56 protein-coding genes and 3 tRNA genes are annotated in these 56,563 nt (G+C 67.7%); 23 read left to right on the top strand and 36 right to left on the bottom strand.

What is annotated here, in order from left to right; translation table 11 throughout:
* The first annotated feature begins 199 nt into the window (after positions 1-199).
* Both QM806_RS36935 and QM806_RS36930 read left to right on the top strand, forming a co-directional pair.
* Positions 200-955 (top strand): arsenate reductase/protein-tyrosine-phosphatase family protein, encoded by a 756-nt coding sequence (locus QM806_RS36935; RefSeq protein ID WP_005562491.1) that lies wholly within the window; start codon positions 200-202, stop codon positions 953-955.
* A gap of 13 nt (positions 956-968) precedes the next feature.
* Complete coding sequence (locus QM806_RS36930) at positions 969-1,355, top strand: VOC family protein (RefSeq protein WP_005562489.1); 387 nt, start codon at positions 969-971, stop codon at positions 1,353-1,355.
* Positions 1,356-1,382: 27 nt separating this feature from the next.
* Here the strand turns inward: QM806_RS36930 and QM806_RS36925 are convergent, their stop codons facing one another.
* Complete coding sequence (locus tag QM806_RS36925; protein WP_283294677.1) at positions 1,383-1,859, bottom strand: hypothetical protein; 477 nt, start codon at positions 1,857-1,859, stop codon at positions 1,383-1,385.
* A 183-nt stretch (positions 1,860-2,042) separates the two neighbouring features.
* Here QM806_RS36925 and QM806_RS36920 point away from each other — a divergent pair, with 183 nt between their 5' ends.
* From QM806_RS36920 to QM806_RS36905, 4 genes are all read left to right on the top strand, one after another.
* A complete protein-coding gene (locus tag QM806_RS36920) occupies positions 2,043-2,309 on the top strand; it encodes a YdeI/OmpD-associated family protein (protein WP_005562485.1) in 267 nt (88 codons plus the stop codon).
* A 357-nt stretch (positions 2,310-2,666) separates the two neighbouring features.
* On the top strand, positions 2,667-2,948 hold the full coding sequence (locus QM806_RS36915) for a hypothetical protein (RefSeq protein ID WP_007298717.1): 282 nt from the start codon (positions 2,667-2,669) through the stop codon (positions 2,946-2,948).
* A 155-nt stretch (positions 2,949-3,103) separates the two neighbouring features.
* Complete coding sequence (locus QM806_RS36910) at positions 3,104-4,477, top strand: wax ester/triacylglycerol synthase family O-acyltransferase (RefSeq protein ID WP_005562483.1); 1,374 nt, start codon at positions 3,104-3,106, stop codon at positions 4,475-4,477.
* 198 nt (positions 4,478-4,675) lie between these two features.
* On the top strand, positions 4,676-5,305 hold the full coding sequence (locus QM806_RS36905) for an antibiotic biosynthesis monooxygenase (RefSeq protein WP_007298715.1): 630 nt from the start codon (positions 4,676-4,678) through the stop codon (positions 5,303-5,305).
* 201 nt (positions 5,306-5,506) lie between these two features.
* Here QM806_RS36905 and QM806_RS36900 read toward each other — a convergent pair whose 3' ends face one another.
* A complete protein-coding gene (locus tag QM806_RS36900; protein WP_257237409.1) occupies positions 5,507-5,632 on the bottom strand; it encodes a hypothetical protein in 126 nt (41 codons plus the stop codon).
* 531 nt (positions 5,633-6,163) lie between these two features.
* Here QM806_RS36900 and QM806_RS36895 point away from each other — a divergent pair.
* Entirely contained in the window at positions 6,164-6,574 is a 411-nt protein-coding gene (locus QM806_RS36895; protein ID WP_065490707.1) for a PAS domain-containing protein, read from the top strand.
* A gap of 52 nt (positions 6,575-6,626) precedes the next feature.
* Here the strand turns inward: QM806_RS36895 and QM806_RS36890 are convergent, their stop codons facing one another.
* On the bottom strand, positions 6,627-7,451 hold the full coding sequence (locus QM806_RS36890) for an alpha/beta hydrolase (RefSeq protein WP_283294673.1): 825 nt from the start codon (positions 7,449-7,451) through the stop codon (positions 6,627-6,629).
* 834 nt (positions 7,452-8,285) lie between these two features.
* Between QM806_RS36890 and QM806_RS36885 the strand changes: the two genes are divergently transcribed.
* Positions 8,286-8,939 (top strand): ScbR family autoregulator-binding transcription factor, encoded by a 654-nt coding sequence (locus tag QM806_RS36885; protein ID WP_043793355.1) that lies wholly within the window; start codon positions 8,286-8,288, stop codon positions 8,937-8,939.
* Positions 8,940-9,273: 334 nt separating this feature from the next.
* Here the strand turns inward: QM806_RS36885 and QM806_RS36880 are convergent, their stop codons facing one another.
* Positions 9,274-9,621 carry a hypothetical protein gene (locus QM806_RS36880; RefSeq protein ID WP_005572687.1) on the bottom strand — a complete coding sequence of 116 codons (348 nt, stop codon included), beginning with the start codon at positions 9,619-9,621 and terminating at the stop codon, positions 9,274-9,276.
* Positions 9,622-10,865: 1,244 nt separating this feature from the next.
* Positions 10,866-11,990 (bottom strand): serine hydrolase domain-containing protein, encoded by a 1,125-nt coding sequence (locus QM806_RS36875; RefSeq protein ID WP_005572690.1) that lies wholly within the window; start codon positions 11,988-11,990, stop codon positions 10,866-10,868.
* Positions 11,991-12,127: 137 nt separating this feature from the next.
* On the opposite strand from QM806_RS36875, the gene QM806_RS36870 reads away from it, so the two are divergent.
* Positions 12,128-13,864 carry an ATP-binding cassette domain-containing protein gene (locus tag QM806_RS36870; RefSeq protein ID WP_249344050.1) on the top strand — a complete coding sequence of 579 codons (1,737 nt, stop codon included), beginning with the start codon at positions 12,128-12,130 and terminating at the stop codon, positions 13,862-13,864.
* A 38-nt stretch (positions 13,865-13,902) separates the two neighbouring features.
* Here QM806_RS36870 and QM806_RS36865 read toward each other — a convergent pair whose 3' ends face one another.
* Positions 13,903-15,495, bottom strand: coding sequence for an HD domain-containing phosphohydrolase (locus tag QM806_RS36865; protein WP_005572693.1), 1,593 nt, complete (start codon positions 15,493-15,495; stop codon positions 13,903-13,905).
* A 453-nt stretch (positions 15,496-15,948) separates the two neighbouring features.
* Here QM806_RS36865 and QM806_RS36860 point away from each other — a divergent pair, with 453 nt between their 5' ends.
* From QM806_RS36860 to QM806_RS36845, 4 genes are all read left to right on the top strand, one after another.
* Positions 15,949-17,034, top strand: a complete 1,086-nt coding sequence (locus tag QM806_RS36860) for an NAD(P)H-dependent amine dehydrogenase family protein (RefSeq protein WP_005572694.1) — start codon at positions 15,949-15,951, stop codon at positions 17,032-17,034.
* A 79-nt stretch (positions 17,035-17,113) separates the two neighbouring features.
* Positions 17,114-17,470, top strand: a complete 357-nt coding sequence (locus tag QM806_RS36855; protein ID WP_005572695.1) for an ArsR/SmtB family transcription factor — start codon at positions 17,114-17,116, stop codon at positions 17,468-17,470.
* Positions 17,467-17,943: an SRPBCC family protein gene (locus QM806_RS36850; RefSeq protein ID WP_283294670.1), complete on the top strand. Its 477-nt coding sequence runs from the start codon at positions 17,467-17,469 to the stop codon at positions 17,941-17,943. The genes QM806_RS36855 and QM806_RS36850 overlap by 4 nt, the downstream gene beginning before the upstream one ends.
* Positions 17,944-17,972: 29 nt before the next feature.
* Entirely contained in the window at positions 17,973-18,284 is a 312-nt protein-coding gene (locus QM806_RS36845; RefSeq protein ID WP_283294669.1) for a dihydrofolate reductase family protein, read from the top strand.
* Between the two features lie 6 nt (positions 18,285-18,290).
* On the opposite strand, the gene QM806_RS36840 is transcribed toward QM806_RS36845, so the two are convergent.
* From QM806_RS36840 to QM806_RS36825, 4 genes are read right to left on the bottom strand one after another with little or no spacing between them, the layout of a single operon-like run.
* Positions 18,291-20,276 (bottom strand): 5-oxoprolinase/urea amidolyase family protein, encoded by a 1,986-nt coding sequence (locus QM806_RS36840; RefSeq protein ID WP_182624036.1) that lies wholly within the window; start codon positions 20,274-20,276, stop codon positions 18,291-18,293.
* Entirely contained in the window at positions 20,273-20,929 is a 657-nt protein-coding gene (locus tag QM806_RS36835) for an urea amidolyase associated protein UAAP2 (protein ID WP_120659197.1), read from the bottom strand. The genes QM806_RS36840 and QM806_RS36835 overlap by 4 nt, the downstream gene beginning before the upstream one ends.
* A complete protein-coding gene (locus tag QM806_RS36830) occupies positions 20,926-21,771 on the bottom strand; it encodes an urea amidolyase associated protein UAAP1 (RefSeq protein ID WP_169695200.1) in 846 nt (281 codons plus the stop codon). The genes QM806_RS36835 and QM806_RS36830 overlap by 4 nt, the downstream gene beginning before the upstream one ends.
* Before the next feature lies 1 nt (position 21,772).
* On the bottom strand, positions 21,773-23,317 hold the full coding sequence (locus QM806_RS36825; protein WP_120659199.1) for an amino acid permease: 1,545 nt from the start codon (positions 23,315-23,317) through the stop codon (positions 21,773-21,775).
* 221 nt (positions 23,318-23,538) lie between these two features.
* Here QM806_RS36825 and QM806_RS36820 point away from each other — a divergent pair, with 221 nt between their 5' ends.
* Genes QM806_RS36820 through QM806_RS36810 form a run of 3 tightly spaced genes read left to right on the top strand, consistent with a single transcriptional unit; the run spans position 23,539 to position 26,026 of the window.
* A complete protein-coding gene (locus QM806_RS36820; protein ID WP_120659200.1) occupies positions 23,539-24,246 on the top strand; it encodes a TetR/AcrR family transcriptional regulator in 708 nt (235 codons plus the stop codon).
* A 59-nt stretch (positions 24,247-24,305) separates the two neighbouring features.
* Positions 24,306-24,635: a type VII secretion target gene (locus tag QM806_RS36815; RefSeq protein ID WP_265147392.1), complete on the top strand. Its 330-nt coding sequence runs from the start codon at positions 24,306-24,308 to the stop codon at positions 24,633-24,635.
* Positions 24,632-26,026: a hypothetical protein gene (locus tag QM806_RS36810; RefSeq protein ID WP_265147391.1), complete on the top strand. Its 1,395-nt coding sequence runs from the start codon at positions 24,632-24,634 to the stop codon at positions 26,024-26,026. The genes QM806_RS36815 and QM806_RS36810 overlap by 4 nt, the downstream gene beginning before the upstream one ends.
* A gap of 4 nt (positions 26,027-26,030) precedes the next feature.
* Here QM806_RS36810 and QM806_RS36805 read toward each other — a convergent pair whose 3' ends face one another.
* The 3 genes from QM806_RS36805 to QM806_RS36795 are packed head-to-tail and all read right to left on the bottom strand — an operon-like array spanning position 26,031 to position 28,620.
* The gene (locus QM806_RS36805; RefSeq protein WP_007298695.1) at positions 26,031-26,690 is read right to left on the bottom strand and encodes a hypothetical protein; all 660 of its coding nucleotides are present in this window, start codon (positions 26,688-26,690) and stop codon (positions 26,031-26,033) included.
* Positions 26,653-27,924, bottom strand: a complete 1,272-nt coding sequence (gene hisS, locus QM806_RS36800) for a histidine--tRNA ligase (protein WP_005260893.1) — start codon at positions 27,922-27,924, stop codon at positions 26,653-26,655. The genes QM806_RS36805 and hisS overlap by 38 nt, the downstream gene beginning before the upstream one ends.
* 15 nt (positions 27,925-27,939) lie before the next feature.
* Complete coding sequence (locus QM806_RS36795; RefSeq protein WP_283294663.1) at positions 27,940-28,620, bottom strand: MBL fold metallo-hydrolase; 681 nt, start codon at positions 28,618-28,620, stop codon at positions 27,940-27,942.
* 181 nt (positions 28,621-28,801) lie between these two features.
* On the opposite strand from QM806_RS36795, the gene QM806_RS36790 reads away from it, so the two are divergent.
* Together QM806_RS36790 and QM806_RS36785 are read left to right on the top strand one after the other, a co-directional pair.
* Positions 28,802-29,680, top strand: a complete 879-nt coding sequence (locus tag QM806_RS36790) for a peptidylprolyl isomerase (protein ID WP_005260891.1) — start codon at positions 28,802-28,804, stop codon at positions 29,678-29,680.
* A 21-nt stretch (positions 29,681-29,701) separates the two neighbouring features.
* On the top strand, positions 29,702-30,496 hold the full coding sequence (locus QM806_RS36785) for a peptidylprolyl isomerase (RefSeq protein ID WP_005566973.1): 795 nt from the start codon (positions 29,702-29,704) through the stop codon (positions 30,494-30,496).
* 70 nt (positions 30,497-30,566) lie between these two features.
* Here QM806_RS36785 and QM806_RS36780 read toward each other — a convergent pair whose 3' ends face one another.
* The 10 genes from QM806_RS36780 to QM806_RS36735 form a co-directional block, all read right to left on the bottom strand.
* Positions 30,567-32,942, bottom strand: coding sequence for a RelA/SpoT family protein (locus QM806_RS36780; protein WP_005241006.1), 2,376 nt, complete (start codon positions 32,940-32,942; stop codon positions 30,567-30,569).
* Positions 32,943-33,045: 103 nt separating this feature from the next.
* Positions 33,046-33,579, bottom strand: a complete 534-nt coding sequence (locus QM806_RS36775; protein WP_052023982.1) for an adenine phosphoribosyltransferase — start codon at positions 33,577-33,579, stop codon at positions 33,046-33,048.
* Positions 33,576-35,312 (bottom strand): ABC transporter substrate-binding protein, encoded by a 1,737-nt coding sequence (locus QM806_RS36770; protein ID WP_120659203.1) that lies wholly within the window; start codon positions 35,310-35,312, stop codon positions 33,576-33,578. The genes QM806_RS36775 and QM806_RS36770 overlap by 4 nt, the downstream gene beginning before the upstream one ends.
* A gap of 1 nt (position 35,313) precedes the next feature.
* Complete coding sequence (gene secF / locus QM806_RS36765; protein ID WP_120659204.1) at positions 35,314-36,546, bottom strand: protein translocase subunit SecF; 1,233 nt, start codon at positions 36,544-36,546, stop codon at positions 35,314-35,316.
* Complete coding sequence (gene secD / locus QM806_RS36760; RefSeq protein ID WP_043788493.1) at positions 36,543-38,213, bottom strand: protein translocase subunit SecD; 1,671 nt, start codon at positions 38,211-38,213, stop codon at positions 36,543-36,545. The genes secF and secD overlap by 4 nt, the downstream gene beginning before the upstream one ends.
* Positions 38,214-38,357: 144 nt before the next feature.
* Entirely contained in the window at positions 38,358-38,735 is a 378-nt protein-coding gene (yajC, locus tag QM806_RS36755; RefSeq protein ID WP_120659205.1) for a preprotein translocase subunit YajC, read from the bottom strand.
* Between the two features lie 136 nt (positions 38,736-38,871).
* Complete coding sequence (gene ruvB, locus QM806_RS36750) at positions 38,872-39,969, bottom strand: Holliday junction branch migration DNA helicase RuvB (RefSeq protein ID WP_005564209.1); 1,098 nt, start codon at positions 39,967-39,969, stop codon at positions 38,872-38,874.
* Entirely contained in the window at positions 39,966-40,568 is a 603-nt protein-coding gene (gene ruvA, locus QM806_RS36745) for a Holliday junction branch migration protein RuvA (protein WP_065490686.1), read from the bottom strand. The genes ruvB and ruvA overlap by 4 nt, the downstream gene beginning before the upstream one ends.
* Positions 40,565-41,134 carry a crossover junction endodeoxyribonuclease RuvC gene (gene ruvC, locus QM806_RS36740; RefSeq protein ID WP_005240990.1) on the bottom strand — a complete coding sequence of 190 codons (570 nt, stop codon included), beginning with the start codon at positions 41,132-41,134 and terminating at the stop codon, positions 40,565-40,567. The genes ruvA and ruvC overlap by 4 nt, the downstream gene beginning before the upstream one ends.
* Before the next feature lie 128 nt (positions 41,135-41,262).
* Positions 41,263-42,015, bottom strand: coding sequence for a YebC/PmpR family DNA-binding transcriptional regulator (locus tag QM806_RS36735; protein WP_005260882.1), 753 nt, complete (start codon positions 42,013-42,015; stop codon positions 41,263-41,265).
* Positions 42,016-42,159: 144 nt separating this feature from the next.
* Between QM806_RS36735 and QM806_RS36730 the strand changes: the two genes are divergently transcribed.
* Positions 42,160-42,516, top strand: coding sequence for a GntR family transcriptional regulator (locus QM806_RS36730; RefSeq protein ID WP_005240987.1), 357 nt, complete (start codon positions 42,160-42,162; stop codon positions 42,514-42,516).
* A complete protein-coding gene (locus QM806_RS36725) occupies positions 42,513-43,433 on the top strand; it encodes a hypothetical protein (RefSeq protein ID WP_065490684.1) in 921 nt (306 codons plus the stop codon). The genes QM806_RS36730 and QM806_RS36725 overlap by 4 nt, the downstream gene beginning before the upstream one ends.
* Here QM806_RS36725 and pdxT read toward each other — a convergent pair.
* A complete protein-coding gene (gene pdxT / locus QM806_RS36720; protein ID WP_005240983.1) occupies positions 43,430-44,038 on the bottom strand; it encodes a pyridoxal 5'-phosphate synthase glutaminase subunit PdxT in 609 nt (202 codons plus the stop codon). The genes QM806_RS36725 and pdxT overlap by 4 nt on opposite strands.
* On the bottom strand, positions 44,035-44,889 hold the full coding sequence (gene tesB / locus QM806_RS36715) for an acyl-CoA thioesterase II (RefSeq protein ID WP_005260880.1): 855 nt from the start codon (positions 44,887-44,889) through the stop codon (positions 44,035-44,037). The genes pdxT and tesB overlap by 4 nt, the downstream gene beginning before the upstream one ends.
* A gap of 56 nt (positions 44,890-44,945) precedes the next feature.
* Between tesB and QM806_RS36710 the strand changes: the two genes are divergently transcribed.
* Positions 44,946-45,569 (top strand): nucleoside/nucleotide kinase family protein, encoded by a 624-nt coding sequence (locus tag QM806_RS36710; RefSeq protein ID WP_065490682.1) that lies wholly within the window; start codon positions 44,946-44,948, stop codon positions 45,567-45,569.
* A gap of 6 nt (positions 45,570-45,575) precedes the next feature.
* On the opposite strand, the gene QM806_RS36705 is transcribed toward QM806_RS36710, so the two are convergent.
* The 11 genes from QM806_RS36705 to QM806_RS36655 all read right to left on the bottom strand — a co-directional run bounded on the left by QM806_RS36705 (position 45,576) and on the right by QM806_RS36655 (position 56,098).
* Complete coding sequence (locus tag QM806_RS36705; protein WP_054248930.1) at positions 45,576-46,397, bottom strand: acyl-CoA thioesterase; 822 nt, start codon at positions 46,395-46,397, stop codon at positions 45,576-45,578.
* Positions 46,398-46,556: 159 nt separating this feature from the next.
* Positions 46,557-47,459, bottom strand: coding sequence for a pyridoxal 5'-phosphate synthase lyase subunit PdxS (gene pdxS, locus QM806_RS36700; protein ID WP_005565691.1), 903 nt, complete (start codon positions 47,457-47,459; stop codon positions 46,557-46,559).
* Positions 47,460-47,609: 150 nt separating this feature from the next.
* Positions 47,610-48,632 (bottom strand): NUDIX hydrolase, encoded by a 1,023-nt coding sequence (locus QM806_RS36695; protein ID WP_054248400.1) that lies wholly within the window; start codon positions 48,630-48,632, stop codon positions 47,610-47,612.
* On the bottom strand, positions 48,629-49,756 hold the full coding sequence (locus QM806_RS36690; RefSeq protein WP_054248401.1) for a glycosyltransferase family 4 protein: 1,128 nt from the start codon (positions 49,754-49,756) through the stop codon (positions 48,629-48,631). Before QM806_RS36690 ends, QM806_RS36695 begins: the two co-directional genes overlap by 4 nt.
* Positions 49,753-50,658: a phosphatidylinositol mannoside acyltransferase gene (locus QM806_RS36685; protein ID WP_054248402.1), complete on the bottom strand. Its 906-nt coding sequence runs from the start codon at positions 50,656-50,658 to the stop codon at positions 49,753-49,755. Before QM806_RS36685 ends, QM806_RS36690 begins: the two co-directional genes overlap by 4 nt.
* Positions 50,655-51,320 (bottom strand): phosphatidylinositol phosphate synthase, encoded by a 666-nt coding sequence (gene pgsA / locus QM806_RS36680; RefSeq protein ID WP_005565703.1) that lies wholly within the window; start codon positions 51,318-51,320, stop codon positions 50,655-50,657. The genes QM806_RS36685 and pgsA overlap by 4 nt, the downstream gene beginning before the upstream one ends.
* Before the next feature lie 79 nt (positions 51,321-51,399).
* Positions 51,400-51,975: an ATP adenylyltransferase gene (locus tag QM806_RS36675; RefSeq protein WP_005240964.1), complete on the bottom strand. Its 576-nt coding sequence runs from the start codon at positions 51,973-51,975 to the stop codon at positions 51,400-51,402.
* Positions 51,976-51,980: 5 nt separating this feature from the next.
* Positions 51,981-54,038 carry a threonine--tRNA ligase gene (thrS, locus tag QM806_RS36670; RefSeq protein WP_005565704.1) on the bottom strand — a complete coding sequence of 686 codons (2,058 nt, stop codon included), beginning with the start codon at positions 54,036-54,038 and terminating at the stop codon, positions 51,981-51,983.
* Between the two features lie 95 nt (positions 54,039-54,133).
* Positions 54,134-54,559 carry a TIGR02611 family protein gene (locus QM806_RS36665; RefSeq protein WP_005265467.1) on the bottom strand — a complete coding sequence of 142 codons (426 nt, stop codon included), beginning with the start codon at positions 54,557-54,559 and terminating at the stop codon, positions 54,134-54,136.
* Between the two features lie 106 nt (positions 54,560-54,665).
* Positions 54,666-55,871, bottom strand: a complete 1,206-nt coding sequence (locus QM806_RS36660) for an RtcB family protein (RefSeq protein ID WP_005565705.1) — start codon at positions 55,869-55,871, stop codon at positions 54,666-54,668.
* 155 nt (positions 55,872-56,026) lie between these two features.
* Positions 56,027-56,098, bottom strand: a tRNA-Val gene (locus QM806_RS36655).
* Between the two features lie 242 nt (positions 56,099-56,340).
* On the opposite strand from QM806_RS36655, the gene QM806_RS36650 reads away from it, so the two are divergent.
* Positions 56,341-56,413 (top strand) — tRNA-Gly (locus QM806_RS36650).
* Between the two features lie 24 nt (positions 56,414-56,437).
* Positions 56,438-56,508 (top strand) — tRNA-Cys (locus QM806_RS36645).
* Positions 56,509-56,563 lie beyond the last annotated feature (55 nt).

The raw sequence follows: 56,563 nt of genomic DNA, 5'->3' as shown, positions 1-56,563 counted from the left end.
CGGTAAAGTATCTCTGGCGCACGAGTTCAGATGACGTTCGGCCCCAATGCCGCACTCCCCCAGCATTTCCGAGCAGAGCGTTGCCCGTCGTCATGTGCGGAGCGAAGCACCTGGAGAACCGGTCGGACACTCTCCCGATCCAGCCCGGTCGGCAAATTGTATCAAACTGATTTGATGCATTTGGTGTTATCCTTGCGAGGTGGTGCTGTTGCGTCAACCCGTCCCGTCATTCGTGCAGCTGGCCGCTCATCCGCTGCGGTGGCAGTTGTTGGCGGTGCTGTCCGGCAGCGACTACCGGGTCCGCGAGATGGTCACGCTGGTGGGTGAGTCGCAGAACCTGATCTCCTACCACCTGCGCCTGCTGCGCGACGGTGGGCTGGTGACGGCCACACGCAGCACCTTTGACGGCCGCGACAGCTACTACCACCTGGATCTGGATCGCTGCACCGAGATGCTGGCCGGTACCGGCACCGCACTACACCCGACACTCGGCCGGACCTCCACACCCCCGCCGTTCGACCCGAAGACACCCCTCGCCGTGCTGTTCGTGTGCAGCGGCAACAGTGCCCGCTCCGCGATCGCGGAAGCTCTGATGCGCCAGCACACCAGCGGCCGAGTCGACGCAATCAGCGCCGGCACCTGCCCCAAACCGGGCATGCATCCCAATACGGTTCGGGTGCTGCGAGAAGAGTTCGGGATCGACATCTCCGACCAGCATCCCCGCCACCTCGACACACTCGCCGACCGCCGGTTCCAAGCGGTAGTCACCCTGTGCGACAAGGCCCGCGAAGTCTGCCCGGAGTTCGGCGACGACACGCACTGGATCCACTGGAGCATCCCCGACCCGACACAATGCGGCACCGGCGAGGACACCTACCCGACCTTCCAGGCCACCGCAGCCGAGATCGACACCCGCATCCGGTACCTGCTTCCGACCCTCACCACCGAACCGTGAAAAGGAGTGCCCGATGACCCCACCCGACGAATACGCCAGCGTCCGCTACCTCGTCGACGACGTGCCCGCAGCCATCGACTTCTACACCAGCCACCTCGGCTTCACCCTGCACACCAACCCCGCCCCCGCCTTCGCCGACGTGATCCGCGGCCCCTTGCGACTACTGCTGTCCGGCCCAGCCAGTTCGGGTGCGCGCGCCACCCCCACCGACGTCACCGGGCCGGGCGGCAACCGTATCCACCTCGTCGTCAGCGACCTCGACGCCGAGATCACCCGACTGCGCGCTGCCGGTGTCGCCTTCCGTAGTGATGTGGTCAGCGGGCCGGGTGGTCGCCAGATCCTGCTCGCCGACCCCGCCGGCAATCTGATCGAACTGTTCCAGCCCACCGCCCATCGGTAGGCCTCCACACCATCGTCAACCGAATCGTCACGCACAACCGCTTCCAGAGGAACGTCGGGACAGCGTGTCACACGACCTGACATCCTTGCCCGACTCGGCGTCGATGCCTCTGCGGCGGGTCACCATGGCCGAGATCAGGCCGGATGCGACCACAACCTGCCCCAACATCAACGACGCCGGCAGTATCAACAACTCCCACCCCGTCGAACCATAGGCCTGCGACCACACCACGATCGCGACGGCCAGAATCCACGTCAGAACCTGTCCCAGCGTCATCAACGCGCCGGCCCACCTCAGATCGGTGCGTCGGACGAGCCCGATCGTGCCCGCGACCGTCCCTACCAGCGCGGCGATCAGCCCGACCGGCGTCGGGAGCAGAACCATCGGGCCGAGAAGTGGTCCAGGCTCCACCATTCCCGTTCCTACCAGTTGCGGCACGACGAACAGCCACACCGACACACCGCACAGCACTGAGACGACCGATACGCTCGTGAGCACCTTCATCGCATCAACCTAAACCAGACTTCGGACTCACTCCGGCCGTCCTCCATCGCAGGTGGCGCACGGTCAGCCGATCTCGCATGCGGCGACCGCGCCGCCGGATGCAGGAGGGCTGCTTGTGGATCGACACCGAACCGCGGTTGGCTACGGGCGCCAGACCTGGACGAGCGTCGGTATTCTCGAAACATGGGCAAGCCCACGGTCCCGAGCGGCACGGTGCACAGAGTGCCGGCGGATCTACGAAAGGCGTTGGCCGACGACGGCCCGGCGCTGGCCGCGTGGAATGACATCACACCACTGGCACGCAATGAGTGGATCTGCTGGGTCGAGGATGCCAAGCTCGATGAAACCAGAGCGCGTCGCATCAGAAGGACGCACACCGAACTGGCTGAAGGCAAGCGGCGCCCGTGCTGCTGGCCTGGATGCAGCCACCGGGAAAAGACCGGTAGGTAGAACCGTGATCGACCGTTTCCCGTGGTCGATCCCGTTGGTCTGTCGCGGTGGAACGCCGATGCGTGTGGCGAGGCGGCTCTGTGTGACGCCGAGTGGCAATCTCCAGAACCACTACGGACTCGCCATCGCCGACATCACCCCGCTGACAGCATGACAAACGCTCGCACTGAATCCACGGCTCGCCCGAAGTGGGAATGCCCTGCCCTCGGCGGTGTCTGCGGTTTGGCTGACAGGGCGAGCCGGGTCGGATACAACTGAGAGGGCATCGACAGTGACGCGGGCAGATCACCCTCGCGATGGGACCGGCAGACACCACATGTCCGGTGGCCGATGCGTTCAGCGAAGGAGCAAACGTTCGTGCTCGAGAACGAAATCCACCCCGTGGTCCGCATCCCGTCCCCGCCCGCCGATCCGCCGCCGATCCGACAAGCGACTCGCCCGGACCGGTCACCGACCGTTGCCACTGGCCAGTGCGGGGCCGTGCGGCGACCCCTGGCCGACGCCGATCCGGATCGACAACCAGTGGACACGGACCCGAGCACATCCTCGTCGATACCCGACGATCCGATCATCTGGCCCGACCCCAGCCCGCTCGCCGACTGGTGGGACCAGGTACTCGGCCGGCCCTCGACCACCTGAGAGCCCGCGGACCTACTCGAAGGTGTGGAATCCCGGCCGCCAAGTGTCGTCGTCTCTGCGGAAAGCACGGTCATCGCGGGTGCGGTGTGCTCTGCTGAGACCACACAGAAGCGGGGAGGTGCGGTGTGCGAGCTGGGGTCGGTGGACTGGTGCCGATGAGCCCGACCGAGGCGATGTTCGTGCTCTTCGAATCCCCATCGCACCCGATGCACGTGGCTACCCTGACCCTGTTCGATCCCCCACGCGGCACCGCACCCGGTGCCCACGCCGCCGAGATGGTCGAGCGCTTGCGCGCCCACGCCGAGGTGGCGGAATTGTTCCGCAAACGTCCCTCCCGTCCGCTGCACGGGTATCCGTGGTGGCGGCTCGACAAGCACATCGATCTCGGATATCACGTGCGGCACACTGCCGTTCCCGGTGAGGGCACGATGGCCGAGCTGCTGTCGCTCGTCTCGCAGATGCATTCGATGCCGCTCGATCCCCAGCACCCGATGTGGGAGATGCACGTCATCGAGGGCCTGACAGACGGGCGCACCGCGGTGTACACGAAGTTTCACCTGTCGCTGACCGACGGAGCCTCCGGGATGCGGCTGCTGCACCGCGCACTCACAGTCGAACCGGACCTCCATGACTGCCCGGCGCCGTGGAGCCCGTCGGTCGCGGCCCCCACTCGCCATCCCTCCCGCAACCCCCGCGGGGTGCTGCGGTCCGGCCTGGTCACCACGCGGGAGCTGACGGCAACCGTCCCCACTCTGATCCGCGCCGGCTACCACGGCCTGACCGAAGAACACCTGACGTTGCCACTGCAGTCCCCGCCGACGATCTTCAACGCCCCGACCGGCCGCGCCCGCAAGGTCGCCGCCCGATCCTGGCCCCTGAACCAACTGCGCCGCCTCGCCGCCTGCACCGGAGCCCCATTGGATGTGGTCGTGTTGACGATGTGCGCGGGAGCCCTCCGCGCATATCTGCTCGAGCAGTACGCCCTCCCCGAGGCGCCGTTGACCGCGATGCTCCCCGTCCCGCTCGACCTCGGTGAGTCGCCCAGCATCGGGCCTGGCGGCAACCGAGGGATCGGCGCAATGGTGGTGTCCCTGGCCACCGACGAAGACGACCCACTCACCCGCCTGGCGCGGATCGCCGACTCCGTGGCCCATACCAGTGGCATTGTCGCCGCCCTGAGCCGAACCCAATTCCAACTGGTCAGTGCCCTGATGTTGAGTCCGATCATGCTCGACCCGGTCCGCCGGGTCCTCGACGACATCCCGCCGCCGTTCAACGTGATGATCTCCTACACCCCGGGACCGACCCGCCCGCGGTACTGGAACGGCGCCCATCTCGACGCCGTCTACCCGATCCCGACCCTCGCGCGCGGCCAGGCGTTGAGCATCACCCTCACCAGCCGGTCCGGGCAGCTGCACGTCACGGTCGTCGGCGACCGCACCGCGGTCCCTCACCTGCATCGGATCATCGGTCACCTCGACACCGCCCTGACCGACCTCGACACCGCGGCCCGCACCGCCTCCCCCTGACACCCGGATCGTTCGCGGGGGCACGAATTCGTTTCAAGCTCAATCGCGACCTCATGTCAGGGGTCGGAACCGCGCAGCTGCGGCGGATCCTCGCCGCCGACATCGGCCACCCCCATTGCCTCCGACGGACAGGGGGAGCAGTGTGAAACACGGGGAAATGACCGGCGACGCCGCGTCGGCGCCGCCCAGAGGAGAAGGGTGCCGATCGTGTTCGCACGCTCAACCACAATTCAAGCGCATCCGTCGTACATCGACGCCGGGATCAAGCACGTACGTGACACCGTGATGCCGGCGCTGGCGGACACCGAGGGCTGCCTCGGAATGTCCCTGCTGGTCGATCGCGACTCGGGCCGGTGCATCGCGACCAGTTCGTGGCGGGACGAGGAATCGCTACGCGCCAGCGAGGGACCGGTGCTGAAGCTGCGTGACGACGCAGCCAAGGTCTTCCACGGCACCACGGAAGTGTCGCGGTGGGACATCGCTGTCATGCATCGCGACCACCATTCGGATCGCGGAGCCTGTTGCCGGGTCACGTGGATCAAGACCGAGCCGGCCCACATGGACCGCGCCGTCGACGTGTGGAAGATGGCCGCACTACCCAAGATGGAAGAACTCGACGGCTTCTGCAGCGCCAGCCTGATGCTCGACCACGCCGCGGGTCGCGGGGTGTCGTCGCTGACATTCGACAGCGCCGAGGCGATGGAACGCAATAGGGACCGCATCGACCGCATCCGGGACGAAGGAGTTCGCGAGGCGAACTCCGAGGTGCTCGATACTTGCGAGTTCGAGCTGGCCATCGCGCATCTGCACGTCCCCGAGATGGCGTGAAACTGTCGAACTGCCGAACTGTCGAGAAGGACAACCCCATCCTGTTCTTGCGGCTGCCGCACCGGTGGCCGTCATTCGAGACGGACACCGACGACGAGAAGCTTCAGGGCACAGGACGGGGCACGCGCGCCCTTACTGCCCGGTCGGTCCAGCGGATCGGCGACGGCTCGTACCGCCGCCGGTCCCCGACTGGGCACACAGCTAGAAGTCGACCCCGTGGCCCTCGAGCCACCGCGCGGGGGTGAACCACGGTGTATCGAGGTGGTACTCCTTGTCGAGGGCGTCCAAGATCGCATGCGCGTCCGCCCCGCGGTAGCTCTCGTACATTCGAACATGAAGTCCTGAACGCTTTTTCACTGCATCGAACAAAATGCCGTGACGGAACAGAACCGTCGAGGAAGGGCGCACCACGATGTTCCCGCCGCGGTCGGCCGCACCTCCGTCCACAACCTCCAGACACAACACCATGCGGGGATCTGTCGAGAGCACGACAAGCAGCAAATCCATATCGTGAGGTTGCGTCACCCCGTGCCATGGCCTTTTCCCCTCCGTACCTCCGACTGCAACACAGTCGAGCGCCCGACGCCAGGGCCGACCTTCGACGATGTGCAACCGGCCACCGGACCTCAGCGGCGGAAGCGGACAATCCCCCGCCGACCCGGATGCGGAGGCATGCGTAGTTCCGTGTTCGGTCGTCATACTCCCGGCGTGCCCGTCGCCATCCGTCCCGAAACATCGGACTGCCCCCGCACACGCCGGATCCGCGAACGCCTCCACCGAGTCTCCCGTCCACCGCCCTCATCGCGTGCCTGCGGAGGGTCGGCGTAACAAGGAGGTTCTGCGCTCGATAGATCGAGTATGGACAGACGACGCCCGAATCCCGACACCACGCTGGGTTACCTCGAGCAGCTCCCCGTCCTCGTGCTTCTGGACAGGCTGCCGGTGCCGGTCCTGGCCTTGGCTCAGGACGGTCTCGTCATCTACATGAATCGGGCTTTCGAACACATGCTGGGGTATCCGCAGGGCGCGCTCCGCGAGTGTGTGATCGGAGACCTGGTCCACACGGTGTCCCCACCTCGATCGGCCGTGACGGAACTGCACGAGTCGGCCGGCAAGATCGTCGCGCTCACGCATCGGGACGGTTCCACCGTGCGCGCCGCACTCAGTCGGTCAACGCTCGAGCGACACGACGACCCGGTCATGCTCGTCTGCTTCCAGGATGTGACCGAACAACTGTGGGGCGGCGGCCGCGCCCCACAGTTCGAGTGATGTGCCTGCGCCACGCTGTCGGCCGGCCCTCGTAGTCTTTACCCGAGACGTCTCACCGGCATTCGTACCGCGCGGTGCGCATGACGTGGCGGGCGCGGATATTTCGCAATGCCACCATTTCGTCGGCGCGATCGCGGTGAAGGGTACGTGCGGTGGTTGCCGTGCGGATGAAGTTGCCGATCTGCCGGATCGCATGGTCCGCCTCGGGAATGAGGTCGGCGGCCGCCTGGAATACATGGACCTGGCGGTCCCACACCTCGAGGGTGACCGGCACCCCGGCGGCCGCGAGGCGCTCGGCCATCAGCTCCGCATCCGGGTAGAGCATCTCGGTGGACCCGACCTGGATCAACACCGGCGGCAGGCCGGCCAGGATGCAGTCAACCGGCGAGATGCGCGGTTTACCGGCAGTGCGGCGGCGAGCGCCCTGATCGGGCAAGCCGGCGAACGTGATGAGGACCGAACGCGGAAAGACCGGACACCGGTCGGCGCCCGGGTGGGCAAGCTTCCCCGCGGGATCCATGTCCGTCAGCGGTGACAGCGCGACCAGGCCCGCCGGACACGGCAGGTGCAGGTCGGCAAGCGTCAACGCCGTCATGAAGGTCAGGTAGCCGCCGGCGGAATCACCGGCAATCACGATCTTCTCCGCGTCGAACCCCTGCCCGAGCAGCCAGCGGTAACCGTCGACCCCGTCGGCAATGGCATCACGGATCGGATGTCTGGGCATCATCCGGTAGCCGACACTGAGCACCGCGGCCCCGGCGGACGCGGAGATCCGTGAAACCAGCCGGCGGTGGGTATTCAACCCGCAGGTCAGGAAGCCGCCACCATGCAGGTACAACACCACTGTCGCTGTTCCCGTGTTGCCGGCGTCGATCAATTCGGCGTCGCAGTTCTCGAGGCGCACTGATTGGCGGCCGACCCCACGGAGGGGCGGGACGATTCGGGCGGCGGGGTCTATCAGTCCGGCCGGCCACAGGGGACTCGGCCACTGGGCCCACACCGCGAGCAGCGGTTTGACCGTCATCCGCAGTGCGTGCGCCAAAACCTGTGAGCGGAGGCTGGCCCCGGGGAAGAAGTCGGGCTTCGAGCCCGAGGGCGCGGGAGTCCGGGCCGCCACGCCTTCGACTACTGCGTCGAACGTCACCGGGACCTCGTCCCCGCACTCCTGCACCGACGCGAAATGCGCTAGGACGGAATGAAACAACGCATCACCATACATGGGCGGGCCCACCGTCTACTGTGTCAGGCGCGTGCAAGCCGCAACGCTCCCCCGGGCATCAGGAAATCCGTGCCGTGACGCGCCGACCTGGTGCCAGGCCCGTCGCGACCACTGTGCGTCGGGGATGCAATGCCTCGATCCCGTGGACCTGACACTGAAACAAACTGCTTGTCTGTATCTTCGCGATGTTACATACCGTAAGATTGTTTGTAAAGCAATCGTGAAGCCACACAGGACCGTGGAGTCATCAGATGTCAGCGATCAGGCAGAGTGCAGCTGGGCCAAAGATCTGCCATTGGGCTACAGGCAGATCCGGGATCGAGAGGTATCGGATGAATCCCAGGATGACACCACCATCAGAACAGGACCGCCGCGCGTTCCGCCGGAATCAGCACCTCCGCGGCCCGGGCCGCGATGCCCTCGTGCCGGTATTGCTCATGATGCAAGGGGACGCAGGTCGCATCGAGGGGCGGGCCGATGGAGTCTGAGAGAATGACACAACAGTCCCGCGCCGAGGCGACACGCCGCGCGACCATCGAGGCGGCCGCGGAGGTGTTCGCGGCGAACGGATACGCGAACACCAACCTCGCCGACATCATCAGCCACCCGGGAATCTCCAAAGGCGCAGTCTACTTCCACTTCACCTCCAAGGAGACTCTCGCGCGGGCGACGATCGACGAACAGCACGCGACGTCGATGGCGGCGTGCCGGAACCTGTTGGACACAGCTCTTCCGCCGCTCGAATCGCTGATCAGCATGTCACTCCTGATGGTCGACCAACTACTGACGAGCCCCCTCACACGGGCCGGAGTGAGGCTCACCGGCGAGATAGGCGATGCGCGCGGGACGGTAACCGATCCCCATCGGGAGTGGGTGGAGCTGGTGGCGACGATCGCCGATCGAGCGATCGATGCCGGAGACCTCCTCCCGGACACAGATTCCGAAGATTTCGCCAACTTCCTCGTCGCCGCGTTCGACGGCGTCCGAATGTGGTCCACCCACGGGAACACAACTCGAGATCTCCCGATCCGTACCGAGCAACTGTGGACATTCGTCCTGCCCGGGATCGTCGACGCCCCCCACGTCGATTACTTTCGCGAGTATGTCCACCGCAGATGGGGTCACGCATCACTCGACACCGAGTGAGACATCGAGAACGATCGACACCGCAGCCGACCTGACCACCCCCGCGACCCGTCCGCGTGATCGGCCACCCTTGGGAACTTCTCTGCTCTGTGAGCCCAACGGTCGAGAGGACGTCGTAGATCGCCGACCACCACCGATTCGGGTGCGACTGTGACAGTTGTTATATTCCAGTAACTTTGGTTGATCGCACTTCATCCGCCTTCCACTCCCGTACCGCGTTCCGCTCCGGCGACCCGCCGTACGCTCCACCCTGCCCAAAACCACCATCAACGCCACTTTTCTCGCACCACCGAGATGTGGACCGATGGCCAGTGATCGACGGACGTCATGCACGTCATGTCGGCGGACCCGCGTCCTGCTGACGGCGTTGATGAAACCGCTCGCGCTGCTCATCGAGCAAGATCACACCACGACACTGGACGCGGTGATGTTCACGGGCAATCAGCAGTCGTACCGACGTGGTCCGCCGTTCCAGCTCGGCCGCGCGCCTGGCCGCGTTCTCATCGTCGAGCAGGTACGCCGCGGCACGGTCGCAGTCGATCAGGATCTGCTCGTACGCGAGCCGGACCGGCTCCCGTTCGTCGAGCCGAGACACCGCCACGTCTTCGATCAGTTGCAGCGGAAGCCGCGCAAGGCGGTAGTTCACGCGTAGAAGGGCCAAGGACAGGGAGCCGAGTGTCACACGCGGAATCGTAAGCTCGGCGAAAGCACTTGCGGATAGGGTCTTTAGTCCCGTTGTTGATATCCGCGCCTTCCGCGGAGCGCTCATGCCGTGTGGGTTACCGTCTGGATCGCCATGTATGAGCCATCGGCCCCGAAGCCCACCGGCGACCTCTCCAGGCAGGCACCGGAGCCAATCGGATTGGGCCCCAGCTCCTCCCCACGCGCGGAGTCCCTACCTCGACCAGGGATGACAGCGGCTCACTTCATCGTCCGACCCTCCGATCCAGATCACAGCACCCCGTCAACGCGGAGAAACTCCCGCTCGCGGTCGATGTCGGTTACCGCGAGTCACACCGGACGGTTTCGGGACTTTCCCGAACATGGACGGTTGCCTAGTGGCGCTCCCGACAGGAATGCGGTACAAACGAGCCCTGCAACTCAATTGTGACCCAAATCACTCATAATCGTTACCGGAGGAGACAGACAAACCTCGCAGGCGGCCCCGCCGATCCGACCCGACATCGCCTGCACCTACCCCTTGCGAAAGGAGCATGGAATGCATCCCTCGCTACCCACGAAGCAGTGGATACCCGGCGGTACAGAACGCCTCACACAGCCAGTCATCGGTGCCGGTGCCTCATTATCCGTAGCCATGCCCGCGTGGATGGTCACCAACTCACTGTGGGCCACCGCGGCGATCGTCGCCGCGACATTCGCCAGCCTCATTGCGGCAGCTGTGATGCTCCGACCTTCTCCATGACCCACGCCCCGAAGACGCCGCCCGCGCGGCGTCCCATTCCACGTCGACGGATGACGGCGACCGGAAACAGGCCGACGTCGACCGCATCCCGCCGACATCCCAGGAATCGTAAAGGCCCGGTACAAATATGCCTTGGACTGTTGTGGTCATCGCCGTGACGTTGATCGTGGTGGTCGCCTCTCTCAGCGCAGCGCTCGCCGCGGATGCGATGTCGCACCGTCACGGATATGAACCCGAACCGTCGAGTGTCGGTGGACGAGGCTCTGCCCCCGGTCCGACCACCCAGCTCCGCCATCCCCGCTGGCGCCGGACCGCTGTGCGGGCCTGGACGATCTGTGGTGCCGCCTCGGCGATTGCGATTGCACTCGTCGGATTGCTGATGTCAGCTGGTTGAAGGCAGGTCCGCCGTCCGCGCCACCACTGCCTGCCACCTGTCGGAGAGCCCGACTTCGAATGCGAAGACGTATCTGATCTGCGCGGCCGCAATCCTTTTCATCCGACCTCTACGACGGAGGCGCCGGCCAGGGATGGTCGGGGCTGATGATCTTCACGATCTCAGCGAAGAAGTTCCACACGCCCAGCGGGTCGACGTTCGTATTGACCAGCATTACCACCGTCTTGCCCTCGGGCGGAAGGTAATAGGCGTAGGTCTGGTAGCCCGCGATATTTCCGTTGTGGCCGATCCAGCCGTTCTGGTACTCGACCCCCAGTCCGTACATCGAACCCGTACCTTCCGACGGTGCCGGCTGAAACTGCTCCCGCTCGCGCTGAGTTGCCGGCGAGAGCAACGTTCCGGTGGCCAAGTCGCGCACCCACACACGCAGGTCGTCGAGGGTGGAAATCATGTTTCCCGCACCGAATCCCCAGGACGGGTTCCAGTCGGTCGCGTCCACCGTTTCGCCGTCAGGTGTTTTCGTGTATCCGTGAGCGTGCGGTGACGGAAAGGCCGCATCGGTCGGGACCGATGTGTGGCCGAGATTCTCGGGTCGCGCGATGTACTCGTCGATATACGCGTTCAGCGGGTGGCCGGAGACCTCCTCGACCACGAGACCCAGGAGCGCGGTATTGGTGTTGGAGTAGTCGAACTCGGTGCCCGGTGCGAACAGCGGTGGACGGCTGAAACTGATTTCGAGCAGTTCCTGAGGCGTCCATTGGCGCTGCGGCTGACTCGGGAGCGCCGGGATCACCACGTCCGAGTAGTCGGGAAGCCCACTGCGCATGGCCGCCAACTGGCGGATGGTGATCGTGTCCCCGTTGGGGACGTCGGGCACATATCTGTCGATCGGATCGTCGAGGCCGACCTTTCCCTGATCGACTAGCTGCAGCACGGCGGTGGTGGTGAAGGTCTTGGTCACGCTGCCGATGCGCATGAACAGGTCGGGCGCCATGGGGTCGCCGGTGGCCGTTTCGCGCACCCCGAACGCCTGGACGCAGGGCTCGGCGCCGTCCTGCCAGACACCGACGATGGCCCCGGGAATCGAGGCGTGCTCCATCGCCCCCGGAATCGTCTCGGTGAGCTGTGCACCGGGCCCGGCTGGTTGAACTGCCGACTCACCGCATCCCGCCAGTCCTGTCATCGAGAGCGCCAAGACGGCGACGATCTGCCGCCCCGAGAATGTTCGTGCCACCCCTCTCCCCAATCCGTGCGTTCGGTATCGATCTCTTGAAGCTTGCCTCATCGGCTCCGCCTTGGATCGGTTTCGGGAGTCCGATTTGAGGCAAACGCCCCATGCGGCCACGGAACCGGCGGGCCGATGATCAGGGCATGACAAAGCGAGTTCAGGAATCACTGAGATCACCCGACACGACCGCATCGACATTGGAACCACCGACCGTGGGGCGGGTCGATGCAGTCGACGTGAGCCGGCAGGCCGGGGCGCGGCGGATCCTCCACGAGCTGTCGCTGTCGGTCGAACCCGGCGAGTTGGTCGCCATTGCCGGCGGCAGTGGAGCAGGAAAGAGCACGTTGCTGGAAATCCTCGCGGGACTGCAACCACCGTCCGCCGGGCAGGTTCGACACGACGGCGTCGTTCGCGGTGCCCGAGTCAGCGCCGATTCCCGTATCGGCTACGTGCCCCAGGACGACATCATCCACCTCGAAATGCCCCTGCGCCGCACGCTGCGGTATGCGGCGCGGCTCCGGCTGCCCGCGGGCACATCGGCGGCCGAAGCGGACCGGATAGTCGAGGAGACCATGCAGGACCTCGACCTGGCCGATCGGGCCGAGGTGCCGGTCCGTGCGCTGTCCGGCGGCCAGCGCAAGCGGGCCAGTATCGCCGTGGAGCTACTGACCCGGCCACACCTCTTCTTCCTCGACGAACCCACCTCCGGGCTCGACCCGTCCACCGCAGCCGACGTGATGCGCCTGCTGCGCCGACTCAGCCGGCGCGGGGTCACGGTCGTCCTCACGACGCATGAACCGGCCGGCATCGACCGGTGCGACCGGGTGGTGTTCCTGGCTCGCGACGGCCACCTGGCCTTCACCGGCAGCCCGACCGAGGCTCGGCGCTACTTCGGTGTGGAGGATCTCGCCGAGGTGTACGACCGGCTGGCTCGTGAGCACACCCCTCAGATCTGGGCCGAGCGATTCGCGGACAGTGCTGGAACGTCGGAAGCCCCGCCCGGATCGGCGCTACCGTCTGTCCCGCCCATCGCGGCCACCCGATCAGACCTCAACCGCACAGGCATGGTGCGGCAATGGTGGCTACTCACACGACGCAATGTTGATGTCCTCCTTCGCAACCGGTTGACCCTGGCCGTCCTGCTCGGCTCTCCGGTGCTGGTCACGGCGATGATGGCGACGCTGTTCCAGCGCGGCGCGTTCGACCCGCGTAGCGCAGCCGACCTCGGCCCGGCCCAGATCGTGTTCTGGATAGCATTCGCAGGCTTCTTCTTCGGCCTCACGTACGGCCTGCTCCAGATCGTCGGGGAGATGGCCGTCTTCCGGCAGGAACGACTGGCCGGGCTCAGCGTGGGCGCCTACGTGGCATCCAAGGTGACAGCGCTGCTTCCGGTGCTGGCTGGAGTGAGCGCGCTGCTGCTCGGTGTTCTGCGGGCGCTCGGTCGGCTCCCCGCCGTCGGATGGGACGTGTCCGCCTTCCTGTTCGTGACGATTGTGATCGAGGCGACCTCGGCGCTGGCCCTCGGCTTGCTCGCCTCGGCCGCGGTGTCCAACGCCGCGCAGGCCGCCCTCGCCCTGCCGATGCTCTGCTTCCCTCAGGTTCTGTTCGGGGGCGCCATCGTTCCCGTCGACGAGATGGCCATCCCGGGCCGCCTGATGAGCCTCGGCCTATCCAACCGCCACGCATTCGAAGCATTGGGTCGCGACCTGGATCTCGACCGGTACAGCGCCACGCTTCCGGCGATGTCCGCATACGGCGACACCTTCCACGGAGGCACCGGCGCCAGCCTCATCGCGCTCGCCTCGTTTGCCGTCGCCCTCACGCTCGCCACGGTGTGGGTCCTGGACCGGCGGTCCCGGCCCGGCGCATCCCGGCGATGACGACCCCGCACGGCCGGTCCCACCAGATGGCGGATGCGTCACTTCCCCACGGCCGCATTGACCGGGAAGCCCACCAGACCCCGATCGATCGCGGCGAGACTGGCCTGCGTGCGGTTGTTCACCCCGAGCTTGGTGTAGACACGTTCGACGTGGTTGCGTGCCGTTTTCTCGGCGATGAACAGTTCGGCGGCGATCTCTCGGTTCGACCGGCCCTGCGCGACCAGTCGCAGGATCTCGACCTCGCGGTCGGTCAGCCCGGCAGGCCAGGGCGTCCGCCGCGACAGCCGCTGCCCGGCCGCCGACAGCACGGCTGCCACCGACGCGGCGTCGAGGCGTCCGGCGCGCGCCTCCTCTCTCAACCGATCGGCAGCGCCGCGAGGATCGAGCGCCGGCCGGTGTGGACGTGGCTCGAGCAGTCCCTGATAAGCCTCCGCCGCGGCAAGCAGCCGGTCCTGCGCGGTCAGCTCCGCGCCGGCGATCCCCCGGGGAAAGCCGGACCCGTCGATCCGTTCCCGGTGCTTCATCGCGACGGACACCACCGACTCCAAGCCGTTGACTCGGCTCAGTATCCGGCCGGTCAGATCCGGATACATCCGCACCCGTTCCCATTCAGCCGTGGTGAGCGGCCCCTTCTTCTCCCAGATCTGGTTGGACACTCCCATTTTGCCGAGGCTGTGCACGAGGCCGGCACGGTAGAGATGCGTGATGTCCGACGGCGACATGCCCAGGTGGCGGGCCGCCCCGGCCACCAGGTTCGCGACACCACGCGAATGCCCCAGAGTGAACGGAGATTTGAGATCGACGAAATCGGCCATGGCCCTGAGCAACTCGTCGCTCTCGTCGGCCTTCAGGGTTCGATCACGATCGGGTGCTCGAGCCAACGCCGCAACCCAGACGTCTATTTCGAGCAATCCGTCCACGATCGCCGCCGCGTCACGTTCGAATACGTCCGCCACGGCCGGGCTGAACTGACTGCCGCGCCGGGAACGGAGAACGCCCTTCGCGTGCTCGAGCCCACCCGTCCGCAGATGCACCTCGACGACATCTGCAACGTGAGCGATGTGGATCTCGACCGGGATACCCTCTCCGCGACAACCGTTGGGCAACCCCCGGCCGTCCCAGCGCTCGAAGACGTAGGCCAGCGCCTTTCCGACCTGCCCGTCCAAGCCCATCCGATCCGAAAGGACCCCGGCGGAACTGCAATGCGAATGGATCAGTGTGGCAACCTGGCTGCGAGCCGCGACCAGAAGGCCGGCGGCACGGATGCCGCGTTCCCAGCCCGGCAATCCGCGTCCCACGTGACTCATCATCAGGCGCAGAAACGGCAGGCCGGTCATGTCGACCGCGTAAGTGTCGGCCCGGAAGGCAATGTCGTCGCCGAAGAGTGCCGAGAGTTCGTGGGAGTCGGCGTGACAACCGATCCACCCGACCAGATTGGCGTAGTACACGGTAGCTCGCTGTTGCGGGCCGAGTCCCATCCGCTCCGCGATCCGTGTCGCGATCAACGACGACCGAAGCATGTGTTCCATCGGTTGACCCAGACCGAGGTCGATCGCCAGCGATACCGCGGCCAGCAGTTCGGCTCTGCTCAGACCTGTTTCCGAACCGGGCAGCGTCCCGTGCGGGTGCATCTCCCCATTGTCCACCTGAACCTGAACACGGCCACACCTGGAAGCAACCAGAAAAGACAGGTACCCACATCCGCCGAACGACCCATGTGAAAGCGCGCAGGTCAACCCACAATTGTGACCAACCGATACACCGAACCACAGCAAGGAGGCCACCGGACAAAGCTTCCGACCCACAACTTCACTCGCAGTCACGCAGGCAGCACACCCGCGCAAACAGGCAACATGCGCCCCCTTATGAGGGATCAGTGCTGCACCCAAGGACGCACCGCCGACCGGTGCGTGTCGGGGAAAGGCCCGCCCGTGCGAAGCACCCCCCACGGGCGGGCCCACTCCGTGTCTACCGCCTCGGCAAGCCCGAAGCTCACCCTCCAGCCTTTTCGTACAGTTCCAGGGGACCCGATGTTGCCCCATTCGGGCAATGCCCACCTCGCAAACTGGGTAGGGTCCGATTCCATGGCTGACCAGGGGAAGATCCGGACCGTGGTGTGGGGCACCGGGAATGCAGGACGGGCCGCGATCCGCGCGATCGACGCACATCCCGGACTCGAGCTGACGGCGGTGATCGTCGCCAACCCGGAGAAGGTCGGACGCGATGCCGGCGACCTCGCCCGCTTGGGCCGCTCGGTGGGGGTGGCAGCAACCGACGACGCCGATGCCGTGCTCGCGACGTCCCCCGCCGCTGTCGTCTACGCCGCGTCGGGTGACATCCGCCCGGACGGTGCGGCGGCGGACATCACCCGCGCACTCTCCGCCGGGGCCGTCGTCGTGACCCCGTCGATCTATGCGCTCTACGACCAGCGCAACGCGCCGGCCGAGTTGCGCGACCCGATCGAGGCGGCCGCGAAGTCCGGCGGCGGCGCCCTGTTCGTGTCGGGCGTCGATCCGGGATGGGGCAACGACATCCTGCCGATCCTGCTGACAGGCCTGGCCGGCACGATCGATCAGATCCGTTGCCAGGAGATCTTCGACTACACCACGTACGACCAGCACGATTCCGTGCGGTACCTCGTCGGCATGGGCCAGCCGATGGACTACGAACCGCCGATGGTCGCGGCGACGGTACCGACGATGGTGTGGGGCGGCCAGATTCGGCTCATCGCCCGGGCCCTCGGTGTGGAGCTCGACGAGATCCGGGAGACCCTGCTGCGCCGGCCGCTGGACGAGACGATCACCACCGATCTCATGGGCGAGTTCGAGGCCGGCACCCAGGGGGCGCTGCGTTTCGAAGTCCAGGGCATCGTGGACGGCGAGCCTCTGATCGTCATCGAGCACGTCACGCGGATCCACCCCTCGTGCGCCCCGGACTGGCCCGTGCCGCCCGACGGCGGGGACGGCGCTCACAAGGTGATCATCGAGGGACGACCGCGCATCGAGGTGAACGTGGAGGCCACCGACGAGGGCGGCAACCGAGCGGCCGGTGGCAACGCCACCGCGGTGGGGCGCCTGGTCAACGCGATCCCGTGGCTGCGGACAGCCGCGCCGGGGCTCTACGACGCCCTGGACGTCCCGCTCACCCCCGGTCACGGCAAGCTCGGCTGACACCACCCAGAGGGGACACCACCCAGAGGGCCACACTTAGCCCTTGCACTAACCATTGTCGCGGTGGATACTTTGCCTTATGGCTCAGTATCCGGAGCAGCTGAACGGCATCTTCCAAGCGCTCGCCGACCCCACCCGGCGGGCCGTGCTGGGCCGTCTGAGCCGGGGCCCGGCGACGGTCAGCGAATTGGCGAAACCGTTCGACATGGCCCTGCCCTCCTTCATGAAGCACATCCACTTCCTCGAGGACAGCGGATGGATCCGGACGCACAAGGAGGGCCGCGTACGGACGTGCGCGATCGAGAAGGAACCGTTCACGGCCGTCGAGGCGTGGCTCGCGGAGCAACAGGAACTGTGGGAGAGCCGCACCGACCGACTCGAACAATTCGTCACCGAACACACCGTCACGACACCCGCAAAGGACACACCGCGATGACCGACACTGCGAGACCCGATCTCGACCTCACGATTTCGCGCATCATCCGGGCACCCCGTCCGGTCGTGTGGCGCGCCTGGACCGACCCCGCCAGCTTCGAGCAATGGTGGGTCCCCGCGCCGTCGCGGTGCCGGGTCGTCGACATGGAACTACGCCCGGGCGGGGCGTTCACGACCCAGATCAGTGAGAACGGTGGAGAATTCGTGCCGCACATCAGTGGCTGCTTCCTCGCCGTCGACGAACTCGAACGCATCGTGTTCACCAACTCGCTGGTCGGTGGCTGGCGACCCGCCGAACAGCCGTTCATGACCGCGATCATCACGTTGAACGACCATCCGACGGGCACGGAGTACGTCGCCCACGTGATGCACAAGAACAACGCCGACCGCAACACCCACGAGGAAATGGGCTTCTACGACGGTTGGGGCACCGTCACGGAGCAGCTCGCCGAACTGGCCGAGCGACAGGCGTAACGGAGGAGGCCGACAACGAACAGGCCGTCGTGGCCAACGACGACGAGCTGGCGGCGTACCTCGAGGATCTGAAGAGCCGGCCGGGCAAGGACATTCACCTGTCCGGCGGATCGTCCTTCGCGCGATCGGTCCTCGCGCTGGGGCTGGTGGACGAGTTCTACTTCTTCGTCTATCCGGTCTTGTCGCCCGGCGTTCCCTGGTTCTCGGAGATATCCGACCAGCGTGACCTCCGACTAGTGGGCTCCGAGTCGTACGGCAACGGGGTGGTCGAACTGCATTACGTGCCCAGGGAACGCGCGGACGCACCCAGGCCGGACAGCTTGACCGACACGCTCGCGTAACGCGGATCAGCCCACCGTCGCGAACTCCCCTGCCGCGGACCATCGTTGCCGCTCGGCGGCGAACGCGACGGTCTGCTCGGCTCGGAAGTCGCCGATCGATTCGGCGTTCGCCGTGAGAAACTGCTGGTGCTCGGCGAGCGAGAACGTGCCCTCGGTGATCTCGATACCGCCGCCGCGACCAGCTGCGACGTCGGATCGCAGGTCCATCAACTCGTCCGGTTCCACGGGGTACCAGGAGATCCGGTCGAAGAAGCGCAGCAGCCAGGGGGTACCGTCCTCGAACGGGCCCGACTTCTCGGGATGCCGATGGTTCCACACCTGGGTGGTTCGGCCGACGAACTGGTAGCCGCCCGGACCCTCCATTCCGTAGATGCACAGGTATGCCCCGCCGATACCGACCGCGTTCTCCGGCGTCCACGTGCGGGCCGGGTTGTACTTCGTGGTAACCAGCCGATGCCGCGGGTCGAGTGGTGTCGCGACGGGTGCGCCGAGGTAGACGTCACCGAGCCCGAGCACCATGTACTCCGCTCCGAAGACGGTGTCGAAGACGTCGTCGACGCTGCCGAGCCCGTTCATGCGGCGGATGAACTCGATGTTCCACGGGCACCACGGTGCGTCGGAACGGACACCGTGCATGTAACGCTGGATCGCCTCACGCGTCGAGGGGTCGTCCCACGACAGCGGCATCCGCACGGACCGGCTCGGCACCACGAGTTCGTTCGCCGCGGGCAGGGCGTCCTCCGCCTCGCCGAGCATCCCCATGAGCTTCGGGATCGGCAGCACGTCGGGGTCGACCCGGACCTGCAGCGAGCGGATGCCCGGCGTCAGGTCGAGGAGCCCGGCCGGCTTCTCGACCTCGAGACGCTGGTGCAGCGCGTGCGCGCGGGCCCGCAGTGCGAGGTCGAGGGTCATGTCGCCGTACTCGACCAGGACGTTGTCGTCGCCGGACCGCCGGTACGTCACGGCGGTCTCGCCGTCGCGCCGGGCGATCACGCCGTCGTCGCGGTCACCGGTGGTGGAGAAGACCGTCGAGTGCGCCGCCCGCCGTGCGGGCCCCAGCGTCCGGGCGGACGCGGCCCGGTCGGCCTTGATCGGCACGAAACGCACTGTATCGCCGGGGGCCAGTTGTCCGAGCTTCCAGCGTTCCGCGGAGACGACCGTGACAGGGCAGACGAACCCACCGAGGCTCGGTCCGTCCGGGCCCAGGAGGATCGGGGTGTCCCCCGTGAAGTCCAGGGCGCCGACCGAATACGCGTTGTCGTGGATGTTGGACGGATGCAGTCCCGCCTCGCCGCCGTCCGTGCGGGCCCAGTCGGGCTTGGGTCCGATCAGCCGCACCCCGGTGCGGTCCGAGTTGAAGTGCACCTCGTAGTCGGTCCGGTACAGCGTGTCGATGTCGGTGCGGGTGAAGAACTCGGGTGCGCCGTGCGGGCCCTCGGTGACCGCGATCTCCCAGCGACTGCACAGGGCCGGAACGTATTCGGCGGGAACGGCGGCCGCGCGGGCGCCGGTGTGCTCGCCGACCGCGAGAACATCGCCCTGCCGCAGCGTGCGGCCCTGATGTCCGCCGAACTTGCCGAGCGTGAACGTCGAGGCGCTGCCGAGGAAGTCGTCGACGTCGAGTCCGCCCTGGACGAGTACGTAGATGCGGAGACCGGGTCCTGCCACCGCGCCGACGTCCATGACTGCGCCTGCCGGAACCCGCACCGGACGCCACTGCGCCTGCAGCACTCCGTCGACGGTGACCGGGGCGGGCGCGCCCGTCACACACACCACCGTGTCCTCGTCGAACTGCAGTGCGGGACCGGACATGGCGCACTCGATTCCCGCGGCGCCCTCATCGTTGCCGAGTGCGGTGTTGCCGAGCCGGAACGACAGGTCGTCCATCGGCCCCGACGGCGGCACACCGACGTGCCAGTACCCGGTCCGTCCGGGGAAGTCCTGCACCGTGGTAAGCATGCCGGGCCGGTGCACGGTGATCTTGGCGCTCATGCCTGCACTCCCGCCGGCCGGGTCACGATCATCCGCACCGGGGTCGGGTCGAAACCGTTGCAGGGGTTGTTGATCTGCGGGCAATTGGACACCAGTACCAGAACGTCACGCTCCGCGCGGAGTGCCAGACGGCGGCCGGGTGCGGAGAGGCCGTCGACGATTCCGAGCGTGCCGTCGGCGTCGACGGGAACGTTCATGAAGAAGTTGATGTTCGACACCAGGTCCCGCTTGCCGATCCCCCACCGGGATCCTTCGGCGAGGAAGTTCTCGACGCAGGCGTGCTGGTGCTTGGTGTGGTGGCCGTACCGCAGGGTGTTCGACTCCTGCGAGCAGGCGCCGCCCACCGTGTCGTGGGAGCCGACCTCGTCGGCGACGAGCGTCATCAGCGCGTCGTGATCGTCGGTGCGGAGGACACTTCCCGTGGTCAGGAACAGATTTCGCTGCGCCGACACCGTCGTGGCGGCCGAGTAGCGTTGCCGGTGATCGTCGGCCGCATAGATCAGGGTGTCCACGGCCTGGTTGCCGCACAGATCCACGATGGTCAGGACGTCACCGGCCACGACGACGGTGGACCAGGGTCCGCGGGCGCCGACTTCCTCGTCCAGGATCACCGTTCCCGGTACCAGCGGTGCGGTCTCGATGGTGGTGGTCATGCCTGCTCCAGTCCCTGGCGCTGCGCTGCAGCCCAGACGTCTTCGGTGTTGAGGAAGGCGCGTCGGTACTCCGGATCGGCGTCGACGGGCTCGGCCACGTCGGCGCCGGTCCAGGCGAGCACTTCGAGCGCGGTCGTGTCGTACGTCGGGGAAGGATCGAGCGGGTGCGCCGTGTTGGCGATCAGGACGATCACCGGGAGGTGGATCACGAGGTCGATCGCGGTGTCCGCGCCGGCGGATCCGATGCTGCTCAGCGACCCGTCCTCCCCCACCCGCACCCCGTGGAAGAACGACAGCGAGGGTGGGAGGTCGCGCCGCTCGAGTCCGTGCTTCGCCGCCGCCACGGTGAAGAGTTCACGGCCGGCCGGGGACGCCGAATGCAGGTTGCCGTCACCGTATTTCGCGGTGTTCGAGGCGACCGACGTGGTGCCGCACAGGGCGTCGTGCCGCCCGGACCCGTCCGACATGAGCGTCGCGAGCACCCGCCCCTGATCGGAGAGCAGCGGATGTCCCGCCCCCAGGTACGCCTGCCACGGCACCTTGACGGTGTCGGCGACGTTGAGCCGCTCCCACGGCGCGTCCGCCCGGTACAGCAGCAGGTGGGCGCAGGCCCGGCCGTCGAGGTCACGCAGTCGTAGTCGCGTGCCGCGGCCCAGCACCTTCGTGGTGTACCGGCCACCGGGAACCGTCTCCGCCCACGTGAGCTGTGCCGGATCGATGTCGGACGGTGGGGTGGGCCAGGACGACGCCGGGACCACCGGCATCGAGTCGGTGACCGCTCCCGACTGGGCACGCGCGTGTTCCTTCGCGGCACTGGTGGTCGAGGTGTCCACTGAGGTCATGTCAGGCTCCGATCGTGATGGGGTTGGGGGTCGTGCGGCCGCGCGGGAAGCACGCGACTCCGAGCGCGACCACGGCGGCGACGGTGACGGGGGCGGCCCACCGCAGGAGGGGATAGTCGCCGCTGGGGTCGAAGATCTCCGCGCGCGGCCAGGACAGGTTGACGACCATCAGCGCGCCGTAGCCGACGGCCAGGATGTTGACGGGAAGGCCGAACCGTCCGAGCGAGTACAGCTTCCGTCCGTCCGCGTCGACCTGCGGTCCTCCGTGCGGCCAGCCTTTCAACCTGCGCAGCAGGAGCGGCACCGTGACCATCAGGTAGGCGAGGTAGATCAGGATGATGCAGACACTCGAGAGGGTCGCGAAGATGGCGGAGTTCCCGACGTTGACAGCGAGGATGCCGATGCAGACCAGGCCGATCAGGACGGAGGGCGCGATGGGTGTTCCGGTGCGGGTGTTCACCGTCGACAGGATCTGCGAGGCGGGCAGCCGTCCGTCGCGTGCCATCGAGAACACCAGCCTGGACGCCGCCGTCTGGATGGCGAGCGTGCAGACGAACACGGCGATCGCGACGTCGACGAGCAGGAGTGTGCCCCAGGGCGAGCTGAGGATCGACGAGAGCACGTACGGCAGGCCCTCGGCGGCGAGCCGGCCGTCGGTCAGGCTCGGCGCGGCCATCAGGGCACCGATGATCATCAGTCCACCGCCGAGCGCCGACACGGACAGCGCGAGGCGGATCGTGCGCGGCGCCACCCGGCGCGGGTTCCGCGTCTCCTCGGCGAGTTCGCCCGCGGAGCCGAATCCGACCATGACGTAGGCCGCCATCAGACCCGACACGATCCACGCCCATCCGTACCCGGGTGACGCCCCGGCCGTGCCGGTGTCGAACACGACCTCCGGTCCGCGCTGGGCGTGGGTGAGGAACATGCCGATTACCGCAATGACGCCGACGATCTCGCAGGTCACGCCGATGTTGTTGATCCTGGACATCCAGTTGACGCCGATGCAGTTGATGAACGTGGTGAGCACGAGGAGGACGGAGCCCAGCAGCACCGCGTTGGCGGCGCCACTCGCGGACGTCAGCGTGCTGTCCTCACCGATGATCTGGAATCCGCTCCACACGTTGGGGAGCACGACCTGCAGCGCGATGGCCGCGGCGGATGCCGTCACCATCTGCGCGAGGATCATGAACCATCCGGCGAACCAGCCGACCACCTCGCCGCCCATCCGGCGTGACCACTGGTAGATCGCCCCCGAGATGGGGTACCTGGCGGCCAGTTCGGCGAAGTTGAGCGCCACCATGAACTGGCCGACGAACACCACCGGCCACGTCCAGAAGAAGGCGGGTCCGGCGAATCCGAATCCGAGCCCGAAGAGCTGGAAGATGGTGGTGAGGATGGAGACGAACGAGAAGCCGGCGGCGAACGACGCGAACTTACCCAGGGAACGGTGAAGTTGCTGCTCGTAGCCGAATTCGCCGAGGTCGCCCGTGTCGTCGACGCCGGTTCCGCCGGACGGGCGGGGAGGTGCGGCCGGCGCGGTCAGCACTTGCGCAGTCCTTGTGGGTGTACTCAAGGGCTTACTCCTTCGGCGAGAGCAATATCTGTCGCTCGATAGTTTTCTCGCGGAAGGGCCTCGATGGGTGACGCCCGCGTATCCAGATCGCCGCCGGCCGTAACAGCATCGTTGCCTACGTTTCGGGAGCATGACGAAACCCTCACTGCGGGTGGAGACCGTCGATCCCGAGAGCGACCTGACATCATGGAGCGGTGACCACAGGGCCGGGACGACCCCGACTGACCAATCAGCGCAGACCAGGGCAGACCACTCCCGAGGAGATACTCGACGCCGCCGGAGAGTTGTTCACCACCAAGGGTTTCGCGGCCACCTCGACCCGGCAGATCGCCGAGATGGTCGGTATCCGGCAGGCATCGCTCTACCACCACTTCCCCAACAAGGAGGAGATCCTGGTGGCGCTCCTCGAGGAGACGGTGTCCCCCGCGCTCGCCGCGGCGGGGCGGCTCGCCGACGCCGCCGCGCCCGCCACGGTGCGCCTGCACGCGCTGGCCACCTACGACGTCACGCAACTCACCGCCACCAAATGGAACCTCGGTGCGCTGTATCTTCTTCCGGAACTGCTGACCGATCGATTCGAGCCGTTCCGCGCCCAGCGAACCCTGCTGCGCCGGCACTACCGGCAGCTGGCGGACCAGGCCCTCACGGAAATCACCGACGATTCAGGCGACACCTCCCCCGCCCTGACCGACCTGCCGTTCCGAATAGTCGAGAGCGCCATCGCAACCCGCGCCGACATCGAACGCGGACTGCTTCCCAGGCCCGAGAACGAGGGTGCCGCCGGACTCCTCGCCGACGCCTGCCTCCGCGCCCTCGGATGGACGAAGCCGATGGACGAAATCCGGGCGAAGTCGCGGGCACTGCTCGCCGAGACGGCGGGCGGAACACCCCTTCGCCTCTAGCCGTGCACGTCGGGCCCGTGAGATAAAGTCTGGCGAACGCTTATCACTGGGGGGTTATCTTGAGCGATGTCTTTGTCGTCACGGACGGCATCAGGAATTACGGCGCCACCGCTGCGCAGGCCGCCGAACAGATCAGCAGCGCCGCAGCACTCGATCTCGGCGCGAATCTCGCGGCACTCGCGCCCGTGTTCGGCCCGATCGGCGCCGACTTCCTCGCGTCGTTCGCCGCCGCACAGGCAAATCACGCCAGGTCGGTCGCCGAACTCGCGTCTCACTACGCGCAGACCGCGATCGCGGCGCATGCCACCGCCGATTCCTACGACTCCGTCGACGGTGCCAACGGCGCTGCGCTCGGCGGCGTCGGCGACGGAATCGGGGACCTCGCATGACGTCCCCCGAACCCGCCGGGCACCCTGTGGAGCACGGATCGATCCTCGACCTGATCCAGGGAACGCCCGTCGGCGACGCGCTCGCGACGCCACTGCCGAGCACTCCGCTCGAGGCCCTGCAGAACTCTCCGCTCGGCCCGTTCCTCGATGCGCCGCTCGGTGACCTGCCGCCACTACCGGCCCTTCCGCCGCTGCCTCCACTGCCGCCGAACCCGGTGGAGGCGCTGCTGCAGGGTCACGGGCTGCCCGGACTGCCGGGCGTGGACGAGTTGTTCAAGCCGCTCACCGATCTCGCCGGGAGTTTCGGCACCGGCACGTTCGGCCCGTTCGATCCGACCTCCCTCCTCGACATGTCTTCGGGCATGATCGACCAGGCGATGTCGATGAGCATGTCGGGACTGAAGGTGCTCGACCAGATCTGGCAGAGCCAGGCAGCACAGGCGGCGCAGTCACAGGGCCTGCAGGCTCAGTCCAGCGGCACGGAACTGAGCGAACGCGGCACGGAGATCTCCACGACGACGCAGACCGCCGCCGCGTCCGTGGCGCGGGGCAACGCGAACCTCATGACGATTTCGGAGTCGTTCGCGGCCACCGCGGTCGCCGCCGCGCCGATGGTGATGACGCCGCCCGGGCAGGCGATGCTGCTCGCGTCCGCGGCCGAGCACCTCAAGGCTGCTATCGGGGTCGTGACGCAGACGCGCACCGAACTCAACGAACAGACCCTCACGATGAACGGTCTGGCCGCCCCGGTTCCGGTACCGCCGCCCCCGGCGCCCGGAGCCGTGGCGGCAGCCGCACCGACGTCACCATTCGCCATCGCCTCCACCGTGATCGAGGGTGTGGGCAAACCGATGATCTCCACCGTCACCGACAGTGTCGGCGACCTGGTGTCGGCGAGCACCCAGGCGGCGAGCGTCTCCTCGTCGGACCTGCCTGCCGACGCCCGGTCGGCGAAATCCGCGGTCATCCCCGCACACGGGGCAGCGGGCGGAGTTCCGGGTGCTGTGGGCATCGCCGGCGGCGCGGGCATCGGCATGTACGGCGGCGGCGCGGGCGGAAGCGTCTCCGCGGGCAGCGGTTCCGTACCCCGCGGAACGATCACCGGGCCGGTTGTGCCCCCGGCGACACCGGGGACCGCTCCCGCACCCGGCGCCGCTCCGGCCGCCGCCTCGTCCCCTCTCGCACCCGGCGGAGCCATGGGCGGGATGGGCGGGGCGGGGATGGCGGGCGCCGGGCGCGGCGGCGACGACCAGCTGAGCGGGCGGTCCACACCGAGCTACCTCGTCAACGCCGGCGAGAACAACGCGTTCGTCGGCGACCTCCCCATGGTCGCGCCCGCCGTGATCGGCGGCGAAGACCTGGACGACACTCCGTTCGGCGACCAGAGCTGATCGCTCAGTCGAGGAGCGCTGCCACCTCGTGATCGGTGAGCGTGGTGGTGGGCACGCGGCCTTCCGAACGCACCAGTTCCACGGCCCGGAACAGGGGGCGTTCGGGAAGGCCCGCGCCGCGCGCCTCCGCACGGAGCTGCTCGATGAGCACCGACGCGATCGCGGCGGCCGGCACCAGTTCGCTCGTCGTCAGGGCGTCGGCCAGCCTGCGGAGCCCGAGGATCTCGAGTTCACGGCCGCCGTCGGTCGTGTAGAGGGCGAGCGGTATCGCGAGGCTCCCGTCGGGGTCCGTGATCCGCACGCTCACCTCGCTGACCCGAGCCGAACGGACCACCAGTTCCGCCGCGACCGCCCTCGTGACGTCGACGTGCCGGCTACGCAGTCCCCCGGTCGACCGGATTCGCCCGGTCTGCAGTGTGACTCGACGCCGCAACGTGAGGAGCGCGGAGGCGGCGGTCGGGACCGCGATCACGGCCCCGACCGTCACACCGACCCACACGGGCCCGAAGAACCCGACGATGACGCCGACCACCACACCGATCAGCACGGCGATCGCCGCGACCCGCTTGAGTCGCGGCGCGATCAACTCGATCGGAACGAGGTCGAGTGACACCGGCGCGGTGTCGTCACGCGCCAAGGATGGCTCCGACGCGTGCGACGACATCCGCCGAGGAGACCGATTCCTGATCTCCGGTGGCGAGATTCTTGATTCCCACCGTCCCGTCGGCGATGTCGCGGTCGCCGAGCACGAGTGCCAGCGCGGCGCCGGATCGGTCGGCGGCCTTCATCGCGCCCTTCACCCCGCGGTTGCCGTACGCGAGATCGACTCGAATCCCCTGGGCGCGCAACTGCTGAGCGATCACCACCAGCTTCGCCTTCGCTTCCTCGCCCAGCGGGACGCCGAAGACCTCACAGCGGGCGGTCGAGCCTGCGGTCTTGCCCTCGGCAGCGAGCGCCAGGACGGTCCGGTCGACACCGAGCCCGAAACCGATGCCGGACAGCGGCTGACCGCCGAGCTGAGCCATCAGACCGTCGTACCGTCCGCCGCCACCGATACCCGACTGCGCGCCGAGACCGTCGTGGACGAATTCGAACGTCGTCTTCGTGTAGTAGTCGAGGCCGCGGACCATTCGCGGGTTCACCACGTACGGCACACCCAGCGCGTCGAGGTGTGCGAGCACCTCGTCGAAGTGCGCCTTCGCCGTGTCCGAGAGGTGATCGAGCATGAGCGGTGCGTCCGCCGTCATCTCGCGCACCTCCTTGCGCTTGTCGTCGAGCACGCGCAGCGGGTTGATCTCCGCCCGCCGACGCGTCTCCTCGTCGAGGGGAAGCGCGAACAGGAACTCCTGCAACCGTTCCCGGTACTGCGGCCGGCACGTGTCGTCACCGAGGGAGGTGATCTCCAACCGGAACCCGTCGAGGCCGAGGCCGCGGAAACCGGCGTCGGCGATGGCGATGACCTCGGCGTCGAGGGCGGGGTCGTCGACACCGATGGCCTCCACCCCGACCTGCTGCAACTGGCGGTAACGACCGGCCTGCGGGCGCTCGTAACGGAAGAACGGTCCGGCGTAGCTCAGTTTCACCGGCAACTGGCCGCGGTCCAGGCCGTGTTCGATCACGGCCCGCATGACGCCCGCCGTGCCCTCCGGCCGCAGGGTCACCGAACGATCACCGCGGTCGGCGAACGTGTACATCTCCTTGCTGACGACGTCGGTGGACTCGCCGACGCCGCGGGCGAACAACCCGGTGTCCTCGAAGATGGGAAGTTCGATGTGGCCGTATCCGGCCAGTCGCGCAGCGCGCGTGAGTCCGTCACGGACCGCGACGAACTCGGACGACTGCGGCGGGACGTAATCGGGGACGCCCTTGGGGGCGGAGAAGGTGCTGGCTTTGCTCACTGTCGTTACTTTTCCTTATTTCGATCCCGAGAGTCCAACGAGAAAGGGGTTCGACCCACGTTCGGCGCCGACGGTGCTCGACCCGCCGTGCCCGGGCAGGACCGCGGTGTCGTCGGCGAGGATCAGAAGCTTGTCGGCGATGGACTGCAACAACTGTTCGTGATTGCCGCCGGGCAGGTCGCTGCGGCCGATCGACCCCTGGAACAGCGTGTCACCGGTGAGGGCGATCTCGACGGGGCCGTTCTCGGTGGCCACGCGGGTCCGGAAGACCACGGACCCCTGCGTGTGCCCCGGGGTGTGGTCCACAGCGAACGACATCCCGGCCTGCTCGATCACGTCGCCGTCGGCAAGCGCGATCACCTCGCCGGGCTCGACGAACGTCATGCCCTCGATGAACGGCTTCATCGTCGGTCCGATGCCGCGGCCGGGGTCCGACAGCATGTACCGGTCCTCGGGATGGATGTACGCGGGGATACCGAACTTCTCGCAGACGTCGTAGGCGTTCCAGACGTGGTCGAGGTGACCGTGGGTCAGGAGCACCGCGGTCGGCGTGAGATTCGACTGGTCCAGGAACTCGAACAACGGTTCGGCGGCGTTCTGTCCTGGGTCGACGACGACGCATTCCTGGGCATCGTCCTGCGCGAGGATGTAGCAGTTGGTCTGAAACATCCCGGCCGGGAATCCTGTGACGAGCACCTGTGAGGCTCCTGTTCGAGTGGACATTGCAGTCGCTACAGCCTAAGCCGCCGCCCCGGCAGGATGTTCTCAGGTTCGGATGGCAGACTCTGGAGGTCGTGTGCCGGGGGTAGTTCGCACCGACCAACTGCTATATCGATCGACCGACTGCCAGACAGACCGATACGGGAGGACCACCGCAGTGCCGAGCAACGAGCAGCGCCGGGAAGCAGCCAAACGAAAGCTCGAGCGTCAGCTCGAACGCCGCGCCGACAGAGCACGCAAGCGTAAGCAGCTGACCATCGCCGGTTCGGTGCTCGGTGTCGTGCTCGTGGTGGCGGCGGGCGCCGTCGTCTTCGCCCTCACCAGCAGCGACGACGACGCGACGGAAGCGTCGGCGGCCGAGTCGGTGTCGGCGTCGCCGCAGTCGCCCGGTGTGATGCCGGCGGGCCGGTCCGAACCGCTGCCCGAGAAGGTGTCCTGCACGTACACCCCCGGCACTCAGCCGCCGGCGAAGCAGGTGAACCCGCCGCGCACCGACGACATCGACACCACCCTCCAGGAAGTCAGCGTCAGCATGCAGACGACGCAGGGCAACATCGGCCTGATCCTGGACAACGCCGACTCCCCGTGCACCGTCAACAACTTTCTGAGCCTGGCGAGCCAGAACTACTTCGACAACACCCCGTGCCACCGGCTCGTCACGTCCGAGGGACTGAAGGTCCTGCAGTGCGGTGATCCCACGGGCGCAGGCACCGGCGGTCCCGGTTACGGCTTCGCCAACGAATTCCCCACCGACCAGTACGAGGCATCGGATCCGTCCCTGCAGGTGCCGGTGACGTACCCGCGCGGCACCATCGCGATGGCCAACAGCGGTCAGCCCGACAGCAACGGCAGCCAGTTCTTCCTCGTCTACGCCGACTCGCAGCTGCCCCCGCAGTACACCGCGTTCGGGAAGGTCGACGAGACCGGTCTCGCGACCATCGAGAAGGTGGCGGCGGCCGGTGACGACGGATCGATGCAGGCCGGCGGCGGCAAGCCGAACCTGCCTATCGACATCACGTCCGTCCGGATGGACTGAGTCTCGTGTGAGGATGGACCGATGAAACGCACCTCGATCCTCGTCGCAGGCGTGAGCCTCGCGGTCCTCCTCGCCGGCTGTTCGGATTCGTCGGACTCCGGCGGCACGTCGACCGGCACCTCGTCGAAGGCGGCCCCCACGAGCGCGGCGGAACAGTCGCTCGATCTGTCCAAGTTCGGCACGCTGCCGCCGGTCCCGGCGCCGGCCGCGGCCACCGTGGACTGCACGTATCCGGCCGGGCAGCCCGCCGCCAAGGACGTCACCCCGCCGCCCACTTCCGGGGTCTCCACCGAAGGCACCGTCCCGGTCGACCTCCAGACCAGCGCCGGACCGATCGGCCTGGTCCTCGACCGCGCCGAAGCCCCGTGCACGGTCAACAGCTTCACGAGTCTGGCCCAGCAGGGCTACTTCGACGACACACCCTGCCACCGGCTGACCACGGAGCTCGGCCTGCAGGTCCTGCAGTGCGGCGATCCCAGCGGGAAGGGCACCGGCGGACCGGGCTACGGATTCACCACCGAGTACCCGGAGACGGCGTTCGCGCCGAACGATCCGGCACTCGCGAATCCGGTGGTCTACCCGCGCGGCACCGTCGCGATGGCGAACAGCGGGACACCCGGCAGCAACGGCAGCCAGTTCTTCCTCGTCTACGCCGACTCGGTGCTCCCGCCCAACTACACCGTGTTCGGGACGATCTCCGAGGAGGGCCTCGCGACCGTCGAAAAGATCGCGGCGGACGGCGACGACGGATCCATGTCCGCAGGCGGCGGCAAGCCCAACACCCCGGTCCAGATCGAGACCGTGAAGGTCGGCTGACCCTCTCCCCCCGGCTACACGAACGGGACGGTCGTTCGATCAGATCGAACGACCGTCCCGTTCGTCATTGCTACGCGGCGGACGTCACCCGGTACACGTCGTACACGCCCTCGACGTTGCGGACCACGTTCAGCACGTGCCCGAGGTGCTTCGGGTCGCCCATCTCGAACGTGAACTTGCTGATCGCCACCCGGTCGCCGGACGTCGTCACGGACGCCGACAGGATGTTGACCTTCTCGTCCGCGAGCGCCTTCGTCACGTCCGACAGCAGCCGGTGCCGATCGAGCGCCTCGATCTGGATGGCCACCAGGAACACCGACGACGGCGACGGCGCCCACTTGACCTCGATGATGCGCTCGGACTGCTCCTGCAGAGAGCCCGCGTTGGTGCAGTCGGTGCGGTGAACACTGACCGCGCCGCCCCGGGTCACGAAACCCATGATCTCGTCGCCGGGAACCGGTGTGCAGCACTTGGCCAGCTTGGCGACCGTGCCCTCCGCGCCGGGAACGAGCACGCCCGCGTCGCCGGTGCTCCGAGGGCGCATCGGCATCGTGGACGGAGTCGACCGCTCGGCCAGCTCCTCCTCGACGTCGCCGACACCGCCCAGGTGAGCCACCAGACGCTGGACGACGTGCTGCGCCGACACGTGGCTCTCACCGACGGCCGTGTACAGCATCGACACGTCGGTGTAGTGCAGTTCGTGCGCGATGGACGCCATCGATTCGGCGTTCATCAGGCGCTGCAGCGGCAGCCCGACCCGCCGCACCTCCTTCGCGATGGCGTCCTTGCCCGCCTCGAGCGCCTCTTCACGACGTTCCTTGGCGAACCATTGCCGGATCTTCGTCTTGGCGCGCGGGGAGACGACGAACGTCTGCCAGTCGCGGCTCGGGCCTGCGTTGACGGCCTTCGACGTGAAGACCTCCACGACCTCGCCGTTCTCGAGCTTGCGTTCGAGCGCCACCAGCCTGCCGTTGACCCGGGCGCCGATACACCGGTGCCCGACCTCCGTGTGCACTGCGTACGCGAAGTCGACGGGTGTCGACCCGGCGGGCAGCGTCACCACGTCGCCCTTGGGGGTGAAGACGAAGATCTCCTTGACCGCCAGGTCGTAGCGGAGCGACTCGAGGAACTCACCCGGGTCGGCGGCCTCACGCTGCCAGTCGAGGAGCTGACGCATCCACGCCATGTCGTCGACCTCGGCGACGTCACCGGAGTGCCTGCCCTTGGTCTCCTTGTACCGCCAGTGCGCGGCGATACCGAACTCGGCGGTCCGGTGCATGTCGTGGGTGCGGATCTGCACCTCGAGGGGTTTGCCCTCCGGCCCGACCACGGTGGTGTGCAGCGACTGGTAGACGCCGTACCGCGGCTGCGCGATGTAGTCCTTGAACCGGCCCGCCATCGGCTGCCACAGCGAATGGACGACGCCGACGGCCGCATAGCAGTCGCGGACCTCGTCGCACAGGATTCGCACGCCGACAAGGTCGTGGATGTCGTCGAAGTCGCGGCCCTTGACGATCATCTTCTGGTAGATCGACCAGTAGTGCTTGGGCCTGCCCTCGACGACGGCGTTGATGCGCGACGCCGTCAACGTCGCGTTGATCTCCGCGCGAACCTTCGCGAGGTAGGTGTCGCGGGACGGCGCACGGTCTGCGACGAGCCGCACGATCTCGTCGTACTTCTTGGGATGCAGGATCGCGAAGGACAGGTCCTCGAGTTCCCACTTCACGGTCGCCATGCCCAGCCGGTGGGCCAGGGGCGCGATCACCTCGAGCGTTTCGCGGGCCTTGCGGGCCTGCTTCTCGGGCGGCAGGAACCGCATGGTCCGCATGTTGTGGAGCCGGTCGGCCACCTTGATCACCAGCACGCGGGGGTCGCGGGCCATCGCGATGATCATCTTGCGGATGGTCTCGCCCTCGGCGGCGTTGCCGAGTACCACCTTGTCGAGTTTGGTGACGCCGTCGACGAGGTGGGCGACCTCTTCGCCGAACTCGTCGGTCAACTGCTCGAGGGAGTAGCCGGTGTCTTCGACGGTGTCGTGGAGCAGGGCCGCGACCAGCGTGGTCGTGTCCATCCCCAGTTCGGCGAGGATGCTGGCGACGGCGAGCGGATGCGTGATGTACGGGTCGCCCGACTTGCGGCGCTGGCTGGCGTGCCGCTCCTCCGCGACGTCGTAGGCGCGTTGCAGGAGCGCCAGGTCCGCCTTCGGATAGAGCTCGCGATGCAGGCTGACGAGCGGTTCGAGAACCGGCCGGATGGTCGTGTTCCGCTGACCCGTGATGCGCCGGGCGAGTCGCGCTCGTACCCGGCGCGATGCGGACGCCGGAACGGCGAATCCCTGTGCTCCACGGTTGTTACCGGAAGCCGGGTTCGCTGCAGGTGACTCGGCATCGGATTGCGCAGACGAGGTTGATCCCGTGTTCTGCGACCGATCAAGATTCGAAGTCATGCCGTCACCTCCTACCACTGAAATGGCTCGGGCCGTGCGGCCCTGGTTGGTCTCGGGCATGCGCCCCGGTGGCCGTGACGACCACCAGGCACAACTTTAGTACTCAGATCGTGACGAGGGACGTGAGCGGGTACTTTCCGAGCCGCTCCCGGCCACCCAGCGCGGCGATCTCCAGGACCACGGCGACACCGATCACCCGGGCACCTGCGGATTCCACCAGTCGTGCCGTGGCGTCGAGGGTTCCGCCGGTGGCCAGGACGTCGTCGACGACGAGCACCGAGCGCCCGTCCAGACCGATCGATCCGCTCGGAATCTCCAGCGTGGCCGTTCCGTATTCGAGGGTGTACGACTGCGACAGCACGGGCGGCGGCAGTTTGCCCGACTTCCGCACGGCCACCACACCGGAGCCCAGTTCCCGGGCGACGCCGCCGCCGAGGAGGAACCCCCGCGCGTCGACGGCGGCAATCACGTCCGCCTCCGGGGCGCAGGCGGCGAGCGCGTCGACGACGACGCGGAAACCGTCCGCGTCGGAGAAGACCGGCGTCAGATCGGCGAACCGCACCCCGGGTTGCGGAAAGTCGTCGGCCCACCGGGTGAGCCGGTTTACGGCGTCACGCGCCGAAGAATGGTCGATCACCTGCGCAGAACCCACCTGTCCATGTTCCAGCCGGCGCCCGAACGCGTCGGATTGATTGCTCCCGCCTGCAAACCTGTTGCGAACGCGACGGTCCGCGGCTGGTCGAACAGCGGCACCGTGGGCACGTCCGACCACAGGATGTTCTCCGCCTCCGTCGACAACGACAGCTGGGTGGCGGTGGAGCTGTCGACCGCGAGTTGATCGACGATCTGATCGACGCGGCCGTTGCTGTAGTCCCCGAAGTTCGATCGGATACCGCTGCGGAGGGCGTACATCGCGGTCGTGGCCGCCGCCGTGCCCGCGGCGCCGGGAGCGGCGGCCGTGCCAGCGAGGACCACGTCCACCTGCCCCTCGCGCAGCATCGACGGCGTGAACTCGGGCGACGCGACGTCCTGCACGGTGATACCGGCCGGGGCACACGCCGCTGCCACCGCCGCCACGATCTCGGCGCGACGCGGGTTCGGACCCAGGTATCCGACACGGACGGTCGCCGACGTGTTGCCGGTGTCGGCCAGTGCATCCGCCGCCGCTGCGGTGTCCGCCGTCTCGTACCGCCCGCCGACGGCACCGGCCACCGACTCGTGAACAAGACTGTCGGGGGCGGTGACCCGGGTGTCGACCGGGCCCCCGGACGCCGCGCCTGCCTCGTCCGGCTCCGTGGCGATCCCGAACTTCGACGCCAGCTCCTCCCGGGGCAGGCACGCCGCGAACGCCCGCCGTCCGGCCGCGTTCTCGAACAGGCCCGAGGTGGACAGGACGAACTGCTCGACGCTGCGCGACGGCACCTCCGTCACGTCGAACCCGCCGAGACCCAGGTCCGGTGCCGATCCGGCGGCGACGTCGACCACCTCGACCGAACCGTCACCGATCCGCGCACTCACGTCGGAAGACTTGGGCCACACCACGATCCGGGACGTGGCCGGACGGTTCCCCCACCAGCGGTCGTTGGCCACCAGCACGAGGCCCTCATCCTCGGAGAACGATTCGACCTTGTAGGGGCCGGACGCGGGGAACTTGGCGAGGTCGAGGTCGCCGGGCGCCATCGTCCATCCGTCGTTCCAGAAGTCCGCGACGCGCGTCAATGCGTCCGCGTCCGAATTCTGCACGGCGGCCACGATGTCGGGCACGCCGGCAGCACTGGCGACCACGTGCGCCGGCATCATCGACGTCGCGTCGAACAGCGACTTCCAGTCGGTGACAGTGCGTCCCGCCTTGAACGTGACGACGGCATCCTTCGCGCCCGTCTGGCAGTCGACCCGGTCGATGTCCGAGTAGCCGGCGGTGCTCGCCGCATCGAACATCGGGAAACGGCCACTGTTCGCCGCCCACGTCAGCACCAGATCGTCGCAGGACATCGGTACGCCGTCGGAGTAGACGGAGTTCGGATTGAGCTTGTACTGGATCGTCAGGGCGTCCCCGGGCATCGCGTTGGCTGTGCCGATGTCCGTGTCGGCCACCGGTCCGCCTTCCGGGCCCGTGTAGTTGAACCCGGGCAGAACCCGCGCGAACGCCTGACGCGCCCCCGACACCGCACCCGCGACGCTGTTGGCGTTGTAGGTGGTGACGGTGTTGTCGATGGCGTACCCGATAGACGGGATCTGCTCACCCTCCTCGGAACATCCGACGAGCGATCCGGCGAGGACCACGGTCGCGAGGAGGCCGGCACCCGACACGGCCGTAATCCGGCCGCGTCGGGTGTGCGCACCGCGCCGGGTGCTGTGCGATGCGGGCATGTCAGTGCCTCTTCTTGTTGCGCTTCCCGGTGGGACGTGAGCCCGGAGTGGGTGCGGTCGCCGCCGACCGGCGGCGCGGGACGGCGGCGACCGCCGCGGATGCTGCGACTTCGGCCGCCGGGGTACCGGCCTTCTGGGCACCCCCCTGTGCCAGGGTCGCTCGGCGAGCGAGGACCTTGCGCGTGTGCGCGGCCACCGGACCCCACCGCTCCTTCAGCGTGACCAGCAGGGGGGTCGCGAAGAAGATCGACGAATAGGCGCCGACGATGATGCCGACGAGCTGCACCAGCGCCAGGTCCTTCAGCGTTCCGACACCGAGCATCCAGACCGCGACCACCATCAGCGCGAGCACCGGCAACACGCTGATCAGCGTGGTGTTGATGGACCGCATCAGCGTCTGGTTGATCGCCAGGTTCGCCTGCTCGGCGTAGGTGCGACGGGTCAGGTGCAGAATCCCGCGCGTGTTCTCCTCGACCTTGTCGAACACCACCACCGAGTCGTAGAGCGAGAAACCGAGAATGGTCAGCAGACCGATGACGGTCGCCGGGGTCACCTCGAAGCCGACGAGCGAATACACACCGGCGGTCACGGCGATGTCGAAGAACAGCGCGACGATCGCGGCGATCGCCATGGCACGCTCGAACCGGACTGCGATGTACACGCTCACGATCACCAGGAACACAAGCAGCGCGATCAGCGCCTTCTGGGTGATCTGCCCGCCCCACGTCTCGCTGACGTCGGCGATGCTGATCACGTTCTTGCTGACGTTGCCGTCACTGTCCTTCGGCTGGAACTCGTCGTACAACGCGTCCTGAAGCGTCACCACCTGCGCCGCGTCGAGTGCCTCGGAGCGGATCTGCACGGTCGCGCTCGAACCCGAGCCCACCGTCTGCACCGAGACGGGATCCATGCCCAGCGCCTCGGAGTAGACCTCCTCCACCTGCGCGGTCTCCACCCCGCCGCCGGCGGGGAACTGGATCCGCGATCCACCCTCGAAATCGATACCCAGGGTGAACCCGCGGACGAGGATGCTCAGCAACGAGACCAACACGATCGTGCCGGTCAGGATGTAGTAGAAGCGCCGCCGCCCGACCACCTCGAAGGCGCCGGTTCCGGTGTAGAGCCGCGACAGCAGGCTGTGCTGGGGCATCGACGACTGGTTGACGCCCGAATCGGACAGCGAAGACTCGGGGTCCGTCTGCGACGCAGACTGGGACGTGGTCGATTCGCTCATACTCGTGACTCCTTCGCCGACGCTGCGGCAGCCTTGCGTTCCTTGGCGATCTGCTGCACGGCACCCAGCCCGTTGACACCGGGCTTCGACCAGAACGGCGACTTCGAGGCCAGGTGGACCAGCGGCCACGTCACCAGGAACACCACGACGACATCGAGGACGGTGGTCAGGCCGAGGGTGAACGCGAAGCCGCGCACCTGGCCGATTGCGAGGACGTACAGCACCGCGGCGGCGATGAAGCTGACCGCGTTACCGGACAGGATGGTCCGGCGTGCACGGGCCCAGCCGCGCGGAACCGCGGACCGGAAACTGCGTCCCTCCCGCATCTCGTCCTTGATTCTCTCGAAGAACACCACGAACGAGTCCGCGGTCATACCGATACCGATGATCAAACCGGCGATGCCCGCGAGGTCGAGGGTGAAATTGATGTACCGGCCGAGCAGCACCATGATCGCGTAGACCATCACACCGGACAGCACCAGCGACAGCGCCGTCAGCACCCCGAGCATGCGGTAGTAGAGCAGGCAGTAGAGCAGCACCAGGACCAGACCCACCAGACCGGCGATGAGACCGGCCTCCAGCGAGGCGAGACCCAGCGTCGCCGACACGGTCTCCGCCTCCGACGCCGCGAACGACAGCGGCAGCGAGCCGTACTTCAGGGTGTTCGCGAGTTCTTTCGCGCTTTCCGCGGTGAACGAGCCGGTGATCGACGTCGAGCTGCCTGCGGGTGTCGCGCCCTGGACGACCGGTGCGCTCACCACCTTGGAGTCGAGCGTGAACGCGGCCTGCTTGCCGATGTTCTGCGACGTGAACGTGGCCCAGGTGTTGCTGCCCTCGGACTTGAACGTCAGGCTCACCTCGTGCCGCGACTGCTGGGAGTTGTAGCCGGACGTCGCGTCGGCGATCTCCTGTCCGTCGATGATCGCCGGTTCGAGCAGGTACACGGCCTGACCGTCGGTGGAGCACGCGACGAGCGGCAGGGCCGGGTCATCGTTGCCACGCAGCGGGTCGGGCACGCTGCAGTCGAGTGTCGCCATGGCCTGCTGCTGTACGGCCGGGTCGGTGCTCTGACGCGTGGCCCGCGCTGCCGCGATCTCATCGGCCGCCTCGGCGGTCTCGGTACCGGACGCGTCGGCGGGCGCCGGTTCCGCGGTCGGAGCCGGCTCGGGAGAGGTCGACGGATCCTGAGCCGGGAACGGCCGGTTCTGGGGCGCAGGAGTCTCGGTTCCGGCGGGAGTCGGGGCCGGCGTCTCACCGGCGGCGGGTGCCTGCGTGCCGGCAGGAGCCGCGGCCTGCGACGTCTGGACGGGACGGACGTACAACCGCGCCGTCTGGCCGAGCGAACGCGCCTGTGCGCTGTCGTCGCCGGGGACGGTGATGACGAGGTTGTCGCCGTCGATGACCACCTCGGAGCCGGACACGCCGAGTCCGTTCACACGGGTCTCGATGATCTCCTGGGCCTGCCGCAGGCTGTCCGGCGTCGGCTTGCTGCCGTCCGGGGTGCGTGCGGTGAGGGTGACTCGGGTCCCACCTTGCAGGTCGATGCCCAGCTTGGGTGTCGCGGACTTGTCGCCGGTGAAGAACACCAGGGCATACAGAACCGCCACGAGCACCGCGAAAACGGTGAGGTAGCGGACGGGATGCACCGATCCTGTGGAAGGTGCCACGATCTCTATGTCTCCTCAGTACGTGCAGTTCGGGTGGGAACGTTCACAGCGCACCAGGCCGGCAGACGCAGGGCTGTGCCCCGGTTGCCGCGCCCGGGGCGCCTGCGACGCGACGGCTGCGCAATTACGCCGCGGAAGCGTCGATCAATCCTTGTTCAGCCGCGGCGTGCTGTCGCCGCCGTTCTCGCGATCCTCGCGCACGATGTCGGTGGCGGGGGCCTCGGCGTCGATCGATTCGTGGTCGATGGAACCGTCACCCTGCAGCGGGGCGTCGACGATCTGCTCGCGGACCACGAGACGCGACCATGTGGTGACCACGCCGGGAGCGATCTCGAGGTTGATCGTCTCGTCGCCGAGTGCGACGACGGTGCCGTGCAGACCGGCAGTCGTGAGGACGCGGTCGCCGACCGAGAGCGAGTCCTGCAGAGCGCTCACCTTGGCCGCCTCCTTCTTCTGTCGGCGGATCCCCAGGAACATGGGGACGAGCAGCGCCAGAATCAGGAGCGGGAAGAGAAAATCCATCTGTAAGTCAACCTCGAGGTATGTCGCACGGTCCGAAGCACTGGTCCCGGTTGGACCGATGCAATACACCAGTGTGCCATCACCGGCCCGGACACCGGTTCGCTCGGCACGAGGCGGGCGTTTCTCCGGGGGTCGATCAGGGGTCTTCCGGATCGAACAGGGAGGCCTGCGGCTCGTTGACGCGGACCTCGATTCCGCCGGTCACAGCGTCGGGCGGCGGGGTCAGGCCCAGTTGCGTCCACGCGGCGGCCGTGGCGACACGGCCGCGGGGTGTCCGGGCGATCATTCCGGCGCGGACGAGGAAGGGCTCACACACCTCCTCGACGGTGGCGGGCTCCTCACCGACCGCGACGGCCAGGGTGGACACCCCGACCGGGCCGCCGCCGAAGCTGCGCACGAGGGCACTGAGAACGGACCGGTCGAGACGGTCGAGTCCCAGTTGGTCGACGTCGTAGACGGCGAGGGCAGCATGGGCGATCTCCCGGGTGACGACGCCGTCCGCCCGGACCTCGGCGTAGTCGCGAACGCGGCGGAGGAGGCGGTTGGCGATGCGGGGCGTGCCCCGGGACCGGCTCGCGATCTCGGCGCCGGCCTCCTCGCCGAGTTGCACTCCGAGAATGCCCGCCGATCGCATGAGGATCTGCTTCAGTTCCGCGGGTTCGTAGAAGTCCATGTGTGCGGTGAAGCCGAACCGGTCGCGCAGCGGTCCGGTAAGTGCCCCGGAGCGCGTGGTGGCCCCGACCAGGGTGAACGGCGCGACCTCGAGGGGAATGGACGTGGCACCGGGCCCCTTGCCGACCACGACGTCGACCCGGAAGTCCTCCATCGCGAGGTAGAGCATCTCTTCGGCAGGCCGGGCGATGCGGTGGATCTCGTCGATGAACAGCACGTCGCCCTCGACGAGATTGCTCAGCATGGCGGCCAGATCGCCCGCCCGTTCCAGCGCCGGACCCGACGTCAGCCTCAGCGAGGATCCCAGTTCGGCGGCGATGATCATCGCCATGCTGGTCTTCCCCAGCCCGGGCGGACCCGAGAGGAGGATGTGGTCGGGGGTGCCGCCGCGCATCTTGGCGCCGGTCAGGACGAGTTGCAACTGCTCCCGGACCCGCGGTTGCCCGATGAAGTCGTGGAGGTTCTTCGGCCGCAGGCTGGCCTCGATGTCGCCGTCGCCGGCGACGAGATCGGCCGAGACCGGGGACTCCTCGTCGTAGTCGCCGCCGGGTTCGGGATTCATCTGGTCTTCCCGAGCAGGGAGAGGGCGGAGCGCAGCGCGGACGACGTGGTCGACTCGGGCGCCTCGGCGAGGACGGCGTCGGTGGACTGTTCGGCCTGCTTGGCGGGGAATCCGAGCCCGACGAGGGCTTCGACGATCTGGTCGCGGACCGATCCGCCGCCGCCCACACCGAGCGGCACCGCCCCGGACGTGGACGCGACGGCGTCGACCTTGTCGCGCAGTTCGACGACCATCCGCTCCGCCCCGCGCTTGCCGATGCCCGGCACCCGCGTGAGCGCCGTGACGTTGCCCTCGGCCAGCGCTGCCCGCAACGCGTCGGGTTCGAGGACGGCGAGGGTCGCCATCGCCAGGCGCGGGCCGACTCCGGACACGGTCTGGAGCAGCCCGAACAACTCCTTGGACTCCGAGTCGGGGAACCCGTACAGCGTCATCGAGTCCTCGCGGACGATCATCGCCGTGACCAGCCGGGCCTCGGTTCCCCGCTGCAGTCCGCCGAGGGTGGCCGGCGTCGCGTTCACGCGGTATCCCACTCCGGCGGATTCGATCACCGCATGGTCGAGGGCGATCTCGAGCACCTCGCCGCGGACGGACGCGATCATCGTGTACCTGCCTTCTTCACTTCGGCCAGTCGGGCCTGGTAGCGACGTTTCTGTTCGGCGGCGGCGGCTTCGGCGCGGGCCATGCGTTCGATCATCGGAGCCCGCCAGCAATGGCAGATCGCCAGTGCCAGCGCGTCCGCCGCGTCGGCCGGTTTGGGTGCGGCCGCCAGTTTGAGGATGCGCGTCACCATCGCCGTCACCTGAGCTTTGTCTGCCGAGCCGCTCCCGGTGACGGCGGCCTTGACCTCACTGGGGGTATGGAAACACACGGGGATGCCGCGGCGCGCGGCGGCGAGGGCGACGACGCCACCCGCCTGCGCGGTGCCCATCGCGGTGCGCACGTTGTGCTGGGAGAACACCCGCTCGATCGCCACGACCTCGGGCCGGTGCAGATCGATCCACGATTCGGCCGCTTCGGAGATGCGCAGCAGCCTGGACGCCAACTCGAGGTCGGCCGGGGTCCGGACCACGTCGACGGCGATCGGGGTGACGGTGCGGCCGCTCCCGCCGTCCACCACTCCGAATCCGCACCGGGTCAGACCGGGATCCACACCCAGCACACGCACGCAAAGCCACCTCTCCCACGCCGAACAGCTGTTCGATAGCTTAGCCGTGGGGTCGGACGAGTCGGCGCATCAACACGCAGGACGGGGCGGGGCGGGCGAGCACCGCTCCCCCGCCCCGCGCCGTGCGATCAGTCGTCGAGTTCCGCGAGCACCTCGTCGGACAGGTCGACGTTGGTGTAGACGTTCTGGACGTCGTCGGACTCCTCGAGCGCGTCGACGAGCTTGAACACCTTGCGGGCTCCGTCCGCGTCGACCGGGACCTCGACGGACGCGCGGAAGTCTGCCTCGGCGGAGTCGTAATCGATTCCCGCCTCCTGCAGTGCGCTCCGGACGGCGACGAGGTCGGTGGGCTCGCTCACGATCTCGAACGTGTCGCCGAGGTCGGTGACCTCTTCGGCACCCGCATCGAGGACCGCCATCAGCACGTCGTCCTCGGTCTGGTCACCCTTCTCCAGAGTGACGACGCCCTTGCGCGTGAACAGGTAGGACACGGAACCGGGGTCGGCCATGTTGCCGCCGTTGCGGGTCATCGCGGTACGCACCTCGCCGGCCGCACGGTTGCGGTTGTCGGTCAGGCACTCGATGAGGACGGCGACACCGTTGGGTCCGTAGCCCTCGTACATGATGGTCTGCCAGTCGGCGCCGCCCGCTTCTTCACCGGCGCCGCGCTTGCGGGCGCGCTCGATGTTGTCGTTGGGGACCGACGTCTTCTTGGCCTTCTGGATGGCGTCGTACAGGGTGGGGTTTCCCGCAGGATCGCCACCGCCGGTACGGGCCGCCACCTCGATGTTCTTGATCAGCTTCGCGAAGGCTTTGCCACGCTTGGCATCGATCACAGCCTTCTTGTGCTTGGTGGTGGCCCATTTGGAGTGGCCGCTCATGCGATTCAAGCCCCTTTCCTGCTGCCTTTGGCACGCCGAATGCGCGGTTTCAGCTTTGACGATGTTACCCGCAGCCCGGCCGCCCCTGCGCGTTCCCGGGGTAACAACTCGCATAAGTCGGCATTGTTTGCATAGAATGCAAACATGTTGATGCGGGTCGACCACAGCTCCACCACCCCACTGGGTGAACAGATCGCCGCCAATGTGCGCGGCGCGTTCCTGCGCGGCGAGATCGGCGCGGGCGATCGGCTCCCCTCCGCCCGGGCGCTGGCCGAGTCCATCGACGTCAACCTCCACACCGTGCTGCGCGCGTACGCCGCGCTGCGCGACGAGGGCCTGATCGACCTCCGCCGGGGCCGGGGCGCGGTCGTCCGCGCCGACACGGACCCGGTACACACCGGATTGACCGAAGCCGCACGCACTTTCGTGTCCGAGGCACGACGCCTCGGACTCGACACCGAACAGATGCTCGACGTGATCAAGGAGACCACCAGACAATGACGACCTCCCGAACGCGCCTCCTCGCCGCAACCTCGGCGGTGCCCCTCCTCGCGCTCGTGATCGCGAGACTCGCCTGGAGCGGCGAACTGCCGCCGGTGGTGGCCAGCCACTGGTCCGGCACCGAACCGGACCGATTCAGCGACACGACCACCTACTTCTGGATCGCTGCCGCCGTCTGCGCGGCCGCCACCGCGATCGCCGGCGCCGTGGCGGCGCGGGCCCGCACCGACGCCGCGCTCTGGCTTCCCGCCACCGTTCTCATCGGGTGGACGGTGGCCACGGCCTGGATCGTCAGCGTCGCCGCCACGATCGAGGCGGGCTCGCCCGAAGCGGCGACGCTGGGCTGGTGGATCATCGTTCCCCTCTTGGGAATCGTGTGGGCGATCGCCACGTTCGCCCTGCTCCCCCGGACGTCGCACTCCGCAGAGAACGGTGCAGCGCCGACGCTGCCCGTCCCCCTGACGCCCGGCGAGCGGGCAGCCTGGACCGGATATGCCCGCGGACGGTGGGCGGGCGTGCTCGCTCTCGCCATGGCCGTGGCCGCCGTCGTCTCCGCGCTGGTGGGAGCGCTCTGGCTCGCCGTCCTGTTCCTCGTCCTGACGATCGCCGGCGGCGGCTTCGCCTCGGTGACCGTGCAGATCGACCGCACGGGACTGACCCTCTCGTCGTGGAACGTGCGCTGGCGGAAGATCCCGCTCGACTCGATCGACGAGGCCCGGGTCACCGAGATCCGCCCCGCGGAATGGGGCGGCTGGGGCTACCGCTTCACGCCGCGCGGGACCGCGGTCGTGATCCGCGCCGGCGAGGGCATCGTGGTGACCCGCACCGGCGGCCGCCCGTTCGCGGTAACCGTGGACGGCGCCGCGCAGGGTGCGGCGCTCCTCAACACACTCGTCGCGCCCCGCCCGGCGAGTTAGACCCCGCGGACGATGTCGACGAACAACTCGTGCACCCGCCGGTCGCCCGTCACTTCCGGGTGGAACGACGTGGCCACCACGGAACCCTGCCGGACGGCCACGATCCGTCCGGCGGCCGCGCCACCCGACTCGGGCACGCGGGCGAGGACCTGCACGTCGTCGCCGACGCGCTCCACCCACGGTGCCCGGATGAACACGGCCCGCATCGGGTCGCCGACGATGCCCTCGAATTCGAGGTCGGACTCGAAGGAGTCGACCTGACGACCGAAGGCGTTGCGGCGCACCGTCATGTCGATCGCACCGAGGTGCTGCGCGTCGGGCCTCGTGTCGAGGATCTCGCTCGCGAGGAGGATCATCCCGGCGCAGGACCCGTAGGCAGGCAACCCGTCGTGCAGGCGCGCCTTCAGCGGTTCGAGCAGTTCGAAGATCTGCAGCAGCTTGCTCATCGTCGTCGACTCGCCACCCGGAATGACCAGCCCGTCGATCTTCTCGAGCTCCTCCGGGCGCCGGATGCCGACGGCGTCGGCACCCGAATCGTTCAGTGCAGCAAGGTGTTCACGGACGTCGCCCTGCAGGGCGAGTACTCCGACGAGGGGACGGGTCATGCCATGTTTCCTGTCTCGATGTCGCGCTTGTCCTGATCGCGCTGGATGCGGGTCAACCCCTCCTGGACTACGGCGGCGACCATGGTGCCGTTCCGGTCGAACATGCGGCCCTGGGTGAGGGCGCGGCCGAAGCCGGCGGAGGGTGAGGTCTGGTCGTAGAGCAGCCACTCGTCGGCGCGGAACGGGCGCAGGAACCACATGGCGTGATCGAGCGACGCCGTCTGCGTGACCACTCCCGGGTGCGGGACCTTCGACGCGCCGAGGAGCGTCATGTCGCTGAGGTAGGCGAGGGTGCAGATGTGGAAGACCTGATCGTCCGGCAGCTTGCTGCGGTACCGCATCCACACCCGTTGCTGCGCGGCGATTCCGGGCGTCTTCCCGGTGGAGTCGGCCGGAACGATGCGGACGTCCCATTCCTTCCACTCCCGGTAGAGATCGGTGGCGGCGAACTCCTCGAGGGTCTGTGCGTCGACGAGCTCTTCGGGGGCGGGGACGGACGGCATCGTGTCCTGATGCTCGATGCCCTCGTCCTCGCTGTGGAACGACGCCGACATGGTGAAGATCGCCTTGCCGTCCTGAATTCCGGTGACGCGCCGCGTACAGAAGGATCTGCCGTCCCGGATCCGGTCGACCAGGTACACGGTGGGTTTCGCGGGATTTCCGGGGCGCAGAAAGTACCCGTGCAGGGAGTGGACCTTGAACGCCTCGTCGACGGTACGGACCGCGGACACCAGCGACTGACCCGCGACCTGCCCACCGAACGTCCTCTTCAGAACAGACGGATGAACCGCGCCGCGGAAGATGTCCTTCTCCAGCGCTTCGAGTTCGAGAACGTCCTCGATGCTCGCCATGAGCCCTCCTTCTGTGCCTGGTCAAGGTTATCCGCCCGGTTCGGGCTCGAGGCACGATGGGTGCCATGACGATATTCACACCGACGAGCCCGGACGGTCTCGTCGCCCTCGTCACCGAACGCTGCCTCGCCGTTCACGGCACCGCCGTTGTCGCGATCGACGCGCCCGACGGCGCGCAGCCCCTGCCCCTCGCGGACGCGGTGTGCGCGTCGCTGCGGGAGCAGGGCCGCCCCTGTGACGTCGTGTCCCTCCACGACTACGTCCGTCCCGCCTCCCTGCGGTTCGAGCAGGGACGCGACGACGAACTCAGCTACCGCACCCTCTGGTTCGACTACGACGCCCTGAACCGCGAGGTGGTGCGGTCGGTCCGCACCGACCGCCGGTGGTTGCCGCGCCTGTGGGACGAGGACGAGGATCGCTCCGCCCGCTGCGCCCGCGTTCCCGCGGCCGACGGTCAGGTGCTTCTCGTCGCCGGCCCGATGCTGCTCGGCCGGGACCTCGACTTCGACGTCACGGTGCAACTCCATCTGGGCGAGGGAGCCCTGATGCGCCGCACCCCGGCCGATCAACGATGGACCGTGCCCGCCCTGCTGCGCCGTGCGGCCGACGTCACGGTCGAACCCGACCTGCTGGTGCGGTACGACCATCCGCCGAGGCCCGCGGTCCGGGCGGGCAGCTGAGTCCGCTCACGTCGTGCGCAGGAACCGGGTCAGCCCTTCCTGCACGACGGCAGCGACCAGGTTGCCCTTCCGGTCGAAGATCCGGCCCTGCGCGAGCGCCCGACCGAAACCGGCGGACGGTGACGTCTGGTCGTACAGCAGCCACTCGTCGGCCCGGAACGGTCGCAGGAACCACAGCGCGTGATCGAGTGAGGCACCGTTGATCTCGACACCGGGGTGCGGGGTCATGGCGGAACCGATCAGCGTCATGTCGCTCATGTAGGCCAGTGCGCAGACGTGGAAGACGGGGTCGTCGGGCAGCGTCTTGCGGGACCGGAACCACGCCTGCTGCTGAGCGGCCGCACCGCGCCGGCGGTCGACCTCCCCGTGGCCGACCATCCGGATGTCCCAGTCGGACCACTCCTGGGCGAGCCAGGCGATTTCCGGGTCGTCGGAGTCACTGGCGAACGGCAGGGTATCGGGCGGCGGCACCACGGGCATCTCGTCCTGGTGCTCGATGCCCTCGTCCTCGACCTGGAACGACGCCGACATCGTGAAGATCGCCTGACCGTCCTGGACGGCGCTGACCCGCCGGGTGACGAACGACCGACCGTCCCGGATGCGGTCCACGAGGTACACGATCGGCATCGTGGGGTTTCCGGGGCGGAGGAAGTATCCGTGCAGCGAATGCACCATGAAGCGGGGGTCGACGGTGCGGACCGCCGCCACCAGCGCCTGACCGGCCACCTGCCCGCCGAACGTCCGGGGAAGCATGGTTTCGGTCGCTATGCCTCGGAAGAGGTTCTCCTCGAGGGGTTCCACTTCCAGGATCTCTTCGATCGTCGCCATCCACGGCCCCTTCCGATGCTCGTCCGCTGACACTCTCACACGGGTCCCGGGCACCGGCGCACCGCACCGCACGAGGCCCGTGTGAGGGCCTCGTGCGGTGCGAACGGAAGCAGTGCGGCGCCGGGAGCGCCGCGATCGATCACAGATCGATCGTGGGGATCACCAGCCGCGTTCGGCGAGCCGGTGCGGGACCGGGATGTCGTCGACGTTGATCCCGACCATCGCCTCACCCAGCCCGCGGGAGACCTTCGCCAGCACGTCCGGGTCGTCGAAGAACGTGGTCGCCTTCACGATCGCCGCCGCCCGCTCCGCCGGATTACCGGACTTGAAGATGCCCGACCCGACGAACACACCCTCCGCACCGAGCTGCATCATCATCGCCGCATCCGCCGGGGTGGCGATGCCACCGGCAGTGAACATCGTCACCGGCAACTTCCCGGCCTTGGCCACCTCGACGACCAGGTCGTACGGCGCCTGCAGCTCCTTCGCCGCCACATACAGCTCGTCCTCGCTCAGCGAGGTCAACCGGCGGATCTCCCCACCGATCGTCCGCATGTGCGTGGTCGCGTTCGACACGTCACCGGTCCCGGCCTCACCCTTGGACCGGATCATCGCCGCACCCTCGGTGATCCGCCGCAGCGCCTCACCCAGATTGGTGGCACCACACACGAACGGGACGGTGAACTTCCACTTGTCGATGTGGTTGGCGTAGTCGGCCGGGGTCAGCACCTCGGACTCGTCGACATAGTCGACACCGAGGGACTGCAGGATCTGCGCCTCCACGAAGTGCCCGATCCGGGCCTTGGCCATCACCGGGATCGACACCGCGGAGATGATGCCGTCGATCATGTCCGGATCACTCATCCGGGACACCCCACCCTGCGCCCGGATGTCCGCGGGCACCCGCTCGAGCGCCATGACCGCCACCGCACCGGCGTCCTCGGCGATCTTCGCCTGATCGGGGGTGACGACGTCCATGATGACCCCGCCCTTCAACATCTCGGCCATGCCACGCTTGACGCGCGCCGTACCGGTGGTGGGGGTGGTGTCGGGGGTGCTCACAGCGAACTCCTGGGTTGTGGCGTGGATTGATTCGATAGCGGCACGCGTGAACGACGACGTTCACGCTGCAGTACCCGATTCTAGGACGAGCGGCAGTCCACTTCCGTAGCCAGTCCGCGATTGCTGGCTTTCTTCGGACTCCCGGGCGGCTCAGGTGATCGCGCGCACCTCGGGTTCGTCCGCGGCCGAGGCCACCGCGCCGGCTTCGTCGAGGAGATCCGCGAGATCGTGCGGGTACACGGCTTCACCTGCCGCCGCCAGTTCACGAACCGTGTCCGCGGTGCACCACCGGTGACCGGTGATGGTGCGGTTCTCGAGTTCGGTGAAGCCCCCGTGGTGCGGCTCGAACCCGTCGGTGCGCAGCGCGAAGAACAGCTCCTCGGAGCGGATGAGCTGCCCGTTCCACGAGAAGATGGCCACCCGACGCCACATGGGTCCGCGCAGCTGTTCGGGCGACGCGGTGTGCCCGGTCTCCTCGGCGATCTCCCGGACAGCGGCCGCCCGCAGGTTCTCCCCCTTCTCGACGGCGCCGCCGATCGTGAACCAGTAGTAGACGTCGGGGACGGTGGGGTCGTGACCCCGGAGCAGCAGGACCCGGCCCTGGCCGTCGAGCAGCACCACCCGGGCCGAGGTCCGGACGGAGTCGAGTGACAGACCCTCGGTGACCGCCGCGGCGGACGAGCGTTCGGTGATCTCGAAGTAGGTCGGCAGCGGGGCCGTGCCCCCGAGGTGCAGCCATCGGACGGGTCGCCGGGTGCGGAGTGCGAGGGTGTCGCGGACGGCGTCGTTGTGGAATCGGCGGGCGATCAGTACCCGCGCCTCCGCATCGGCGAGTTCCGCCACCAGCTGGGGGCGCAGGGTGTCCGGGTCGAGGGACGAGAGCGCACTGGACAGTGCGTTCTCGGCGATCTCGCGGTCTGCCCGGTCCGACCGTTCCGCCCGGGCCGACAGCGCGGCCAGCGACCTGCCCTCGGGTGGGTCCATCGCCGCGGCGGCCGCCCGCACGACCACCGCCCGGCGCGCGAGGGCCGCGTCGAGGGCCTGCCAGGACAGATCGGAGCGGACGTGCAGTCGGTCGAGGCGGTTGGCCGTCCCGTACGCCCACAGGCCGATCGCCAGGACGACGGCTGCGACCAGGGCGAGAACCAGGATCGTGAGGGCGGAGAACGTCACGAGCCGACCTCCCGGACGCCGTCGCGGCCGACAGTGACCGTCTCGTAGACGCGCAGGATCTGTTCGGCCACCACCGGCCAGTCGTATTCGGTGACCACCGTCCGAGAGAAGTCGGTGAGCGCAGCGCTCCGCTCGGGGTCACCGAGCACCGAGTCGATCCCGGCGGCCAGCGCCGCCGCATCCCCGACCGGCACCAGGACGCCCGCCTGCCCGTCCCGCAGGACGCGGCGGAACGCGTCCAGTTCGCTCGCCACGACGGCGGCACCCGCGGCCATCGCCTCGACCAGCACGATGCCGAAGCTCTCACCGCCGAGGTTGGGTGCGCAGTACACGTCGGCGCTCCGCAGCGCCGACGCCTTCTCGGCGTCGTCGACCTGGCCGAGCAGACGCAGGTGCCCGAAGACCGGGCCGGCCTCCCGGCGCAGCTTGTCCTCGTCGCCGCGGCCGACCACCAGCACCTCGAGGTCGGGATACTTGTCCACCAGGGTGGGCAGCGCCTTGAGAAGCACCGCCATGCCCTTGCGGGGCTCGTCGTAGCGTCCGAGGAAGAGGATGGTCTTTCCGGGACGCGGGTAGCCGGGCAGCGGCTCGGCGTTCGCGAACGCCGAGACGTCGACGCCGTTGGGGATTTCGACCGCATCGGAGCCGAGTGATTCCACCTGCCAGCGTCGCGCGAGTTCCGACACCGCGATGCGGCCGCTGATCTTCTCGAGGTAGGGCTGGAGCACACCCTGAAACGTGCTCAGCACCAACGACTTCGTGGTCGACGTGTGGAAGGTGGCCACGATGGGCCCCTCGGCCACGCGCATGGCGAGCATCGACAGGCTCGGCGCGTTGGGCTCGTGGATGTGCAGGACGTCGAAGTTGTTGTCCGAGATCCAGCGCCGCACGCGGGCGCTCGCGGCGGGGCCGAAACTCAGCCGGGCCACCGAGCCGTTGTAGGGAATGGCGAGGGCGCGGCCCGCGGAGACGACGAAGTCGGGCAGGTCGACGTCGTCGGACGCCGGCGCCAGGACGCTCACCTTGTGCCCGCGCTCGATCAGGACCTCCGCGAGGTCGACGACGTGAGCCTGCACTCCGCCCGGGACGTCGAACGAGTACGGGCAGACCATTCCGATCTTCACGAGTTCTCCATGCGGGAGAGCCTTGCCTGGGACAGATCGGAGAGCCACAGCGGCTGCAGCATGTGCCAGTCCTCCGGATGTGCCGCGATGTTGGCCTCGAACCGGTCCGCCAGTGCCTGGGTCGCCGCGGCCACCCCCGCGGTGGTGTCGATCGGCGGGTCGATGCGGAAACCCCACCCGCCGTCCGTGAACCAGCAGTGCACCGGCAGCAGCGGCGCGCCGGTGTCGATCGCCAGCTTGGCGGGACCGGCGGGCATCCGCGTCTGTTCCCCGAAGAACGTCACGGGGACACCCTTCTTCGCCAGGTCGCGTTCACCGAGGAGGCACACGATCCCGTTGTCCCGCAGTCGGGCCGACAGTTCCACGAACGGTGGGTGCTCCCCCCCGCTGAGCGGAAAGATCTCGAAACCGAGCCCTTCGCGGTAGTCGACGAACCGCTGGTACAGCGACTCGGGCTTCAACCGCTCGGCGACCGTGGACAGACCGCCCCAGTGCTGGGCGCACCACACACCCGCCATGTCCCAGTTTCCGCTGTGCGGCAGCGCCAGAATCGCGCCCCGGCCGACTTCTTTCGCGGCGTCGAGGTGCTTCTGCCCCTCGATCAGCTCGTCGAGGGCCGCGCCGGTCTTCACGAGGTCCATCGAAGGCAGCCGGAAAGCTTCCCGCCAGTAGCGCGCGTAGGACCGCATCGAGGCCTGCATCAGGGTGTCCGGCACCTCCGCGGCGGGCACACCCAGCACACGGGCTAGATTGCGGCGCAGCTGCTCCGGTCCGCCGTTCCGGACGGCGAAGTCGGCTCCCCTGTCGAACAGGGCGACCGCGACCTTCTCCGGCAGCGCGCGAACCAGCCGCCAGCCGATCGCGTACCCCAGGTCACTGATGCGTTCCGACACGCCGCTCACTGCTCGCTCGCCTGTCCGTCTGCCGGCGTCGTGTCCGTCGGCGGCAGGGGCAGCACGTCGCGCGCGCCCGGCGACCGGCGGACCGCCAGTACCCGCTGGAACACGGTGATGATGCTGCCCACCGACAGCAACCACATCGCGACATGAATGGCCCACGGGACTCCGAGCCCCGTGACGCCGGCTCCGACCAGCACGATGATCAGCCGATCGGGTCGTTCGATGAGTCCGCCGTCGGCGGACAATCCACTCGCCTCGGCGCGCGCCTTCGCGTACGAGATCACCTGCGAGGTGACGAGGCACAGCAGGGTCGCGATCAGCAGCGGCTTGCTGTTCTCGTGATAAACCGCCCACCAGGCGAGACCGGCGAAGATCGCACCGTCGGCCACCCGGTCGCAGGTGGCGTCGAGAACGGCGCCGTACCGGGTGCCACCGCCGCGGGCGCGGGCCATGGCACCGTCGAGCATGTCGAACATGACGAACAGCCAGATGAACATCGCTCCCCAGAACAGATGTCCGCTGGGAAACAGCGTGACCGCGCCGGCCACGGTCGCCACGGTGCCGATGACGGTGACGGAATCGGGAGTGAGCCCGGTCTTCACCAGGGCCTTCCCCAATGGCGCCGTCACCTTGGACACGGATGCCCGTCCGAAGAAGCTCAGCACCTCTCCACCCCGTTCTTCACTTCCTGCCAGGAACCCCGAACGCGTGAGTCAGCGACTCGCGCGTCATTCATCTATCGAGTCATTCATTCCAGGCCTTCGCCAGCAGCCCCCGGGTCTCGCGCAGCAACTGCGGCATGACCTTGACCCCGGCGAGGACCGTGATGAAGTTCGCGTCCCCGCCCCAGCGCGGAACGATGTGCTGATGCAGGTGCTCGGCAAGCGAACCGCCCGCCGCCGCACCGAGATTGAGGCCGACGTTGAAACCGTCCGGCCGCGACACCCGCTTGATCACGCGCAGAGCCTGCTGCGTGAACGACATCAACTCGGCGCTCTCCTCTTCCGTCAGGTCTTCGAGCGCCGCGACCTTGCGATAGGGAACGACCATCAGGTGCCCCGGGTTGTACGGGTACAGGTTGAGCACGGCGTAGACGTGCTCACCCCGGGCGACGATCAACCCGTCCTCGTCGTCCATCTTCGGGATGTCGATGAACGGCTCGTTCGGGGTGTCCCGCGACTTCGGCGCCTCGGCGATGTACGACATGCGGTGCGGCGACCAGATCCGCTGAAGGTGATCGGGTTCGCCGGGGCCACGGTCGACGAGGCGGCCGGGGCCGCCGAGCATCTCGTCGGCCGTCACGTCGTCACCTCCGGTCATGTGCGTCACCCTTCCTTACCGGGTTGCAGCAGTTCCGCCGTCGGCGAGGCGTTCTCGCGGCGACTGATCCAGTCGGTGACGATGCGCACGGCGTCGTCCACGGGTACCCCGTTGACCTGGGTGCCGTCGCGGAATCGGAAGCTGACGGCGCCCGCCTCGACGTCGCGCGCACCCGCCAGCAACATGAACGGCACCTTCTGCGCCGTGTTGTTGAAGATTTTTTTCTGCATGCGGTCGTCGCTCGCGTCGACCTCGGCGCGGATACCGGCCGCCTTCAGCCGCTTCACCACGTCGAAGAGGTGGTCGGCGAACGTCTCCGCCACCGGGATACCGACGACCTGGACGGGCGCCAGCCACGCCGGGAACGCACCCGCGTAGTGCTCGGTGAGCACGCCGAAGAACCGTTCGATGGAACCGAACAGGGCGCGGTGGATCATGACCGGACGCTGCTTGGTGCCGTCGTTGGCCGTGTACTCGAGGTCGAAACGCTCGGGCAGGTTGAAGTCGAGCTGAATGGTCGACATCTGCCAGGTGCGGCCCAGGGCGTCCTGCACCTGCACCGAGATCTTCGGTCCGTAGAACGCGGCGCCGCCCGGATCGGGGACGAGGTTCAGCCCCGACGACTCCGCGACCTCGGCGAGCGTCGCCGTCGCTTCCTCCCACACGGCGTCGTCGCCGACGAACTTGTCCGGGTTCTTGGTGGACAGCTCGAGGTAGAAGTCGTCGAGACCGTAGTCCTTCAGCAGGCCGAGGACGAACTGCAGGGTGGTCGCCAGTTCGTCGCGCATCTGCTCGCGGGTGCAGTAGATGTGCGCGTCGTCCTGCGTCATGCCGCGTACGCGGGTGAGTCCGTGGACGACACCGGACTTCTCGTACCGGTAGACCGAACCGAACTCGAAGAGCCGCAACGGCAGTTCGCGGTACGACCGGCCGCGGGAGCGGAAGATCAGGTTGTGCATCGGGCAGTTCATCGGCTTGAGGTAGTAGTCCTGGCCCGGCTTGCGCACGGTGCCGTCCTCGTTCAGCTCCTCATCGATGTGCATCGCCGGGAACATGCCGTCGCGGTACCAGTCCAGGTGACCCGACACCTCGTAGAGATGCCCCTTGGTGATGTGGGGGGTGTTGACGAACTCGTAGCCCTCCTCGACGTGCCGCTTGCGGGAGTAGTCCTCCATCTCGGTGCGGATGATCCCGCCCCGCGGATGGAACACGGGCAGTCCGGAGCCGAGTTCGTCGGGGAAGCTGAACAGGTCGAGTTCCGACCCCAGCTTGCGGTGGTCGCGGCGCTCCGCCTCGGCGAGCAGTTCCAGGTGTTGCTCCTGCGCCTCCGCCGACTCCCACGCGGTGCCGTAGATGCGCTGGAGATCGGCGTTGTCCTGGTTACCGCGCCAGTACGCCGCCGAACTGCGGGTGAGCTTGAACGCCGGGATGTGCTTGGTGGTGGGGATGTGCGGGCCGCGGCACAGGTCGCCCCACACCTTCTCGCCGGTCCGCGGGTCCAGGTTGTCGTAGATGGTGAGCTCGTTGCCGCCCACCTCCATGATCTCCGGATCGTCGATTCCCGACTTGTCGTCGATCAGTTCGAGCTTGAAGGGCTCCTTCGCCAGCTCGGCGCGCGCCTCCTCGAGCGACTCGACGACCCTGCGGGAGAACCGCTGCGACCCCTTGATGATCTTCTTCATCCGCTTCTCGAGGCTCGCGAGGTCGTCGGGGGTGAACGGGCGATCGACGGCGAAGTCGTAGTAGAAGCCGTCCTTGATCGGCGGACCGATGCCCAGCTTCGCCTCGGGGAATTCCTGTTGGACGGCCTGCGCGAGCACGTGGGCCGCCGAGTGGCGGATGACGCTGCGGCCGTCGTCGGTGTTCGACGCGACCGGCTCGACGTCGACGTCGGTGTCGGGCACCCAGGACAGGTCCTTGAGCTGGCCCTCCGCGTCACGGACCACGACGACGACGTCCGGGCCCTTGCTCGGGTAGCCGGCCTCCCGAACCGCGGTACCGGCCGTAGTCCCCGCGGGCACCCGGACGAGGGCGGCTGGGGCGGCGGATGCGGGGGTGCTCACGGCGATGTTCTCCTAGGTGAGGTGTGCGGTGCAGACATGGTGAATGTGCCAGCCCATGTTATCGGCCCAGCAGTCACACCCAACCACGCGTCCGGCTAGAGCGGGCTCTCCAGCCACGGGTAGTCGAGGCCGATCCACGTTCCGACGAGACCGAACGTGCCGAGCAACCACAGCGTTGCGAGGACGACGGCACACGTCAGCAGCGCACCCGCCCCCTTGACCACCAGCGACTGCCGCGAGAACCAGTCCATGAACTTGTCGTATCGCCGGCGCGCATAGTGCAGCAGCCGGTGGGCCCACGCGAACTCGGATGCGAGAATCCCGAGCCCCGCGAACACGATCAGCCAGCCGGGGCCGGGATAGGGAATCGCAACGATCCCGGCGGCCAGCACGAGAGCGCCGATCACCCCCACCGCGATGCGGTACGCCAGGTTGAGGCTCGGCCGCGCGGCGATGTGTGCTCGCCACCGGTGCCAGCGGCTCTCCACTTCCTGGAACGGGGACAGATCCGAGTCGTCCACGTTCTCGGGCGCGGGTCCCGGCCGAGCTTCTCCGCTAGTCACCAGTCCACCCTACCGACCGCGACCTGCGGCGGCGCGTCGTCGCACTGCCACACACGCTCGCGGGTCATCCCTTCACACAGACGACCTGCCGCAGGTGGGCCACGACCTCGACGAGATCGGCCTGCGCTTCGATCACCTGCTCGATGTCCTTGTAGGCGCCGGGGATCTCGTCGATCACGCCCGCGTCCTTGCGCGATTCGACTCCGGACGTCTGCCGCACGAGGTCGTCGACGGTGAAACGCTTCTTCGCCTTCGTGCGGCTCATCGTCCGTCCCGCCCCGTGTGACGCCGAATTGAAGGACAGCTCGGAGCCCAGGCCCCGCACCACGTAGGAACCGGTGCCCATGGAGCCGGGGATGAGTCCGAGATCACCCCGACCGGCCCGGATCGCGCCCTTACGGGTGACGAGCATCGGCTCGCCGTCGATGATCTCCTCCGACACGTAGTTGTGGTGGCAGGAGATCGGCTCGTCGAACCGCACCGTCCTGCCGGGCAGGGCCTGCCGGAACGCCTGCATCACCAAGGTGAGCATGACGGCACGGTTGCGGGCCGCGTACTCCTGCGCCCACGTCAGGTCGTGGCGGTATGCGTCCATCTCCTTGCTGCCGGCGAGGAACACCGCGAGATCGCGATCGACCAGCCGCTGGTTGTGCGGCAACGCCCGCGCCACCGCGATGTGCCGCTCCGCCAGTTCCTTACCGATGTTGCGCGACCCGGAGTGGAGCATCAGCCAGACCTCGTCGGCGTCGGACAGGCACACCTCGATGAAGTGATTGCCGCCGCCGAGCGTGCCGATCTGCTTCATCGCCTTGGACTCGCGGGACTGGACGCCGGAATGCAGGTCACCGAATTCCTGCCAGAAGCGGTGCCATCCCGTCTTCACTCCCCCGGCGTCCGTGACATCGAGGGCGCCGACGTTCACCGAACGCTCGTGCATGGCGAACCCGACCGGCACCGCACGCTCGATGCGCGACCGCATCGACCGGAGGCTGTCGGGCAGATCGTTCGCGGTCACATCCGTCCGGACCGCCGTCATTCCGCACCCGATGTCGACGCCGACCGCCGCCGGGGCGACCGCCGCCCGCATCGCGATGACCGAACCGACCGTCGCACCCTTGCCGACATGGACGTCGGGCATGACCCGCACCCCGTGGACCCATGGCAGGTCGGCCATGTTCCGCAGCTGCTGCAACGCAGCCTGCTCGATGGTCCACTCTTCCGCCCACATCAAGGTGGGCGCGGTGGTGCCTTCCAGCCTCACGGGGAACATGGGACTCAGTCCTTCGATAGCGGATCACCCGGGAAATTTCGGCCGGCTGAGTTCATTGTCCGCCGCCCCGACGAGCCGGAACAACCGATTATCGGGGTGGGCACACGAAAAAGAAGAGGGCGTTTCCGCTTTCGGAAACGCCCTCTTCTTGTCTGTGGTCCCGGCTGGGATCGAACCAGCGACCTCCCCGGTGTGAACGGGACGCTCTTCCACTGAGCCACGGGACCGAAGCGCGCCAAACACTCGCGCTCGAACGAGTTGGAACATTAACACGACCGAGCGGCCGAACGAAAATCACGTCGTTGGGATTCGTGTCGACCCCCGCCCGCGGCACGTCCGCGACCCGGCGTCGTTCATGCGTAGTTCACCGCCTGATGCCTTGACCTGCAGATTTGTAACTATCGCGGATGGTCGGCTAATGTTCTCAACCGCACCACGGAGAACATTCTCCGCGAGTTACACGGTGCATGCGGACGTGGCGCAGCTGGTAGCGCACAACCTTGCCAAGGTTGGGGTCGCGGGTTCGAATCCCGTCGTCCGCTCGAGAGGTTGGACTCAACCTTCACGGTGGAGTGGCCGAGTGGTGAGGCAACGGCCTGCAAAGCCGTGCACACGGGTTCGATTCCCGTCTCCACCTCGCGCGATTAGCTCAGCGGGAGAGCGCTTCCCTGACACGGAAGAGGTCACTGGTT

Source organism: Rhodococcus sp. IEGM 1351, assembly GCF_030056875.1.
In the GTDB taxonomy this organism is placed as follows: Bacteria; Actinomycetota; Actinomycetes; order Mycobacteriales; family Mycobacteriaceae; genus Rhodococcus_F; species Rhodococcus_F opacus.
Note: the sequence above shows the minus strand (reverse complement) of the source record. Positions and strands in the feature narration are given on the sequence as shown.

What these genes read in the sequence shown, in the direction of transcription:
- QM806_RS36930 (WP_005562489.1), top strand. Translation starts at nt 969, where the DNA reads ATGACCCCACCCGACGAATACGCCAGCGTCCGCTACCTCGTCGACGAC.
- QM806_RS36925 (WP_283294677.1), bottom strand. Translation starts at nt 1,859, where the DNA reads ATGAAGGTGCTCACGAGCGTATCGGTCGTCTCAGTGCTGTGCGGTGTG.
- QM806_RS36920 (WP_005562485.1), top strand. Translation starts at nt 2,043, where the DNA reads ATGGGCAAGCCCACGGTCCCGAGCGGCACGGTGCACAGAGTGCCGGCG.
- QM806_RS36910 (WP_005562483.1), top strand. Translation starts at nt 3,104, where the DNA reads ATGAGCCCGACCGAGGCGATGTTCGTGCTCTTCGAATCCCCATCGCAC.
- QM806_RS36900 (WP_257237409.1), bottom strand. Translation starts at nt 5,632, where the DNA reads ATGTACGAGAGCTACCGCGGGGCGGACGCGCATGCGATCTTGGACGCC.
- QM806_RS36895 (WP_065490707.1), top strand. Translation starts at nt 6,164, where the DNA reads ATGGACAGACGACGCCCGAATCCCGACACCACGCTGGGTTACCTCGAG.
- QM806_RS36885 (WP_043793355.1), top strand. Translation starts at nt 8,286, where the DNA reads ATGACACAACAGTCCCGCGCCGAGGCGACACGCCGCGCGACCATCGAG.
- QM806_RS36870 (WP_249344050.1), top strand. Translation starts at nt 12,128, where the DNA reads ATGACAAAGCGAGTTCAGGAATCACTGAGATCACCCGACACGACCGCA.
- QM806_RS36865 (WP_005572693.1), bottom strand. Translation starts at nt 15,495, where the DNA reads ATGCACCCGCACGGGACGCTGCCCGGTTCGGAAACAGGTCTGAGCAGA.
- QM806_RS36860 (WP_005572694.1), top strand. Translation starts at nt 15,949, where the DNA reads ATGGCTGACCAGGGGAAGATCCGGACCGTGGTGTGGGGCACCGGGAAT.
- QM806_RS36855 (WP_005572695.1), top strand. Translation starts at nt 17,114, where the DNA reads ATGGCTCAGTATCCGGAGCAGCTGAACGGCATCTTCCAAGCGCTCGCC.
- QM806_RS36850 (WP_283294670.1), top strand. Translation starts at nt 17,467, where the DNA reads ATGACCGACACTGCGAGACCCGATCTCGACCTCACGATTTCGCGCATC.
- QM806_RS36840 (WP_182624036.1), bottom strand. Translation starts at nt 20,276, where the DNA reads ATGAGCGCCAAGATCACCGTGCACCGGCCCGGCATGCTTACCACGGTG.
- QM806_RS36835 (WP_120659197.1), bottom strand. Translation starts at nt 20,929, where the DNA reads ATGACCACCACCATCGAGACCGCACCGCTGGTACCGGGAACGGTGATC.
- QM806_RS36830 (WP_169695200.1), bottom strand. Translation starts at nt 21,771, where the DNA reads ATGACCTCAGTGGACACCTCGACCACCAGTGCCGCGAAGGAACACGCG.
- QM806_RS36810 (WP_265147391.1), top strand. Translation starts at nt 24,632, where the DNA reads ATGACGTCCCCCGAACCCGCCGGGCACCCTGTGGAGCACGGATCGATC.
- QM806_RS36805 (WP_007298695.1), bottom strand. Translation starts at nt 26,690, where the DNA reads ATGTCGTCGCACGCGTCGGAGCCATCCTTGGCGCGTGACGACACCGCG.
- QM806_RS36785 (WP_005566973.1), top strand. Translation starts at nt 29,702, where the DNA reads ATGAAACGCACCTCGATCCTCGTCGCAGGCGTGAGCCTCGCGGTCCTC.
- QM806_RS36780 (WP_005241006.1), bottom strand. Translation starts at nt 32,942, where the DNA reads ATGACTTCGAATCTTGATCGGTCGCAGAACACGGGATCAACCTCGTCT.
- QM806_RS36770 (WP_120659203.1), bottom strand. Translation starts at nt 35,312, where the DNA reads ATGCCCGCATCGCACAGCACCCGGCGCGGTGCGCACACCCGACGCGGC.
- secF (WP_120659204.1), bottom strand. Translation starts at nt 36,546, where the DNA reads ATGAGCGAATCGACCACGTCCCAGTCTGCGTCGCAGACGGACCCCGAG.
- yajC (WP_120659205.1), bottom strand. Translation starts at nt 38,735, where the DNA reads ATGGATTTTCTCTTCCCGCTCCTGATTCTGGCGCTGCTCGTCCCCATG.
- ruvB (WP_005564209.1), bottom strand. Translation starts at nt 39,969, where the DNA reads ATGAATCCCGAACCCGGCGGCGACTACGACGAGGAGTCCCCGGTCTCG.
- ruvA (WP_065490686.1), bottom strand. Translation starts at nt 40,568, where the DNA reads ATGATCGCGTCCGTCCGCGGCGAGGTGCTCGAGATCGCCCTCGACCAT.
- QM806_RS36735 (WP_005260882.1), bottom strand. Translation starts at nt 42,015, where the DNA reads ATGAGCGGCCACTCCAAATGGGCCACCACCAAGCACAAGAAGGCTGTG.
- QM806_RS36730 (WP_005240987.1), top strand. Translation starts at nt 42,160, where the DNA reads ATGTTGATGCGGGTCGACCACAGCTCCACCACCCCACTGGGTGAACAG.
- QM806_RS36725 (WP_065490684.1), top strand. Translation starts at nt 42,513, where the DNA reads ATGACGACCTCCCGAACGCGCCTCCTCGCCGCAACCTCGGCGGTGCCC.
- pdxT (WP_005240983.1), bottom strand. Translation starts at nt 44,038, where the DNA reads ATGACCCGTCCCCTCGTCGGAGTACTCGCCCTGCAGGGCGACGTCCGT.
- tesB (WP_005260880.1), bottom strand. Translation starts at nt 44,889, where the DNA reads ATGGCGAGCATCGAGGACGTTCTCGAACTCGAAGCGCTGGAGAAGGAC.
- QM806_RS36710 (WP_065490682.1), top strand. Translation starts at nt 44,946, where the DNA reads ATGGGTGCCATGACGATATTCACACCGACGAGCCCGGACGGTCTCGTC.
- QM806_RS36705 (WP_054248930.1), bottom strand. Translation starts at nt 46,397, where the DNA reads ATGGCGACGATCGAAGAGATCCTGGAAGTGGAACCCCTCGAGGAGAAC.
- QM806_RS36675 (WP_005240964.1), bottom strand. Translation starts at nt 51,975, where the DNA reads ATGACCGGAGGTGACGACGTGACGGCCGACGAGATGCTCGGCGGCCCC.
- QM806_RS36660 (WP_005565705.1), bottom strand. Translation starts at nt 55,871, where the DNA reads ATGTTCCCCGTGAGGCTGGAAGGCACCACCGCGCCCACCTTGATGTGG.